58 protein-coding genes, 1 pseudogene and 1 riboswitch (1 of these 60 running past the window's edge) are annotated in these 56,564 nt (G+C 72.0%); of the genes and pseudogenes, 44 read left to right on the top strand and 15 right to left on the bottom strand.

The genetic code is table 11. The features are described 5' to 3' along the window. The 7 genes from nsdA to ftsH form a co-directional block, all read left to right on the top strand. Positions 1-319 carry the end of a transcriptional repressor NsdA gene (gene nsdA, locus PV341_RS03605; RefSeq protein WP_500356674.1) on the top strand. It extends 1,196 nt beyond the left edge of the window, so 319 of the gene's 1,515 nt are visible here — the last part of the coding sequence; its start codon lies off the left edge, out of view; it ends in the stop codon at positions 317-319. Between the two features lie 393 nt (positions 320-712). Next, positions 713-2,071, top strand: coding sequence for an ammonium transporter (locus PV341_RS03600; protein WP_499514217.1), 1,359 nt, complete (start codon positions 713-715; stop codon positions 2,069-2,071). Further along, positions 2,068-2,406, top strand: a complete 339-nt coding sequence (locus tag PV341_RS03595) for a P-II family nitrogen regulator (protein WP_500325667.1) — start codon at positions 2,068-2,070, stop codon at positions 2,404-2,406. Before PV341_RS03600 ends, PV341_RS03595 begins: the two co-directional genes overlap by 4 nt. Positions 2,407-2,497: 91 nt before the next feature. Further along, positions 2,498-4,975, top strand: coding sequence for a [protein-PII] uridylyltransferase (locus tag PV341_RS03590; RefSeq protein ID WP_500325668.1), 2,478 nt, complete (start codon positions 2,498-2,500; stop codon positions 4,973-4,975). An 84-nt stretch (positions 4,976-5,059) separates the two neighbouring features. Next, positions 5,060-6,601: a signal recognition particle protein gene (gene ffh, locus PV341_RS03585; protein ID WP_500325670.1), complete on the top strand. Its 1,542-nt coding sequence runs from the start codon at positions 5,060-5,062 to the stop codon at positions 6,599-6,601. A 74-nt stretch (positions 6,602-6,675) separates the two neighbouring features. After that, on the top strand, positions 6,676-7,191 hold the full coding sequence (locus PV341_RS03580) for a GNAT family N-acetyltransferase (RefSeq protein WP_500325671.1): 516 nt from the start codon (positions 6,676-6,678) through the stop codon (positions 7,189-7,191). Between the two features lie 36 nt (positions 7,192-7,227). Further along, positions 7,228-9,162: an ATP-dependent metallopeptidase FtsH/Yme1/Tma family protein gene (gene ftsH, locus PV341_RS03575; protein ID WP_499514221.1), complete on the top strand. Its 1,935-nt coding sequence runs from the start codon at positions 7,228-7,230 to the stop codon at positions 9,160-9,162. 31 nt (positions 9,163-9,193) lie between these two features. Here the strand turns inward: ftsH and PV341_RS03570 are convergent, their stop codons facing one another. Next, positions 9,194-9,943, bottom strand: a complete 750-nt coding sequence (locus PV341_RS03570) for a class I SAM-dependent methyltransferase (protein WP_500356672.1) — start codon at positions 9,941-9,943, stop codon at positions 9,194-9,196. Between the two features lie 297 nt (positions 9,944-10,240). Here PV341_RS03570 and proS point away from each other — a divergent pair, with 297 nt between their 5' ends. The 18 genes from proS (at position 10,241) to PV341_RS03480 (ending at position 24,472) form a co-directional block, all read left to right on the top strand. Further along, on the top strand, positions 10,241-11,653 hold the full coding sequence (proS, locus tag PV341_RS03565) for a proline--tRNA ligase (RefSeq protein ID WP_500325676.1): 1,413 nt from the start codon (positions 10,241-10,243) through the stop codon (positions 11,651-11,653). Positions 11,654-11,843: 190 nt separating this feature from the next. After that, a complete protein-coding gene (locus PV341_RS03560) occupies positions 11,844-12,434 on the top strand; it encodes a hypothetical protein (protein WP_499514224.1) in 591 nt (196 codons plus the stop codon). 225 nt (positions 12,435-12,659) lie between these two features. Further along, entirely contained in the window at positions 12,660-13,091 is a 432-nt protein-coding gene (gene rpsP, locus PV341_RS03555) for a 30S ribosomal protein S16 (RefSeq protein WP_499514225.1), read from the top strand. 2 nt (positions 13,092-13,093) lie between these two features. After that, on the top strand, positions 13,094-13,333 hold the full coding sequence (locus tag PV341_RS03550) for an RNA-binding protein (protein ID WP_450395265.1): 240 nt from the start codon (positions 13,094-13,096) through the stop codon (positions 13,331-13,333). 91 nt (positions 13,334-13,424) lie between these two features. After that, a complete protein-coding gene (rimM, locus tag PV341_RS03545; RefSeq protein ID WP_500325681.1) occupies positions 13,425-13,949 on the top strand; it encodes a ribosome maturation factor RimM in 525 nt (174 codons plus the stop codon). A gap of 4 nt (positions 13,950-13,953) precedes the next feature. Beyond that, the gene (gene trmD, locus PV341_RS03540; RefSeq protein WP_500325682.1) at positions 13,954-14,763 is read left to right on the top strand and encodes a tRNA (guanosine(37)-N1)-methyltransferase TrmD; all 810 of its coding nucleotides are present in this window, start codon (positions 13,954-13,956) and stop codon (positions 14,761-14,763) included. Between the two features lie 133 nt (positions 14,764-14,896). Then, entirely contained in the window at positions 14,897-15,247 is a 351-nt protein-coding gene (gene rplS, locus PV341_RS03535; RefSeq protein ID WP_105869103.1) for a 50S ribosomal protein L19, read from the top strand. A gap of 41 nt (positions 15,248-15,288) precedes the next feature. Then, positions 15,289-15,927, top strand: a complete 639-nt coding sequence (gene lepB / locus PV341_RS03530) for a signal peptidase I (RefSeq protein WP_500356671.1) — start codon at positions 15,289-15,291, stop codon at positions 15,925-15,927. Further along, positions 15,920-17,044 carry a signal peptidase I gene (lepB, locus tag PV341_RS03525; protein ID WP_500356669.1) on the top strand — a complete coding sequence of 375 codons (1,125 nt, stop codon included), beginning with the start codon at positions 15,920-15,922 and terminating at the stop codon, positions 17,042-17,044. The genes lepB (PV341_RS03530) and lepB (PV341_RS03525) overlap by 8 nt, the downstream gene beginning before the upstream one ends. A 61-nt stretch (positions 17,045-17,105) precedes the next feature. Further along, entirely contained in the window at positions 17,106-17,858 is a 753-nt protein-coding gene (gene lepB / locus PV341_RS03520; RefSeq protein WP_500325863.1) for a signal peptidase I, read from the top strand. Between the two features lie 43 nt (positions 17,859-17,901). Beyond that, a complete protein-coding gene (gene lepB / locus PV341_RS03515) occupies positions 17,902-18,666 on the top strand; it encodes a signal peptidase I (RefSeq protein WP_500325688.1) in 765 nt (254 codons plus the stop codon). Between the two features lie 2 nt (positions 18,667-18,668). Continuing rightward, the gene (locus PV341_RS03510; RefSeq protein ID WP_500325690.1) at positions 18,669-19,148 is read left to right on the top strand and encodes an NUDIX hydrolase; all 480 of its coding nucleotides are present in this window, start codon (positions 18,669-18,671) and stop codon (positions 19,146-19,148) included. A 39-nt stretch (positions 19,149-19,187) separates the two neighbouring features. Then, the gene (locus PV341_RS03505; protein WP_018562949.1) at positions 19,188-19,514 is read left to right on the top strand and encodes a DUF2469 domain-containing protein; all 327 of its coding nucleotides are present in this window, start codon (positions 19,188-19,190) and stop codon (positions 19,512-19,514) included. Positions 19,515-19,606: 92 nt separating this feature from the next. Further along, on the top strand, positions 19,607-19,978 hold the full coding sequence (locus PV341_RS03500; RefSeq protein ID WP_499514232.1) for a YraN family protein: 372 nt from the start codon (positions 19,607-19,609) through the stop codon (positions 19,976-19,978). Next, positions 19,978-21,588 carry a YifB family Mg chelatase-like AAA ATPase gene (locus PV341_RS03495; RefSeq protein WP_500356667.1) on the top strand — a complete coding sequence of 537 codons (1,611 nt, stop codon included), beginning with the start codon at positions 19,978-19,980 and terminating at the stop codon, positions 21,586-21,588. Before PV341_RS03500 ends, PV341_RS03495 begins: the two co-directional genes overlap by 1 nt. Then, entirely contained in the window at positions 21,585-22,832 is a 1,248-nt protein-coding gene (dprA, locus tag PV341_RS03490) for a DNA-processing protein DprA (protein ID WP_500356665.1), read from the top strand. Before PV341_RS03495 ends, dprA begins: the two co-directional genes overlap by 4 nt. A 165-nt stretch (positions 22,833-22,997) precedes the next feature. Next, on the top strand, positions 22,998-23,834 hold the full coding sequence (gene whiG / locus PV341_RS03485) for an RNA polymerase sigma factor WhiG (RefSeq protein WP_500325696.1): 837 nt from the start codon (positions 22,998-23,000) through the stop codon (positions 23,832-23,834). A gap of 80 nt (positions 23,835-23,914) precedes the next feature. Then, positions 23,915-24,472 carry a TetR/AcrR family transcriptional regulator gene (locus PV341_RS03480; protein WP_500325864.1) on the top strand — a complete coding sequence of 186 codons (558 nt, stop codon included), beginning with the start codon at positions 23,915-23,917 and terminating at the stop codon, positions 24,470-24,472. Here the strand turns inward: PV341_RS03480 and PV341_RS03475 are convergent. Then, positions 24,441-25,088, bottom strand: coding sequence for a murein hydrolase activator EnvC family protein (locus tag PV341_RS03475; RefSeq protein WP_500356663.1), 648 nt, complete (start codon positions 25,086-25,088; stop codon positions 24,441-24,443). The genes PV341_RS03480 and PV341_RS03475 overlap by 32 nt on opposite strands. Before the next feature lie 285 nt (positions 25,089-25,373). On the opposite strand from PV341_RS03475, the gene rpsB reads away from it, so the two are divergent. The 5 genes from rpsB to PV341_RS03450 all read left to right on the top strand — a co-directional run bounded on the left by rpsB (position 25,374) and on the right by PV341_RS03450 (position 29,980). Then, positions 25,374-26,291: a 30S ribosomal protein S2 gene (rpsB, locus tag PV341_RS03470; protein WP_500325700.1), complete on the top strand. Its 918-nt coding sequence runs from the start codon at positions 25,374-25,376 to the stop codon at positions 26,289-26,291. Positions 26,292-26,406: 115 nt separating this feature from the next. After that, the gene (tsf, locus tag PV341_RS03465) at positions 26,407-27,243 is read left to right on the top strand and encodes a translation elongation factor Ts (protein WP_500325702.1); all 837 of its coding nucleotides are present in this window, start codon (positions 26,407-26,409) and stop codon (positions 27,241-27,243) included. Positions 27,244-27,403: 160 nt separating this feature from the next. Next, a complete protein-coding gene (gene pyrH / locus PV341_RS03460) occupies positions 27,404-28,168 on the top strand; it encodes a UMP kinase (protein ID WP_499514239.1) in 765 nt (254 codons plus the stop codon). Positions 28,169-28,302: 134 nt separating this feature from the next. Further along, positions 28,303-28,860, top strand: coding sequence for a ribosome recycling factor (gene frr, locus PV341_RS03455; protein WP_319140848.1), 558 nt, complete (start codon positions 28,303-28,305; stop codon positions 28,858-28,860). 118 nt (positions 28,861-28,978) lie between these two features. Continuing rightward, positions 28,979-29,980, top strand: a complete 1,002-nt coding sequence (locus PV341_RS03450) for a phosphatidate cytidylyltransferase (RefSeq protein ID WP_500325704.1) — start codon at positions 28,979-28,981, stop codon at positions 29,978-29,980. A gap of 25 nt (positions 29,981-30,005) precedes the next feature. Here PV341_RS03450 and PV341_RS03445 read toward each other — a convergent pair whose 3' ends face one another. Beyond that, complete coding sequence (locus PV341_RS03445; protein WP_500325706.1) at positions 30,006-30,845, bottom strand: sulfurtransferase; 840 nt, start codon at positions 30,843-30,845, stop codon at positions 30,006-30,008. A gap of 178 nt (positions 30,846-31,023) precedes the next feature. On the opposite strand from PV341_RS03445, the gene PV341_RS03440 reads away from it, so the two are divergent. Both PV341_RS03440 and PV341_RS03435 read left to right on the top strand, forming a co-directional pair. Further along, the gene (locus PV341_RS03440) at positions 31,024-31,389 is read left to right on the top strand and encodes a DUF6233 domain-containing protein (protein ID WP_500325708.1); all 366 of its coding nucleotides are present in this window, start codon (positions 31,024-31,026) and stop codon (positions 31,387-31,389) included. Between the two features lie 277 nt (positions 31,390-31,666). After that, positions 31,667-32,284 carry a DUF4253 domain-containing protein gene (locus tag PV341_RS03435; RefSeq protein ID WP_500356661.1) on the top strand — a complete coding sequence of 206 codons (618 nt, stop codon included), beginning with the start codon at positions 31,667-31,669 and terminating at the stop codon, positions 32,282-32,284. A gap of 78 nt (positions 32,285-32,362) precedes the next feature. Here the strand turns inward: PV341_RS03435 and PV341_RS03430 are convergent, their stop codons facing one another. Together PV341_RS03430 and PV341_RS03425 are read right to left on the bottom strand one after the other, a co-directional pair. After that, positions 32,363-33,760 (bottom strand): vanadium-dependent haloperoxidase, encoded by a 1,398-nt coding sequence (locus PV341_RS03430; RefSeq protein ID WP_500356660.1) that lies wholly within the window; start codon positions 33,758-33,760, stop codon positions 32,363-32,365. A gap of 252 nt (positions 33,761-34,012) precedes the next feature. Next, on the bottom strand, positions 34,013-34,810 hold the full coding sequence (locus PV341_RS03425; protein ID WP_500356658.1) for a hypothetical protein: 798 nt from the start codon (positions 34,808-34,810) through the stop codon (positions 34,013-34,015). A 341-nt stretch (positions 34,811-35,151) separates the two neighbouring features. Here PV341_RS03425 and PV341_RS03420 point away from each other — a divergent pair, with 341 nt between their 5' ends. Further along, complete coding sequence (locus PV341_RS03420; protein ID WP_500325716.1) at positions 35,152-36,618, top strand: APC family permease; 1,467 nt, start codon at positions 35,152-35,154, stop codon at positions 36,616-36,618. 55 nt (positions 36,619-36,673) lie between these two features. Here PV341_RS03420 and PV341_RS03415 read toward each other — a convergent pair whose 3' ends face one another. Next, complete coding sequence (locus PV341_RS03415; RefSeq protein WP_500356656.1) at positions 36,674-37,396, bottom strand: SMI1/KNR4 family protein; 723 nt, start codon at positions 37,394-37,396, stop codon at positions 36,674-36,676. A gap of 425 nt (positions 37,397-37,821) precedes the next feature. After that, the gene (locus tag PV341_RS03410; RefSeq protein WP_500356655.1) at positions 37,822-38,319 is read right to left on the bottom strand and encodes a hypothetical protein; all 498 of its coding nucleotides are present in this window, start codon (positions 38,317-38,319) and stop codon (positions 37,822-37,824) included. A gap of 262 nt (positions 38,320-38,581) precedes the next feature. Here PV341_RS03410 and PV341_RS03405 point away from each other — a divergent pair, with 262 nt between their 5' ends. After that, positions 38,582-38,911: a CPCC family cysteine-rich protein gene (locus PV341_RS03405; RefSeq protein ID WP_500325866.1), complete on the top strand. Its 330-nt coding sequence runs from the start codon at positions 38,582-38,584 to the stop codon at positions 38,909-38,911. On the opposite strand, the gene PV341_RS03400 is transcribed toward PV341_RS03405, so the two are convergent. After that, entirely contained in the window at positions 38,883-39,026 is a 144-nt protein-coding gene (locus PV341_RS03400; protein WP_500325721.1) for a DUF5131 family protein, read from the bottom strand. The genes PV341_RS03405 and PV341_RS03400 overlap by 29 nt on opposite strands. A gap of 335 nt (positions 39,027-39,361) precedes the next feature. On the opposite strand from PV341_RS03400, the gene PV341_RS03395 reads away from it, so the two are divergent. The 5 genes from PV341_RS03395 (at position 39,362) to PV341_RS03375 (ending at position 45,769) form a co-directional block, all read left to right on the top strand. Then, positions 39,362-40,348: a hypothetical protein gene (locus PV341_RS03395; protein ID WP_500356654.1), complete on the top strand. Its 987-nt coding sequence runs from the start codon at positions 39,362-39,364 to the stop codon at positions 40,346-40,348. Positions 40,349-40,700: 352 nt separating this feature from the next. Further along, entirely contained in the window at positions 40,701-41,807 is a 1,107-nt protein-coding gene (gene rlmN / locus PV341_RS03390) for a dual-specificity RNA methyltransferase RlmN (RefSeq protein WP_500356652.1), read from the top strand. Positions 41,808-41,874: 67 nt separating this feature from the next. Then, positions 41,875-41,979: riboswitch (TPP riboswitch) on the top strand. Continuing rightward, positions 41,971-43,062 (top strand): thiamine ABC transporter substrate-binding protein, encoded by a 1,092-nt coding sequence (locus PV341_RS03385; protein WP_500356650.1) that lies wholly within the window; start codon positions 41,971-41,973, stop codon positions 43,060-43,062. Its footprint overlaps the riboswitch before it by 9 nt. Before the next feature lie 68 nt (positions 43,063-43,130). Further along, positions 43,131-44,744 (top strand): ABC transporter permease, encoded by a 1,614-nt coding sequence (locus PV341_RS03380; protein ID WP_500356677.1) that lies wholly within the window; start codon positions 43,131-43,133, stop codon positions 44,742-44,744. Next, on the top strand, positions 44,744-45,769 hold the full coding sequence (locus tag PV341_RS03375; protein ID WP_500325728.1) for an ABC transporter ATP-binding protein: 1,026 nt from the start codon (positions 44,744-44,746) through the stop codon (positions 45,767-45,769). Before PV341_RS03380 ends, PV341_RS03375 begins: the two co-directional genes overlap by 1 nt. A 224-nt stretch (positions 45,770-45,993) precedes the next feature. Here PV341_RS03375 and PV341_RS03370 read toward each other — a convergent pair whose 3' ends face one another. The 3 genes and pseudogenes from PV341_RS03370 to PV341_RS03360 all read right to left on the bottom strand — a co-directional run. Then, positions 45,994-47,124, bottom strand: a complete 1,131-nt coding sequence (locus PV341_RS03370; RefSeq protein ID WP_500325729.1) for an LOG family protein — start codon at positions 47,122-47,124, stop codon at positions 45,994-45,996. Positions 47,125-47,170: 46 nt separating this feature from the next. After that, entirely contained in the window at positions 47,171-48,325 is a 1,155-nt protein-coding gene (locus PV341_RS03365; RefSeq protein WP_500356647.1) for a hypothetical protein, read from the bottom strand. After that, a pseudogene (locus PV341_RS03360) lies at positions 48,307-48,951 on the bottom strand (ABC transporter ATP-binding protein); the annotation flags it as partial. The gene PV341_RS03365 and the pseudogene PV341_RS03360, both read right to left, overlap by 19 nt. A gap of 335 nt (positions 48,952-49,286) precedes the next feature. Between PV341_RS03360 and PV341_RS03355 the strand changes: the two are divergent. Both PV341_RS03355 and PV341_RS03350 read left to right on the top strand, forming a co-directional pair. After that, positions 49,287-49,550, top strand: coding sequence for a hypothetical protein (locus PV341_RS03355; RefSeq protein WP_500356645.1), 264 nt, complete (start codon positions 49,287-49,289; stop codon positions 49,548-49,550). Continuing rightward, positions 49,544-49,735, top strand: a complete 192-nt coding sequence (locus PV341_RS03350) for a hypothetical protein (RefSeq protein WP_500325736.1) — start codon at positions 49,544-49,546, stop codon at positions 49,733-49,735. The genes PV341_RS03355 and PV341_RS03350 overlap by 7 nt, the downstream gene beginning before the upstream one ends. Before the next feature lie 84 nt (positions 49,736-49,819). Here PV341_RS03350 and PV341_RS03345 read toward each other — a convergent pair whose 3' ends face one another. Together PV341_RS03345 and PV341_RS03340 are read right to left on the bottom strand one after the other, a co-directional pair. Beyond that, entirely contained in the window at positions 49,820-51,181 is a 1,362-nt protein-coding gene (locus PV341_RS03345) for an aspartate aminotransferase family protein (protein ID WP_500325737.1), read from the bottom strand. A 2-nt stretch (positions 51,182-51,183) separates the two neighbouring features. Next, positions 51,184-51,627, bottom strand: coding sequence for an Lrp/AsnC family transcriptional regulator (locus tag PV341_RS03340; protein WP_500325738.1), 444 nt, complete (start codon positions 51,625-51,627; stop codon positions 51,184-51,186). Between the two features lie 224 nt (positions 51,628-51,851). Between PV341_RS03340 and PV341_RS03335 the strand changes: the two genes are divergently transcribed. Further along, entirely contained in the window at positions 51,852-53,288 is a 1,437-nt protein-coding gene (locus tag PV341_RS03335) for a gamma-aminobutyraldehyde dehydrogenase (RefSeq protein ID WP_499514281.1), read from the top strand. Between the two features lie 81 nt (positions 53,289-53,369). Further along, positions 53,370-53,870 carry a hypothetical protein gene (locus PV341_RS03330; protein WP_500356643.1) on the top strand — a complete coding sequence of 167 codons (501 nt, stop codon included), beginning with the start codon at positions 53,370-53,372 and terminating at the stop codon, positions 53,868-53,870. A gap of 64 nt (positions 53,871-53,934) precedes the next feature. On the opposite strand, the gene PV341_RS03325 is transcribed toward PV341_RS03330, so the two are convergent. Then, positions 53,935-54,597, bottom strand: a complete 663-nt coding sequence (locus tag PV341_RS03325) for a glycerophosphodiester phosphodiesterase (protein ID WP_500356642.1) — start codon at positions 54,595-54,597, stop codon at positions 53,935-53,937. Further along, positions 54,585-55,619 (bottom strand): adenosine deaminase, encoded by a 1,035-nt coding sequence (locus PV341_RS03320; RefSeq protein ID WP_500356640.1) that lies wholly within the window; start codon positions 55,617-55,619, stop codon positions 54,585-54,587. Before PV341_RS03320 ends, PV341_RS03325 begins: the two co-directional genes overlap by 13 nt. Before the next feature lie 114 nt (positions 55,620-55,733). On the opposite strand from PV341_RS03320, the gene PV341_RS03315 reads away from it, so the two are divergent. Then, entirely contained in the window at positions 55,734-56,528 is a 795-nt protein-coding gene (locus tag PV341_RS03315; protein ID WP_500356638.1) for a hypothetical protein, read from the top strand. Positions 56,529-56,564: the final 36 nt, after the last annotated feature.

The following is a 56,564-nucleotide window of genomic DNA, read 5'->3' as shown; positions in this document are numbered from 1 at the left end:
CACGTACGCCTCGCTGGCCCACCCGGTGATGCAGCGGGCCGTCGAGCTCTTCTCCCAGGACACCGTCCACCAGCGCGCCTACGCCCTCAACCTGATCGGCATGGCCACCGTGCACCTGCTCCAGCGGAGCCCGGAGGAGGCCGCCGGCCTCACCGTCCAGGCCATCGACGTCGCCAAGCACGTGCGCTCCGAGCGGGTGAACACCCGCATCCGCAAGACCGCCGACACCGCGCTGCGTGACTACGGCAGGATCGCCGAGGTCGCCCAGCTCAGCGAGCGCCTGGCGTCCGACCTCCCCGAGGTCGCCGGGACCGCCTGACCCGGCGGTCCACCCCGAACCCCGGCCGCGGCCGGCCATCCCGACAGCCCGACTCGGCTCCCCCATGCCAGGTCAACCGGGTGGCCCGCCGCGGCCGGTCCTCGTCCACCGACCCGTCCGTTCGACGGCGTGGCGAGGTTTGTACACCCCGGCCCGCGCGGCACGTATACAGCTCGTCGGCCCGCCCGAGGGGTCACGGAGTCGTGACGGCGTCGTCATGGCGGCGCCCGCTGGGGTGGCGGTTCATCCCGACGTAACACGGACGACTTCTTCGTCACGGTTCCGAAACACCCGATGGCGTCGACGGAAACCCGGCTGGGACAACCTCATGGCGAAAACCGGCCCATCGAGCCCGCTTCCCGCACGGGCCGTTCGGATGACGAGGAGACGCCGATGGCAGCAGGCTTCTTGACGCTTGCCGCAGATACGCCCACGCTCGACAGCGGTAGCACGGCGTTCATGCTGCTGAGCGCAGCGCTGGTGCTCGTGATGACCCCCGGTCTCGCCTTCTTCTACGGCGGCATGGTGCGGGTCAAGAGCGTGCTGAACATGCTGATGATGAGCTTCATCGCCATCGGCATCGTCACCGTGCTGTGGACGCTCTACGGGTTCACCGTCGCATTCGACTCCGGTAACGCCTTCTTCGGCGGCTTCGACTGGGCCGGCATGCGCAACATCGGGATCTCCCAGCTGTGGGACGGCTACACCATCCCGGTCTACGTCTTCGCCGTCTTCCAGCTGATGTTCGCGATCATCACGCCCGCCCTGATCAGCGGCGCCCTGGCGGACCGGGTGAAGTTCACCGCCTGGTCGCTCTTCGTGGCCCTGTGGGCGACGGTCGTGTACTTCCCGGTCGCCCACATGGTCTGGGCGTCGGACGGCTTCCTCTTCACCCGCGGCGTGATCGACTTCGCCGGCGGTACGGCGGTGCACATCAACGCCGGTGCCGCGGCGCTCGGCGTGATCCTCGTCATCCGCAAGCGCGTGGGCTTCAAGAAGGACCCGTTCCGCCCGCACAACCTGCCGCTGGTCATGCTCGGCGCCGGCCTGCTGTGGTTCGGCTGGTTCGGGTTCAACGCCGGCTCCTGGCTCGCCTCCGACGGCGTCGCGGCCGTGGCCTTCACCAACACCCAGGTCGCCACCGCCTCCGCGATGCTCGGCTGGCTCGCCTACGAGAAGATCAAGCACGGCTCCTTCACCACGCTGGGCGCCGCCTCCGGCGCGGTCGCCGGACTGGTCGCCATCACCCCGGCCTGCGGCTCGGTCAGCCCGCTCGGCGCGATCGCGGTCGGAGTCATCGCCGGTGTGGCCTGCGCCGCCGCGGTCGGCCTGAAGTACAAGTTCGGCTACGACGACTCCCTCGACGTGGTCGGCGTCCACATGGTCGGCGGCATCGTCGGCTCCCTGCTCATCGGCTTCTTCGCCACCGGCGGGGTCGGCCAGACCGCCAAGGGCGTCTTCTACGGCGGCGGCTTCGACCAGCTGTGGAAGCAGTTCCTGGGCGTCGGCGTGGTCCTGTTCTACTCGCTCATCGCCTCGGCGATCCTTGCCAAGCTCATCGACCTGGTGATCGGATTCACCGTCAGCGAGGACACCGAGGTTGCGGGCATCGACCAGGCCGAGCACGCGGAGACCGGCTACGACTTCGCGGGCGTGGCCGGCGCGGTCCGCTCCGCCCTCTCCTCCCTGGACAGCAGCAGTGGCAGCGGCACCCAGGTGACCGACGCCCCGTCGAAGAAGGTGGACGCGTGAAGCTCATCACCGCGGTCGTGAAGCCGCACCGGCTGGACGAGATCAAGGAGGCGCTGCAGGCCTTCGGCGTCCAGGGCCTGACGGTCACCGAGGCCAGTGGCTACGGCCGCCAGCGGGGCCACACCGAGGTCTACCGTGGTGCCGAGTACACCGTGGACCTGGTGCCCAAGATCCGCATCGAGGTGCTCGTCGAGGACGGCGACGCCGACCAGCTGATCGAGGTCATCGTCAAGGCCGCCCGTACCGGCAAGATCGGTGACGGCAAGGTCTGGAGCATCCCGGTCGAGACCGCCGTACGGGTCCGGACCGGGGAGCGCGGCCCGGACGCGCTCTGAGGACGCGGGGGCGCGGCCGGGACTCCGGCCGCGCCCTTTCGCACCACCGAACCCGAGCAGTTCCACCGCACGGCCTGCGACTGGAGACAGTGTGACGGAGAACGTCGACGCGAAAGCCCACGACGGACACGCCCCTGCAGGCTATGCGGCGGCCCGGCTGGCCCTCCTGAACGGCGAGGGCCCGTCCGGGCCGCCGCGGCGCAAGGCGCTCGCCTCCCTGACCGACGCCTGGCTCGCCGACCTCGCCCGCGGCGCGGCCGACCGTACCGGGGCGCGGGGCTGGTCGCTGGTCGCCGTCGGCGGCTACGGCAGGGGGGAGCTCTCCCCGCGCAGCGACCTCGACCTGCTGCTGCTCCACGACGGCTCCGCAGGGCCCGCGGACGTCGCCGGCCTCGCCGACGGGATCTGGTACCCGGTCTGGGACCTGGGCGTCGCCCTCGACCACTCCGTCCGCACCCCCGCCGAGGCCCGCAAGACCGCCGCCGAGGACCTCAAGGTCCAGCTCGGCCTCCTCGACGCCCGCCACATCGCGGGCGACGCCGCCCTCACGGCCTCCCTGCGCACCGCGGTCCTCGCCGACTGGCGCAACCAGGCGCCCAAGCGGCTCCCCGCGCTCCACGAGCTGTGCCTGGAGCGCGCCGAACGCCACGGGGAGCTCTCGTACCTGCTGGAGCCCGACCTCAAGGAGGCCCGCGGTGGGCTGCGCGACGCCACAGCCCTGCGCGCCGTCGCCGCCTCCTGGCTCGCCGACGCCCCCCGCGAGGGCCTGGAGGACGCCCGGACCCGGCTGCTCGACGCCCGGGACGCCCTCCACCTGGTGACCGGCCGCGCCACCGACCGGCTGGCCCTGCAGGAGCAGGACCAGGTGGCCGGCGCACTCGGCCTGCTCGACGCCGATGCACTGCTGCGCCAGGTGTACGAGGCCGCCCGGACCGTCGGCTACGCCTTCGACGTCACCTGGCGCGAGGTCGGCCGGGTCCTGCGCTCCCGCCAGATGCGGCCCCGCCGCCGCGGGCTGCTCGGGCGCTCCCGCCCGGAGCAGAGCACGAACGCGCCCGAGCGCACCCCGCTGGCCGACGGCGTCGTGGAGCACGAGGGCGAGGCCGTCCTCGCGCTCACGGCCAGGCCCGAGCGCGACCCGGTGCTGCCGCTGCGCGCCGCCGCGGCCGCCGCCGAGCACGGTGTACCGCTGTCGCTGCACGCGGTCCGCCGGCTGAGCGTGGCCCAGGCCACCCGGCCGCTGCCGGTGCCGTGGCCCGCCGAGGCCCGCGAACAGCTCGTGACGCTGCTCGGCGCGGGGGAGTCCACCGTCCAGGTGTGGGAGGCACTGGAGGCCGCGGGCATGATCACGCGGCTGCTCCCCGACTGGGAACGGGTCCGCTGCCGCCCGCAGCGCAACGCCGTGCACATCTGGACCGTCGACCGGCACCTCATCGAGTGCGCGGTGCGCGCCTCGCGCCTGACCCGCCGGGTGGGCCGCCCCGACCTGCTGCTCATCGCCGCCCTGCTGCACGACATCGGCAAGGGCTGGCCCGGCGACCACTCCGAGGCCGGCGAGGTCATCGCCCGGGACGTCGCGGCCCGCTTCGGCTTCGGCCGCGCCGACGTGGAGACGCTGGCCCTGCTGGTCCGCCACCACCTGCTGCTGATCGAGACCGCGACCCGGCGCGACCTGGACGACCCCGCCACCGTGCAGAGCGTCGCCGAGGCCGTCCGCGACTCCGAGACGCTGGAGCTGCTCCACGCGCTGACCGAGGCGGACGCCCTCGCCACCGGTCCGGCCGCCTGGAGCGCATGGCGGTCCTCACTCGTCGGCGACCTGGTCAAGCGGGTCGCCGCCGTGCTGGTGAGCGGGGCGGTGCCCGCACCCGCCGACCCCGAGCCCACCGCGGAGGAGGAGCGTCTGGCGGTCGAGGCGGCGCGCACCGGGGGCCCGGTCATCGCGCTGCACGCCCATGCCGAGCCCGACCCCGACGGGGTCCCGCGGACCGCGGACGGCGAACCCGAGCCCGTCGGCGTGGAGCTGCTGCTCGCCGTCCCCGACCGGCCCGGGCTGCTGGCGGCGGCGGCGGGCGTGCTCGCCCTGCACCGGCTCACCGTCCGGGCCGCCGACCTGCGCGCGGTCGACCCCATCCACCAGGGCCCGGTGACCCTCCTGCGCTGGCGGGTGGCCGCCGAGTACGGCTCGCTGCCCGAGGCGGCACGGCTGCGCAACGACTTCGCCCGGGCCTTCGCGGGCTCCCTCGACATCGAGGCACGGCTGGCGGAGCGGGAGTCGGCGTACCCCCGCCGTCGCGGGGTCACGCCCCCTCCGCCCCGCGTCACCGTCGCCCCCGGCAGCTCCAGCGCCGCGACCGTCATCGAGGTCCGCGCCCACGACGCCCCGGGGCTGCTGCACCGCATCGGCCGGGCCCTGGAGTCCACCGGCGTGAACGTCAGGTCCGCCCGGATCAGTACGCTCGGCGCCAACGCGGTCGACGCGTTCTACGTCACGGACACCGGGGGCGATCCGCTTCCCGACGTACGGGCGGCCGAGGTCGCCGACGAGGTGGAGCGGGCCCTGCGCTGACGCGGTGGAGACCATTCGCGGCCCGGGCGGATACCCTTGAGGACGACCTATCACCCGCCCCCGACCTGAGGATCCGCGACCGACGTGTTCGACACCCTTTCCGACCGCCTCGCAGCGACGTTCAAGAACCTCCGGGGCAAGGGCCGCCTTTCCGAGGCGGACATCGACGCCACCGCGCGCGAGATCCGCATCGCGCTGCTGGAGGCGGACGTCGCGCTGCCGGTGGTGCGCGCCTTCATCAAGCAGGTCAAGGAGCGGGCGACCGGGGCCGAGGTCTCCCAGGCGCTGAACCCCGCCCAGCAGGTCATCAAGATCGTCAACGACGAGCTCGTCGGCATCCTCGGCGGTGAGACCCGCCGGCTGCGGTTCGCCAAGCAGCCGCCGACCGTGATCATGCTCGCCGGTCTGCAGGGTGCGGGCAAGACGACGCTGGCCGGCAAGCTCGGCCGCTGGCTGCAGGGCCAGGGCCACGCCCCGCTGCTGGTCGCCGCGGACCTCCAGCGTCCCAACGCCGTCAACCAGCTCCAGGTCGTCGCGGAGCGGGCCGGCGTCGCGGTCTTCGCGCCGGAGCCCGGCAACGGCGTGGGCGATCCGGTCCAGGTGGCCAAGGACTCCCTCGACCACGCCCGCACCAAGCAGTACGACGTCGTCATCGTCGACACCGCCGGCCGCCTCGGCATCGACGCCGAGATGATGCAGCAGGCCGCGGACATCCGCGACGCCGTGCAGCCCGACGAGATCCTCTTCGTCGTCGACGCCATGATCGGCCAGGACGCGGTCAACACCGCCGAGGCCTTCCGCGACGGCGTCGGCTTCGACGGCGTGGTGCTCTCCAAGCTCGACGGCGACGCCCGCGGTGGTGCGGCGCTCTCCATCGCGCACGTCACCGGCCGCCAGATCATGTTCGCCTCCAACGGCGAGAAGCTGGACGACTTCGACGCCTTCCACCCCGACCGGATGGCCTCGCGCATCCTGGGCATGGGTGACGTCCTCAGCCTGATCGAGAAGGCCGAGCAGACCTTCAGCCAGGCCGAGGCCCAGAAGATGGCCGAGAAGCTGGCCAAGGGTCCCAAGGAGTTCACCCTCGACGACTTCCTCCAGCAGATGGAGCAGGTCCGCAAGATGGGCTCGATCTCCAAGCTGCTCGGCATGCTCCCGGGCATGGGCCAGATCAAGGACCAGATCAACAACCTCGACGAGCGTGACGTGGACCGCACGGCCGCGATCATCAAGTCGATGACCCCGGGTGAGCGCCAGGACCCCACGATCATCAACGGCTCCCGTCGCGCCCGCATCGCCCGCGGTTCCGGTGTGGACGTCAGCGCCGTGAAGAGCCTGGTGGAGCGGTTCTTCGAGGCCCGCAAGATGATGTCGCGGATGGCCCAGGGCGGTATCCCGGGGATGCCCGGCATGCCGGGCATGGGCGGCGGCGCACGTCAGAAGAAGCAGCAGAAGAAGGCCAAGGGCAAGCGGCAGAGCGGCAACCCGCTCAAGCGCGCCGAGCAGGAGAGGGCCGACGCCGCCCGTCGCGAGCAGCAGCAGGCCGGTGGCGCCTTCGGCCTGCCGGCCGGCCAGGAGGGCCAGAACTTCGAACTGCCCGACGAGTTCAAGAAGTTCATGGGCTGACCCAGGTCCGTGTCCGTACGGCGGCGGCGCCCCCTGCGCAGGGGACGCCGCCGCCGCGCGTGCATCATGGACCCATGCGCGTACACATCCGTCCCCCGGAGCCGGCCGACGCCCCCGCCTACCGGGAGGCGGTGCTGCGCTCCGCCGAGCACGTCGGCCGGTGGAACCCGGTCGAACCGGACGGGCTGCCCGAACTGCTGCGGCGCCAGGGGCCGGTGCTGCGGACGTTCCTGATCCTCGACGAGGAGAGCGGCGGGATCGTCGGCAAGTGCAACGTGGCCAACATCGTGATGGGGCGCTTCCGCAACGGCAGCCTGGGCTACGACAGCTACGTGCCCTTCGCCGGGACCGGGCGGATGAGCGAGGGCCTGCGGCTGGTCGTCGACCGCTGCTTCGCCCCCGAACCGCGGGGCCTGGGCCTGCACCGGCTGGAGATCAACGTGCAGCCGGAGAACGAACGGTCCGTCGCCATGGCCAGGCGCCTCGGTTTCCGCCACGAGGGCTTCACGCCCCGGATGCTCTACCTGAACGACGCCTGGCGCGACCACGAGCGCTTCGCGCTCACCGCCGAGGAGTGGCCGGGGGTCTGAGGGGCGCCGGAGCGGCACTGTCCTTATTGTCGGGATATGGGCAATCCCGTACCGCCCCGGCAGAATCCGGACGACCCATGGCGGACGGAGGGCGCGCCAGCCTCGCCGCCCACCCGGCGACGGCGCCGCATGGGCGGCTGGGGCGGCATGATCCTGACGGCGCTCGTCGTCTTCCTCATCACCGACCTGGTGCTCTCGTTCTTCACCGGGTCCCGGCCGACCACGATCTCGTACACCGAGTTCAACCGGCAGCTGGCCACGGACAACATCTCGAAGATCTACTCCAAGGGCGACTCCATCGAGGGGCAGCTCAAGAAGAAGCAGGACGTGCCGGGGGCGGACGAGGGCACGTACATGCAGTTCAAGACCCAGCGGCCGGTCTTCGCCGACGACGACCTGTGGGCGACCCTGACGAAGAACAAGGTCACCGTCACCGCCGAACCCGTGGTCCAGCAGCGCGGCCTGCTCTACAACCTGCTGCTCTCGCTCGCCCCGGTGCTGCTGCTGGTCCTGCTCTGGCTCTACGTCTCCCGTCGGATGAGCAAGCTCGCGGGCGGGCTCGGCGGCCTGGGCGGCCTCGGCCGCAGGGCCCCACCTACGCCGGTCGTCCCGGAGGCGGGCCGCCGCACCACCTTCGCCGACGTGGCGGGCATCGACGAGGTGGAGGCCGAGCTCAACGAGGTCGTCGACTTCCTCAAGCGCCCGCAGGCCTACCGGGCGCTCGGGGCGCGGATGCCGCGCGGCGTGCTGCTCGCCGGGCCGCCCGGCACCGGCAAGACCCTGCTCGCCCGGGCCGTGGCCGGCGAGGCCGACGTGCCGTTCTTCTCCGCCTCCGCCTCCGAGTTCATCGAGATGATCGTCGGCGTCGGCGCCGGCCGGGTGCGCGAGCTGTTCGCCGAGGCCCGCAAGGTCGCCCCGGCGATCATCTTCATCGACGAGATCGACACCATCGGCCGTGCCCGCGGCGCCGCGGGCGGCATCGGCGGCCACGACGAGCGGGAGCAGACCCTCAACCAGATCCTCACCGAGATGGACGGCTTCTCCGGCTCCGAGGGCGTCGTCGTCACAGCCGCCACCAACCGGCCCGACGTCCTCGACCCCGCCCTGACCCGGCCGGGCCGCTTCGACCGCGTCGTCCACGTCAGCCCGCCCGACCGTACGGGCCGCGAGGCGATCCTCCGCATCCACCTGCGCCAGGTACCCCTGGAGGGCGGCATCGACCTGACCGCCGTGGCCCGTGCGACGCCGGGGATGACGGGCGCCGAACTGGCCAACCTCGCCAACGAGGCCGCGCTGCTCGCCGTCAAGCGCGGCAAGGGCGCCGTCGGGCAGGGCGAGCTCTCCGACGCCCTGGAGAAGGTGCAGCTGGGCGCGGCCCGCCCGCTCGTGATCCCCATCGAGGAGCGCCGCCGTACCGCCTACCACGAGTCCGGGCACGCCCTGCTCGGCATGCTGCACCCGGGCGCCGACCCCGTACGCAAGATCACCATCGTCCCGCGCGGCCGCGCCCTCGGCGTCACCCTCTCCACCCCCGACTCCGACCGCTACGCGTACACCGAGGAGTACCTGCGCGGCCGGATCATCGGCGCGCTCGGCGGCATGGCCGCCGAGCACGTCGTCTTCGGGGTGATCACCACCGGTGCCGAGAACGACCTGGAGCAGGTCACCAACGTCGTCCGGGGCATGGTCGGCCGCTGGGGCATGAGCGAGAAGGTCGGCCCGCTCTCGGCGATCCCGGCCGACTCCCAGCAGCCCTACGGACTGTCCGCCGCCCCCGCCACCCTCGACGTGATCGACGCCGAGATGCGCAGGATCGTGGACGAGTGCTACGGGACGGCCTGCCGGCTGCTGGGCCGGCACCGCGAGCAACTGGACGCCCTCGCGGAGCGGCTGCTGGAGGCCGAGACGCTGGAGGAGGACGAGGCCTACGAGGCGGCGGGCATCCCACGGCTCGCGAAGGCCGTGGAGTAGCCGCCCTGCGGTCGCGCGGGAACGTTGCCGGTTACACCCGGGCCACCAGGTAACGGAACACGTTCTCCATCCGGACCGTGCCGTCGCCGCGCCGGTACGCGTGCAGCGCCTCGCGCAGCTCCTTGCGCACCTGGTCCTCGTCGGTGGCCGCCACGGCGGCGTCGAAGAGCCCGGTCGACACCAGGCCGCGCACCGCGCTGTCCATGTCGGGGTAGCCGAACGGGCAGGACACCCGCCCCGAGCCGTCCGGACGCAGCCCCGCCTCCCGCGCCAGCTCCTCCAGGTCGTCACGGCCGCTGAGCCGGACCGCGGGGGTGGTGCCGCGCGGCTCGGCCAGCCGGGCCGCGACCCGCAGCACCCGCCCGGTGGCGCAGCGCTCGGGCGGCCCCCAGCCGGCCAGCACGACCGGGGCGCCCCGCTCGGCCAGGCCCGCCGCGGCGCCGAGCGCCGGGACCAGCGCCGCCGGCGCCGTCCCCGGGTCGAGGGCGGTGATCATCGTGAACGGTGCCCCCTCCGGTACGGGGACCTCCTCCGGCCCGCCCGCCACGAGCCGGGTGCGCCCGCCGCGCGACCGTGCCGGTGCGCCCCACTGCTGCTCGGGCAGCAGCCGCTGCCGGGCCAGTTCGAGGCGCCGTTCGTCCGGATCGCACCCCGTGACCGCCGCGCCCCGGGCCGAGGCCATGAGCAGCGCGAGTCCCGATCCGCACCCGATGCCGAGCAGCCGGGTGCGGGGGCCGACCTCCAACCGCTCGTGCACCGCCTCGTAGAGCGGTACGAGCATCCGCTCCTGGATCTCCGCCCAGTCACGCGCCCTGCCGTCGGTCCGGTGTGTTCGTGGGTGCCGTGCGAGCGTAGGTGTCATCGAGCGCCCCAATCAGCCGCGTCGCCGTCTCGCCGAAAGCCTTCCTCGTACGCCCCCCGGTTACGCCGCGCACCGTCATCGTCACGCCGCGCATGCCCCCGGAGCCAGCCAACTCCCCTTCCGGGCCGTAGTCCAGAGGTTTGAAGGTGAGGATTGGGCCGATTCCCGACCCCGCCGATTCACGTCCGGTGCCGCTGTCCCCGTACCATCTGCGGCATGGCAAAGGCTCCCGTACTCACACCTCAGGCGGACGACTTCCCGCGCTGGTACCAGGACCTGATCAACAAGGCCGAGCTGGCCGACAACGGCCCGGTGCGCGGCACCATGGTCATCCGGCCGTACGGGTACTCGCTGTGGGAGCGGATGCAGCAGGAGATGGACGCGCGGATCAAGGAGGCGGGCGCCCAGAACGCGTACTTCCCGCTCTTCATCCCGCAGTCCTACCTGACCCGGGAGGCCGAGCACGTCGAGGGCTTCGCGCCGGAGCTGGCCGTGGTCACCCACGGCGGCGGCAAGGAGCTGGAGGAGCCGGTCGTCGTCCGGCCCACCTCCGAGACGATCATCAACGAGTACTTCTCCAAGTGGGTGCAGAGCTACCGCGACCTGCCCCTGCTCATCAACCAGTGGGCCAACGTGGTCCGTTGGGAGATGCGCTCGCGGCTCTTCCTCCGTACGAGTGAGTTCCTGTGGCAGGAGGGCCACACCGCGCACGCCACCTACGAGGACGCCCGCGACTACGCCGCGATGATCCACCGCGACGTGTACGGGGACTTCATGACCGACGTCCTCGGCATCGACGTGGTCCTCGGCCGCAAGACCGCCCGCGAGCGCTTCGCCGGCGCCATCAACACCCTCACCCTCGAGGGCATGATGGGCGACGGCAAGGCGCTGCAGCTGGGCACCAGCCACGAGCTGGGCACCAACTTCGCCAAGGCCTTCAACACCTCCTACCTGTCGAAGGAGGGGCAGCAGGAGCTGGTCTGGCAGACCTCCTGGGGCGTGTCGACCCGCATGGTCGGCGGCCTGATCATGTCCCACGGCGACGACAACGGACTGCGCGTGCCGCCGCGGCTGGCGCCGGTGCAGGCCGTCATCCTGGCGATCAAGGGCGACGACGCGGTCGTCGCCAAGGTCCGCGAGATCGGCGACCGGCTCAAGGCCGCCGGCGTGCGCGTCCAGGTCGACGTGCGCACCGACACCCCGTTCGGCCGACGCGCCGTGGACTGGGAGCTCAAGGGCGTCCCCGTCCGCGTGGAGGTCGGCCCGCGCGACCTGGAGAACGGCACCGCGATGCTCGCCCGCCGCATCCCCGGGGGCAAGGAGCCGGTGGCGATCGACGAGCTGACCGCGCTGGTGCCCAAGGTGCTGGAGGAGGACCAGGCCACGCTGCTGCGCCAGTCCCGCGAGCGCCGCGAGTCCCGCACCGTGGACGTCAAGACGATCGCCGAGGCCGCCGAGGCCGCGGCCACCGGCTGGGCCCGCATCCCCTGGGCCGACCTCGGCCCGGAGGGCGAGGCCAGGCTGGCCGAGCAGGGCGTGTCCGTGCGCTGCCTGCTGACCGAGGACGGGCAGGTTCCGGAAACGGACGACGCGCCGGGTACCGCGGCGATCGTCGCGCGGGCATACTGACCGTCAACTGACTGAAAAGCGACGTACGTAATCGGCAGTACGTCCACGCTTGAGGCGGGTGCGTGACTTCTCCACTGTCCTCCGCACCCGCCCTCAGCCGTACGCATCATCCGGAACTGACTAGTACGTGCAAAATATTTGGGATGGCCCGGTATCGGAACACAGGGCGCCCCCGGCTCGTTGTCACGACGTGAGCACGACACCACCAGTCCTCGCCGCCGAGCTGGCAGTCGCATGGGCCGACATTCAACGGCACCATCCCGAACTGCCCGACCTGGCCGCCCCCGAGTCCCTGATCGGAGAGTCCTCGTCCGCGTGCGGCACGGAGCTCTCCTTCGAGCGCCTGCTGCACGAGGCCGTCCACGGAGTCGCCGCCGCGCGCGGCGTCCGGGACACCTCGCGGGCAGGTCGCTACCACAACCGTCGATTCCTGGCCATCGCCGACGAGCTCGGCCTGGACCACTCCGAGGAGCCGCACCCCAGCAGCGGCTTCTCCCTGGTCCAGCTGCGCCCGGACACCAAGAAGCGCTACCGGGCGACGATCGACCGCCTGCAGCGCGCGCTCAGAGCGCACACCGTGGCGACCGCCGCCGACACCGCCCGCAGTTTCCGCGGGCCCGCCGCCCGGCACGGGTCCTCGGGCGGAGGCGTACGGGTGAAGGCGGTCTGCGACTGCGGGCGCAACGTCCGGGTCGTGCCGTCCGTCCTCGCGCAGGCGCCGATCGTCTGCGGGGCGTGCGGTACGCCGTTCCGGATTCCGGAGGCCGCGGCGGTCGCGTGAGCGCCCGCCGCGCATGGGGGCGGCACCGTACGGGGGACGGCGCCGGTGGGGTCACCGGCGTGCGGCGGCATGCCCGCCGTATGGCAGAATGGTCAGCTGAGCACTCGGCAGCCGTGCAGGACCCCTCTCTCCTTCGGCTGACGCGTCCGTCGGGCAACCGGCTCCACAACCCCACGTGGTGGTCCGGCCTGCCCAACCACGTCAACTCCAGGAGAACCCACTCCCGTGGCAGTCAAGATCAAGCTGAAGCGTCTGGGCAAGATCCGTTCGCCTCACTACCGCATCGTCGTCGCCGACTCCCGTACCCGCCGTGACGGCCGGGCCATCGAGGAGATCGGTCTGTACCACCCCGTGCAGAACCCGTCGCGCATCGAGGTCAACGCCGAGCGCGTCGCGTACTGGCTGGGTGTCGGCGCGCAGCCGACCGAGCCCGTGCTCGCCATCCTGAAGAAGACCGGCGACTGGCAGAAGTACAAGGGCGAGCCGGCCCCGGCCCCGCTCCTGGTCGCCGAGCCCAAGGCCGACAAGCGCGCCCTCTTCGAGGCCGCCGCCAAGGACGCCGGTGACGGGTCCAAGGGCGAGGCCATCACCCAGAAGGCGAAGAAGTCCGACAAGAAGGACGAGGCCGCCGAGGCGGCCGAGTCGACCGAGGCCTGATCGTGCTCGAGGAGGCCCTCGAACACCTGGTCAAGGGGATCGTCGACAACCCCGACGACGTGCAGGTCGCCGAGCGCACCCTGCGTCGGGGGAAGGTCCTGGAGGTCCGGGTGCACCCCGACGACCTCGGCAAGGTGATCGGCCGCAACGGCCGCACCGCCCGCGCCCTGCGCACGGTCGTGGGCGCGATCGGCGGACGCGGTGTCCGCGTCGACCTCGTCGACGTGGACCACGTCCGCTGAGGTACGCAGCACCGGCACGGGCCGGGGGTGGCACTTGGGCCGCCCCCGGCCCGTGGCCGTATCCGACACGTGAGCACAGGAGCGCGATCAAGTGCAGCTGGTAGTGGGACGCATCGGTCGCGCCCATGGCATCAAGGGCGAGGTCTCGGTGGAGGTGCGCACCGACGAGCCGGAACTGCGGCTCGCCCCGGGCGCCGTGCTCGTCACGGACCCGGCGTCGGCCGGCCCGCTCACCGTCGAGACGGGCCGGGTGCACAGCGGCCGGCTGATGCTGCGCTTCGCCGGCGTGAAGGACCGCACCGGTGCCGAGGCGCTGCGCAACGTCCTGCTGATCGCCGACGTCGACCCGGACGAGACGCCGGAGGACCCCGAGGAGTTCTACGACCACCAGCTGGTCGACCTCGACGTGGTCACCGCCGACGGGACCGAGGTCGGCCGGATCAAGGAGATCTCCCACCTGCCGTACCACGACCTGCTGGTCGTCGAACGGCCGGACGGCAGCGAGGTCATGGTGCCCTTCGTCGCCGAGATCGTCCCCGAGATCGACCTGGAGCAGCAGCGCGCGGTCATCACGCCCCCGCCCGGCCTGCTGGACGAGGCCGAGGCGGAGCAGTAGGCCCATGCGCATCGACGTCGTCACGATCTTCCCCGAGTACCTGGAGCCGCTGAACGTCTCCCTGGTCGGCAAGGCCCGGGCGCGCGGTCAGCTGGACGTGCGCGTCCACGACCTGCGCCGGTGGACCCACGACCGGCACAACACGGTCGACGACACCCCGTACGGCGGTGGCCCGGGCATGGTCATGAAGCCCGAGCCGTGGGGCGAGGCCCTGGACACGGTCCTGGAGTCGGGGGAGGGCGATCCCGTGCTGGTGGTCCCCACCCCGAGCGGCCGCCCCTTCACCCAGGAGCTCGCGGTCGAGCTGTCCGCGAAGCCCTGGCTGGTCTTCACCCCGGCCCGGTACGAGGGCATCGACCGGCGGGTCATCGAGGAGTACGGCGAGCGGCTGGACGTCCGCGAGGTCTCCATCGGCGACTACGTCCTGGCCGGCGGCGAGGCCCCGGTGCTGGTGATGGTGGAGGCCGTGGCCCGGCTCCTGCCGGGCGTGCTGGGCAACGCCGAGTCGCACCGCGACGACTCCTTCGCCCCCGGTGCCATGGCCGACCTGCTGGAGGGCCCGGTCTTCACCAAGCCCCCGGTCTGGCGCGACCGCGGAGTGCCGGAGGTGCTGCTCAGCGGCCACCACGGCAAGGTCGCCCGCTGGCGCCGCGACGAGGCCTTCCGCCGTACGACGCAGAACCGCCCCGACCTGATCGAGCGTTGCGACCCGGCGGCCCTGGACAAGAAGGACCGCGCGATGCTCGCGGCCCTCGGCTGGGTGCAGGGCGAGGACGGCCGATTTGGGCGACTCCCGGAGTCCGTGGAAGAATAGGCGGCTGCTGCCTTGCGTCCGGCGTGCGCCCCTGCCACAGGGGGACATGACGCCCGTCCGACGCGGAGGCGGTCGGATCACCACCACTACTCCCGCCGATGACCTGTGGCATGGGCGAAGAAAGCAGACGAACATGTCCCACCTGCTCGACTCCGTCGACGCCGCGTCGCTGCGCAGCGACGTCCCGGCCTTCCGCCCCGGTGACACCGTCAACGTCCACGTCCGCGTGATCGAGGGCAACCGCTCCCGTATCCAGCAGTTCAAGGGCGTTGTCATCCGTCGCCAGGGCGCCGGCGTCCGTGAGACCTTCACGGTCCGCAAGGTCTCCTTCAGCGTCGGCGTCGAGCGTACCTTCCCGGTGCACAGCCCGATCTTCGAGAAGATCGAGCTCGTGACCCGCGGTGACGTGCGTCGCGCCAAGCTGTACTACCTCCGTGAGCTGCGCGGCAAGGCCGCGAAGATCAAGGAGAAGCGCGACAACTGAGTCCGCCCGGCACATGCGGGGCCCTATAGGCTCTGCGCCTGATGGACACAGGGGTACACCTCCCGGAGCGCGACCGCGCCGATCCCGCCGAACAGCGGGATGAGCGGTCGCGCTTCGGCGTACGTACACAGCGGTATGCGCTGCTCGCCGTGGCGGCCGCCGCCGTGGTCGCGCTGGTCAACGTCTTCGTGGCCCAGCCCTTCGAGATCCCCAGCGGGTCGATGGAGAACACCCTGCGGGCAGGGGACCGCGTGCTGGTCAACAAACTGGCGTACCGTTTCGGCGAGGCGCCCGCCAGAGGCGATGTCGTGGTGTTCGACGGCGAGGGATCGTTCGTCCAGGACTCCGGCGGGAGCGACTACGTCAAGCGGGTCATCGGTGTCGGTGGGGACCGGGTGACCTGCTGCGACGAGCGGGGCAGGATCACCGTCAACGGGCGCCCGCTGGACGAGACCTATCTTTACCCCGGGGACACGCCGTCCCGGGTAGCGTTCGACATCGAGGTTCCGAAGGGGAGGCTGTGGGTGATGGGTGACCACCGTGCCGACAGCCGCGATTCCCGTGACCATCTGGGCGACCCCGGAGGGGGCACCGTTCCGGTGGACAAGGTGATCGGCCGGGCCGAGGCGACCTTCTGGCCGCTGGGCCGCCGCCGCTCCCTGGACGGCGCCCATGGGTAGCCGCGGGCGGGCGAACGCCGGCCAGCCGAGCCGTGCCGAGTACCTGGGAGAGGAGCCGGCGGGCCCGCGCAGGGGCGGCGGCCGGGCCGAGCGGCGCAAGCTGGCGCGGAAGGTCAAGCGCAGGCGGCGTCGTTCCGCGGCCAGGGAGATACCCCTGCTCATCGGGGTCGCGCTGCTGATCGCGCTGGTGCTCAAGACCTTCCTGCTGCAGGCCTTCGTCATCCCGTCGGGCTCGATGGAGCAGACGATCAGGATCGGGGACCGCGTCGTCGTCGACAAGCTCACGCCGTGGTTCGGCTCCCGGCCGCAGCGCGGCGACGTGGTGGTGTTCAAGGACCCCGGCAACTGGCTGGAGGGCGAGCAGGCCCAGTCCGGCGAGGACCCGGTGGTCGTGAAGCAGGTCAAGGAGTTCTTCACCTTCATCGGGCTGCTGCCGTCCGCGGACGAGCAGGACCTGATCAAGCGGGTGGTCGCGGTCGGCGGCGACACGGTGAAGTGCTGCGACGCCCAGGGGAAGATCACCGTCAACGGGACCCCGCTGGACGAGCCCTACATCCATCCGGGCAATCCGCCGTCGGAGATCAAGTTCACGGTCAAGGTCCCGCCGAACCGGCTCTTCGTGATGGGTGACCACCGGTCCAACTCCGCGGACTCCCGCTTCCACCTCAAGGACGCCGGCGACGGCACCGTGCCGGAGAACCTGGTGGTGGGCAGGGCCTTCGCCGTGGCCTGGCCGATGGGGCACTGGGCGGGGCTGCAGGAACCGGCGACGTACTCCGGCGTCGCCGCGCCGGGGGGTTCGGGCGCGTCTGCCGCGAGGGCGGGCCCGGGAGTGGCAACATCCAACAATCGGCAAGGAATGACCCCGCTCCCGACTCCTGCGGAACTCCCGCTCGTTATGGGGGTGGTGGGCTTGCGCCGCATATGGCGCGGGCGGCAGCGCGCAGCAAGCGGAGTAAGGAGTGGATGTGGGGGACCTGGTGGTCGGCGCAAGGTCCGGACGCGGAGAGCCGGAGGATCGGGACCCCACGTCGGGCGGCTCGGCGGGCGACGGCGAGGCGCCGCTCGGAAAGAAAGGCCCGGACGCGGGCGCGGAAACCTCCGAAGAGGCGAGTGACACGAAGGGCCGTGACGGCGACGCGGGCAAGAAGCAGCAGCAACGTTCGTTCTGGAAGGAACTGCCGCTGCTGATCGTCATCGCGCTCGCGCTGGCCTGGCTGATCAAGACCTTCCTGCTGCAGGCGTTCTCCATCCCCTCGGCGTCGATGGAGAACACCCTGAGGATCGGCGACCGGGTCCTGGTCGACAAGCTCACGCCCTGGTTCGGCTCCGAGCCCGAGCGCGGCGAGGTCGTCGTCTTCCACGACCCGGGCGGCTGGCTCGGCGAGACCGTCCCGGTGGACACCAACCCGGTGACGAACGCGATCCAGAAGGGTCTGAGCTTCGTCGGCCTCATGCCGTCCGCGGAGGAGAAGGACCTGATCAAGCGAGTCATCGCGGTCGGCGGGGACACGGTGGAGTGCAAGGGCACCGGCCCGGTCAAGGTGAACGGCAAGGCGCTGGACGAGCCGTACATCTACCCGGGGAACACCCCCTGCGGTGACCGTCCCTTCGGCCCGATCAAGGTCCCGGACGGCCGCATCTGGGTGATGGGCGACCACCGGCAGGACTCCCTGGACTCCCGTTACCACCAGAACCTGCCGGGCAACGGCACGGTCTCCGTGGACGAGGTCGTCGGCCGCGCGGTCGTCGTGGCCTGGCCGATCAGCAACTGGTCCACCCTCCCCGTGCCCAGCACCTTCGACCAGCCCGGCATCAACGCGGCGGCCGCGGGTCTGCCGGCCGCGGGTCTGCCGGCCGCGGGCGGACTGGCCGGTGCGGTCCCGCTGGTGCTGTGGCGGCGGCGCCGTCTGATCAACCGGGCCGGGTGAGAGGGCTGCCCTCGGTCCGTACCGCCGGGTAGGGTGCGGACGCATGAGCACGAGCACACGCACGGGCACGCGGACGGCGACGGGGCGAGCAGGCGAACAGGGCGGCGGGCGGACCGGACGGATAGTCTCCGGTCTGGCCGTCGCCCTCGGCTGCGTGCTGTTCCTCGGCGGTTTCGTCTGGGGTGCGCTGGTCTACCAGCCGTACACCGTCCCCACCGGATCCATGACCCCGACCGTCGACGCGGGCGACAAGATCCTCGCCCAGCGGATCGACGGCTCCGATGTGCGGCGCGGGGACATCGTGGTCTTCACCGACCCGCTGTGGGGCGACGTCCCCATGGTGAAGCGGGTCGTGGCGGTCGGCGGTGACAAGGTGGCCTGCTGCGACAAGCAGGGACGGCTCACGGTCGACGGCAAGCCGGTCGACGAGCCGTTCCGGCTCGACCCCGAGGGCCCGGCGTCGCCGACCTCCTTCTCGGCCACCGTTCCCCGAGACAACCTGTTCATGATGGGCGACAACCGGGCGACGTCCGAGGACTCCCGCTTCCGCCTCGGCGACGCCGACAACGGCTCCGTGCCGCGCAGCACGGTGTCCGCGCGGGTCGACGGTGTGGCCTGGCCGCTCGGCCGCGCGGGCGTGGTCGCCAGGACCGGCGCGTTCGCCGCACTGCCGGGCGACGGGCCCTCCGGCCCCGGGCCGCTGCGCACGGTGGGCGTGGCGCTCGCGGCCGGCGTGGTCCTGATCTTCGCTGGTGCGGCCTACGGCCCGGTTGCGGACCGGGCCCGGCGGCGGAGGGCGGCGCGATAACGATGCGACGGCGCGCGGCCCGGGTCGTCCTCCTGGACCCCTCCGACCGGATCCTGCTGCTCCACGGGTACGAGCCGGACGACCCGTCCGTCACCTGGTGGTTCACCCCGGGCGGCGGTGTCGAGGAGGGCGAGAGCCTGGACGTCGCGGCGCGCCGCGAGCTCGCGGAGGAGACCGGGATCACCACGGCCCTGCTCGGGCCGGTGCTGTGGGAGCGCTCGTGCGCCTTCGACTTCGACGGCCGGCGCTGGGAGCAGGACGAGTGGTACTACCTGGCCCGCACCGACGACGTCCGGGTGCACACGGCCGGTCTCACCGAGCTGGAGCAGCGCAGCGTCGACGGCCTGCGATGGTGGACCTGTGAGGAACTGCTCGCCTCGCATGAGACGGTGTACCCGACCAGGCTCGCCGAGCTGCTGCGCGCATTGCTCGACGAAGGTCCCCCATTGTCCCCGATTCACCTGGGGACGGAGCGTGACTGACGCACAATGGGGGGACGTACGGCTGAAGGGGAACATGCCATGAGCGCCGAGGACCTCGAGAAGTACGAGACCGAGATGGAGCTGAAGCTCTACAGGGAGTACCGGGATGTCGTCGGCCTGTTCAAGTACGTGATCGAGACGGAGCGTCGTTTCTACCTCACCAACGACTACGAGATGCAGGTGCACTCGGTCCAGGGCGAGGTGTTCTTCGAGGTCTCCATGGCCGACGCGTGGGTGTGGGACATGTACCGGCCGGCGCGCTTCGTGAAGCAGGTGCGCGTGCTGACGTTCAAGGACGTGAACATCGAGGAGCTGAACAAGGCGGACCTCGACCTGCCCTCGGACGACTCCGGCTTCAACGGCTGAGCCGGCCGGGGCCGGCGGGTTGTCCACAGGCCCCGATCAAGATCATCTCTCGGGCACCACCTCCCTCACAGTGAGTGACGGAGGTGGTACCGATGAACGCCCGAGGAGCTTTCGGACGCTACGGCGAGGAACTGGCGGCACGGTCTCTGACCGAGGCCGGGATGACCGTGCTGGAGCGGAACTGGCGGTGCAGGCACCGCGAACGGCACGGCGAGATCGACATCGTGGCGGCGGACGGCGACGCGCTCGTGGTGTGCGAGGTGAAGTCGCGCGCGGAGTCCTGCGGTGAGCACCCGATGGCCGCCGTCACCCCGCGCAAGGCGGAGCGGCTGCGGCTGCTCGCCGAATGCTGGCTCGCCGACCACGGCGGACCGCCGCCGGGCGGGGTGCGGATCGACGTGGTCGGTGTGGTGCTGCCGCCCCGGGGCGCCGCCCGCGTCGAGCACGTGCGGGGGGTGGAGTGATGGGCTTCGCCCGGACGTGTTCGGTGGCGCTGCTGGGTGTGGAGGGCGTCGTCGTCGAGGTCCAGGCGGACCTGGAGGCGGGGGTGGCGGCGTTCACGCTGGTGGGGCTGCCGGACAAGAGCCTGAGCGAGAGCCGCGACCGGGTCCGCGCCGCCATCGTGAACAGTGGCGAGACCTGGCCGCAGAAGAAGCTCACCGTCGGCCTCAGCCCGGCCTCCGTCCCCAAGGGTGGCAGCGGCTTCGACCTGGCGGTCGCGTGCGCCGTCCTCGCCGCGAACGACCGCGTCGCCCCGCGCGACATCGCCGACCTGATGATGATCGGCGAGCTCGGCCTCGACGGCCGGGTCCGCCCGGTCCGCGGGGTGCTGCCCGCGGTCCTCGCCGCCGCCGACGCCGGGTACCGCCACGTCGTGGTCCCCGAGCGCACGGTCGCCGAGGCCTCGCTCGTACCGGGGGTCTCCGTGCTCGGGGTCCGCAGCCTGCGGCAGCTGATCGCACTGCTCAACGACGAGCTCGCCCCGGAGGAGGACGAGGAGCCCGCCGACGGGAGGCCGGACCCGATGCTGGCCGGCCTGACCCTGCCGGGCGCCGGCCACGGCACGGGGCTCGCCGACACCGGCACCCCGGATCTGGCCGAGGTCGCAGGGCAGGGCACCGCCAGGACCGCCCTGGAGGTCGCCGCCGCCGGCGGTCACCACATCTATCTGAAGGGGCCGCCGGGCGCTGGCAAGACGATGCTGGCCGAGCGGCTGCCCGGGCTGCTGCCGCCGCTCACCCGGCAGGAGGCGGTGGAGGTCACCGCCGTCCACTCGGTCGCCGGGATGCTGCCGCCGGGCCGGCACATGGTGGACCAGCCGCCGTACTGCGCGCCGCACCACTCGGCGACCATGCAGTCCCTGGTCGGCGGCGGAAACGGGCTGCCGCGGCCGGGTGCCGTCTCGCTCTCCCACAAAGGTGTGCTTTTTCTGGACGAAGCACCCGAATTCAATGGCCAGGCCCTCGACGCGCTGCGTCAGCCCCTGGAGTCCGGCCACGTGGTGATCGCCAGGGCGGCCGGAGTCGTCCGCCTTCCCGCGCGGTTCCTGCTCGTCCTCGCCGCCAACCCCTGTCCCTGCGGGCGGTACGGCTCACCCGGCGGGACGTGCGACTGCACGCCGAGCATGATCCGCCGCTACCAGGGGCGGCTCTCGGGGCCCCTCCTGGACAGGGTTGATGTGCGGGTCGAGGTGGAGGCCGTCAGCCGCTCCGAACTGATCGGGGGCGTCGGCTCCGCGGAGGCCACCGCGGTGGTCGCCACGCGGGTGCGGGAGGCCCGCGAGCGCGCCGCCGCCCGGTACGCGGACACCCCGTGGCGGCTCAACAGCGAGGTCCCCGGACATGAGTTGCGCACCCGCTGGGCCATGGCGCCCGGAGCCCTGCGTTCCGCGGAGCGGGACATGGAGCGCGGGCTCCTCACCGCGCGGGGACTCGACCGGGTCCTGCGGGTGGCCTGGACGGTCGCCGACCTCGCGGGCCGTGACCGGCCCGACGGCGTCGACATGGAGCGCGCCCTGGAGCTGCGCACCGGTGTGCGCCGCGGTATGGCGGCGGCGACGGGGGCCGCGCGATGACGCAGATGCCGCCCGGCACGGACACGGACACGGACGGGGACGCCGGGCCGGGCTTGGAGGAGGAGCCGCCACCGACGCCCGAGGAGCGTCTGGCCCGCGCCGCCGTGACGCGGATCGCCGATCCCGGCGACGGACTCGTCGACGCCTGGCTGCGGGAGCTCGGCCCCGTCGAGACCGTACGGGCCCTCACCGCCGGTGAAGAGCTGCCCGGTGCGGGCGAGCAGCGGGCGGCCGGATACGCCCTGCGGGCCCGCCGGACCCGGCCGGAGCGGGATCTGACGGCGGCCCGGGCCATGGGGGCCCGTTTCGTGTGCCCCGGTGACCCGGACTGGCCGCGGCAGCTCGACGACCTGGGCGGCGAGCGCCCGTACGGACTGTGGGTGCGCGGCGGCGCCTCGCTGCGGATGTGGGCGCTGCGGTCGGTCGCCGTCGTGGGCGCCCGCGCCTGCACCGACTACGGCTCCCACATGGCGGCGTCCCTCGGCGCCGACCTGGCGGAGGCCGGCTGGGTCACCGTCTCCGGGGCCGCCTACGGCGTCGACGGCGCCGCGCACCGGGGAGCGCTGTCCGTGACGGGGGCGACCGTGGGGGTCGTCGCCTCCGGAGTGGACGTGCCGTATCCGCCGGGTCATGCCGAGTTGATCGGACGCATCGCCGAACAGGGGCTGCTCATCGGTGAATTGCCACCCGGATCGCATCCCACCCGCAGCCGCTTCGTGCTCCGCAACCGCGTGATCGCCGCCCTCACCCGGGGCACCGTCGTCATCGAGGCCCAGTACCGCAGCGGCTCCCTGATCACCGCCCGCCGGGCCCGCAAGCTGGGCCGTTTCGTCATGGGCGTGCCGGGACCCTGCACCTCGGCGCTGTCCCAAGGGGTCCACGAGCTGCTGCGCGCCGAGGGGGTCCTGGTCACCGGCGCCGCCGACGTCATCGAACTCGTCGGCCGCATCGGCGGGGACCTCGCGCCCGAGCGCCGCGGGCCGGTCCTGCCGCGGGATCTGCTCCCGTCCGCGGCCGCCCGGGTCCTGGAGGCCCTGCCCGCCCGGGGCGGGGCCGGCGTAGCGGAGCTCGCGGTCGCCGCCGCGAGCACCCCCGACGACACCCTGACCAGGCTCCATGAGCTGCACGCCCTCGGTTTCGTCGAACGGGACGGCCCGCGCTGGAAGTTGTCGCAAGGCCGTGAGGCGGCTCCCACGGCTCCCACGGCAGAGGGAGGTGGCCAAGCCGACACGCTCTCCCGGTGAACACACCATCAGGTGACAGGACGGTTCTTGACCTGGGACCCCCTGGATGGCGAGGTTATGGGGACGCCCGAACGTCGCCCTGAGCGACGGTATGGTCACGCTACGCTCAAGGAGGTTCGAGTCCCGCCCGTCCCTCAGGTCACGCAGAACGGCTCAGATCGACGCATGCACCGGCACACTCCCGGGCACGAAGGCAGCACGGCGGCGACCGCCGTCACCGGAAACCCCCGGCCGCCCGCCCCCACCTCGCTCGACGCGCTGTGGCGGACCTACAAGTCCACGGGGGACGCACGCCTGCGCGAGCAGCTGATCCTGCACTACTCACCCCTGGTGAAGTACGTCGCGGGACGCGTGAGCGTCGGCCTGCCGGCCAACGTGGAACAGGCGGACTTCGTCTCCTCCGGGGTCTTCGGGCTCATCGACGCCATCGAGAAGTTCGACCCAGAGCGCGCGATCAAGTTCGAGACCTACGCGATCACCAGGATCCGCGGGGCCATGATCGACGAGCTGCGCGCCCTGGACTGGATCCCGCGCTCGGTGCGCCAGAAGGCCCGCGCGGTGGAGCGCGCCTACGCCACCCTCGAGGCCTCCCTGCGGCGCACCCCGACCGAGTCCGAGGTCGCCGCCGAGATGGGCATCGCCCTGGAGGAGCTGCACGGCGTCTTCAGCCAGCTCTCCCTGGCCAACGTCGTCGCCCTGGAGGAACTGCTCCACGCGGGCACCGACGGCGGCGACCGGCTCACCCTGGTCGACACCCTGGAGGACACCGGCGCCGACAACCCCGTCGAGGTCGCCGAGGACCGCGAGCTGCGCCGCCTGCTGGCCCGCGCCGTCAACACGCTGCCCGAGCGCGAGAAGACCGTGGTCACCCTCTACTACTACGAGGGGCTCACCCTCGCGGAGATCGGCCAGGTGCTCGGGGTCACCGAGAGCAGGGTCAGCCAGATCCACACCAAATCCGTTCTGCAATTGCGCGCGAAACTGGCCGACGTCGGCCGTTGACGCCGCTTTGCCCACGGGTGCGCCCGATGACAGCGCCGCTTCCGTACAGTGGTGAGGTGCCCAAGATTCGAGCGGCCTCGGTGGCCGAGCACCGGTCGATGCAGCGTGACGCCCTGCTGGACGCCGCGCGCAGTCTGCTCTCCGAAGGCGGGACGGAGGCCCTGACCTTCCCCGCCCTCGCGGAGCGCACCGGGCTCGCCCGGTCCTCCGTCTACGAGTACTTCCGCTCCCGGGCCGCAGTCGTCGAGGAGCTGTGCGCCGTCGACTTCCCCGTCTGGGCGGCCGAGGTCGAGGCGGCCATGGAGGCCGCCCCCACCGCCGAAGCCAAGATCGAGGCGTACGTCCGCAGCCAGCTCACGCTCGTCGGTGACCGCCGGCACCGGGCCGTGGTCGCGATCTCCGCGGGCGAACTCGACTCGGGCGCCCGTGAGAAGATCCGCGCCGCCCACGGTGGTCTGGTCGCCATGGTCGTCGAGGCGCTCGCCGGGCTCGGCCACCATGAGCCGAGGCTCACCGCGATGCTGCTCCAGGGCATCGTCGACTCCGCGGTCCGCCGGATCGAACTCGGCGCCGCCGAGGAGCCGGACGCCATCGCCGACGCGGCCGTCACCATGGCCCTGCGCGGCGTCCTGGGCTGACCGGCGGGACCTTCCCGAGCGCCTCGATCGCACCGGCCACCGTTCCGGCCACCCCTTCCGGCAAGGGCACCCCGAAGACCGGCAGGAGTCGCGACGGCCCGCCGCGCAGCATCCCGTCCGGCAGCAGCGACAGCGGGTCGAGGTAGACCTCCCCGCGCAGCAGCCCCCAGTGCAGGCAGCCACCGGGGCAGTGCCACGGGCCTTCCGAGAGCACCCCCACCTCCTGCCCCGCTCCGACCTCGTCGCCCACCGCGACCGAGGCCCGCACCGGCTGGTACGTGATGCGCAGCCCGCCGGCGAGCTCGATCGCCACGACCCCGCGCCCCGCCACCTGACCGGCGTACGACACCCTGCCGGGCGCCGCCGCGCGCACCGGTGCGCCGGGCCCCGCGCGCAGGTCCACCCCGCGGTGCCCCGCCGCCCACGGCACCGCGGGCGGATCGAACCCCCGCTCCACGACCGGTCGCCGGCCCCCGCCGGACGGATCCACCGGCCAGGCCCGGTCCGTGCCCCCGCCGGCCGGGACGACCGGCGTCCGGGCACCGGCCCCCACCGGGTGCACGAGCCCCCCGAGCCACGTCAGTACCGCCAACACCACCACCGCGTATGTCCTCATGGTCCAACGGTGACGTGTTCCGTCGTCGCCGGATGATCATGGAAGCGGCCTGTGGACAACCTCGTACGGCCCCCGCCCCCAGGCACGCTGTCGCCCGCCGCTCCGGCGGTCCCGTACACTTTCCATGGCGATCCGGGTCACCGGGTCGACTTCGCACGCCCCGCCACCGCCCTACAGCGAGCGGTGGACGCGCTCCTCGGTCCCTCGTGGCACGGCGCGTTCGGGGCGTCAGGCGCGGCCGCCGTCCGGCGACCGCGAAAACCGAGTACCCCTAGGAGTACGGCCATGGCCGTCGTCACGATGCGGGAGCTGCTGGAGAGCGGCGTCCACTTCGGGCACCAGACCCGCCGCTGGAACCCGAAGATGAAGCGCTTCATCTTCACCGAGCGCAACGGCATCTACATCATCGACCTGCTCCAGTCGCTGTCGTACATCGACCGCGCCTACGAGTTCGTCAAGGAGACCGTCGCACACGGCGGCACCATCCTCTTCGTCGGTACGAAGAAGCAGGCCCAGGAGGCCATCGCCGAGCAGGCGACCCGCGTCGGCATGCCCTACGTGAACCAGCGCTGGCTGGGCGGCATGCTCACCAACTTCTCGACCGTCTACAAGCGCCTGCAGCGCCTGAAGGAGCTCGAGGAGATCGACTTCGAGGACGTGGCCGCCTCCGGCCTCACCAAGAAGGAGCTCCTGGTCCTCTCCCGTGAGAAGGAGAAGCTGGAGAAGACCCTGGGCGGCATCCGCGAGATGCAGAAGGTGCCGAGCGCCGTCTGGATCGTGGACACCAAGAAGGAGCACATCGCCGTCGGTGAGGCGCGCAAGCTCCGCATCCCGGTCGTCGCGATCCTCGACACCAACTGCGACCCCGACGAGGTCGACTACAAGATCCCGGGCAACGACGACGCGATCCGCTCCGTCACCCTGCTGACCCGTGTGATCGCCGACGCCGTCGCCGAGGGCCTCATCGCCCGCTCCGGTGCCGCCACCGCCGGTGACAAGGCCGAGGGCGAGCCGCTGGCCGCCTGGGAGCGCGAGCTGCTCGAGGGCGACAAGGCGAAGGCCGAGGAGACCGCCGCCGAGGCTGCTCCGGCTGCCGAGGCCGCTGAGGCGCCTGCCGCCGAGGCCGCTGAGGCGCCCGCCGCCGAGGCCGCGCCGGCTGCCGAGACCGCCGAGGCGCCCGCCGCCGACGCCGAGCAGGCCTGAGCCTCAGCCCGCCTTCCGATGCGTGTGAGGACGGCGGGGGCTCCGGCCCCCGCCGTTCGTCCGTAGAACCACCGCTCACCGGATCCACCGACTTCCGAGAAGAGACTGACAGACCATGGCGAACTTCACCGCCGCCGACGTCAAGAAGCTCCGCGAGCTGACCGCCGCGGGCATGATGGACTGCAAGAAGGCGCTCGAGGAGGCCGAGGGCGACCTGGACAAGGCCGTCGAGATCCTCCGCGTCAAGGGCCAGAAGGGCGTCACCAAGCGCGAGGGCCGCTCCGCCTCCAACGGCGCCGTCGTGTCCCTGATCGCCGGTGACAACAGCGAGGGTGTCCTCGTCGAGCTCAAGTGCGAGACCGACTTCGTCGCCAAGGGCGACAAGTTCATCGCCGCCGCCGACGCCCTCGCCGCCCACGTCGCCGCCAGCAAGCCGGCCGACCTGGAGGCGCTGCTCGCCTCCGAGATCAAGGACGGCCAGACCGTCCAGGCCTTCGTCGACGAGGCCAACGCCACCCTCGGCGAGAAGATCGTCCTGGACCGCTTCGCCCAGTTCACCGACGGCTACGTCGCCTCCTACCTGCACCGCACCAGCCCGGACCTGCCCCCGCAGGTCGGTGTCCTGGTCGAGCTGGACAAGGCCGACGCCCAGGTCGCCAAGGACGTCGCGCAGCACATCGCCGCCTTCGCCCCCACCTTCCTGTCCCGCGAGGAGGTGCCCGCCGAGACCGTCGAGAACGAGCGTCGCGTCGCCGAGGCCACCGCCCGCGAGGAGGGCAAGCCCGAGGCCGCCCTGACGAAGATCGTCGAGGGTCGCGTCAACGGCTTCTTCAAGGAGAACGTCGTTCTCGAGCAGGCCTTCGCCAAGGACAACAAGAAGACCGTCCAGAAGGTCCTGGACGAGGCCGGCGTCTCGCTCAAGCGCTTCGCCCGCTTCCGCGTCGGCGTCTGAGCGACCACCGCGCAAGCGATTGACCGACGGCCCCGCTAGGGTCGTACGCAGCCGGCCGCTCACCGGCAGGCCGCAGTTGTGACGAGGAGGCCATTGCCCACAGGGAACCATCACGGACCCTCGGCAATGGCCTTCTTCGTACGTGCACGAGGAGATCTCCATGGAACAGGACGCCGACAAGGCACCCACCGCCACCGGCAGCACCCACAAGGGCCGGTACCTGCTCAAGCTCTCCGGCGAGGCCTTCGCCGGCGGAGGGGGACTCGGAGTCGACCCCGACGTCGTGCACACGATGGCCCGCGAGATCGCCGCCGTCGTCCGCGATGGCTACGAGATCGCCGTCGTCATCGGCGGAGGCAACTTCTTCCGCGGTGCCGAACTCCAGCAGCGCGGCATGGACCGGGCCCGCTCCGACTACATGGGCATGCTCGGCACGGTCATGAACTGCCTCGCCCTCCAGGACTTCCTGGAGAAGGAGGGCATCCAGTCGCGGGTGCAGACGGCGATCACCATGGGCCAGGTCGCCGAGCCCTACATCCCGCTGCGCGCCGTGCGCCACCTGGAGAAGGGCCGCGTGGTGATCTTCGGCGCCGGTATGGGCATGCCGTACTTCTCCACCGACACCACCGCCGCGCAGCGCGCCCTGGAGATCCACGCCGAGGCGCTGCTGATGGGCAAGAACGGGGTCGACGGGGTCTACGACGCCGACCCCCGCTCGAACCCCGACGCGGTGATGTTCGACGCCCTGGAGTACGCCGACGTCATCGCCCGCGACCTGCGCGTCGCGGACCTGACGGCGATCACGCTGTGCCAGGACAACAAGCTCCCGATCCTCGTCTTCGAGCTGCTCGCGGAGGGCAACATCGCGCGGGCCGTGAAGGGTGAGAAGATCGGCACGCTCGTCAACGACACGGGCGCCCGCTGACGGACGGCGCCGGCCGCAATCCGGCCTGCGATCCGCCCGGAACGGGGATGGACAAGACGCTGCCGGTCGGACACCGTGCAGGAAAGACGCGCGCAAGGGCCGAGGCTCTGCCTTCTGAATACCAGGAGCACATGGTGATTGAAGAGACCCTCCTCGAAGCCGAGGAGAAGATGGAGAAGGCCGTCGTCGTCGCCAAGGAGGACTTCGCCGCGATCCGCACCGGCCGCGCCCACCCGGCGATGTTCAACAAGATCGTGGCGGACTACTACGGTGCCCCGACCCCGATCAACCAGCTCGCCTCCTTCGCGGTGCCCGAGGCGCGGATGGCCGTGATCACCCCGTTCGACAACTCGGCGCTGCGCAACATCGAGCAGGCGATCCGGGATTCGGACCTGGGCGTCAACCCGACCAACGACGGCCGTATCATCCGGGTGGTCTTCCCGCAGCTCACCGAGGAGCGGCGCAAGGAGTACATCAAGGTCGCCCGCGGCAAGGCGGAGGACGCGCGGATCTCGATCCGCAGCGTGCGCCGCAAGGCCAAGGAGACCCTCGACAAGCTCGTCAAGGACGGCGAGACGGGCGAGGACGAGGTGCGCCGCGCGGAGAAGGAGCTCGACGACACGACCCACAAGTACGTGGCGCAGGTCGACGAGCTGCTCAAGCACAAGGAAGCCGAGCTGCTGGAGGTCTGATCCGGCACACCGCCGGACCGGACCCTCGGCGCCGCAGGCCCGCGGCTGAGCGACTCATCCACCCACCCACCCACCATCCGACCGACCCGGACCGGACGAAAACGCGAGGCGAAACTCCGTGAACGACTCTTCTTGGGGGCCCTCGCCACATGCCGGTTCCTGGGGAGGCGAGGATGAAGGGGCCACCCGGATGGGCGGCCCCTTGTTCCGCGACGACGCCCCCGAACCGGAGCGGCACTCCGCCCGGCCCGACCGTTCCGTGCCGCAGCCCTCGGCAGCGGGTGGGAACGGCGGCCGGGCGAAGAAGAGCGCGGGGCGCAACCTGCGCGCCGCGATAGGCGTGGGTGTCGGCCTTGGGGTCGTCATCATCGCCTCGCTCTTCATCGTCAAGGCTGTCTTCGTGGGCGTCGTCGCCGCAGCGGTCGTGGTGGGCCTGTGGGAGCTCACCTCGCGCCTGGCCGAGCGCAAGGAGATCCGGGCTCCCCTGGTGCCGCTCGCCGTCGGCGGCGCCGCCATGGTCGTCGCGGGCTACGTGCGCGGTGCCGAGGGCGCGTGGGTGGCGATGGCGCTCACCGCGCTCGCCGTACTGGTGTGGCGCATGACGGAGCCTCCGGAGAACTACCTCCGCGACGTCACGGCGGGCGTGTTCGCCGCCTTCTACGTGCCGTTCCTTGCCACGTTCGTGGTGATGATGCTCGCGGCGGGCGACGGCCCGTGGCGGGTCTTCGTCTTCCTGCTGCTCACGGTGATCAGCGACACCGGTGCCTACGCCGTCGGTTGGCGCTTCGGCACGCACAAGCTCGCTCCCCGCATCAGCCCCGGCAAGACCCGTGAGGGCCTGGTCGGCGCGATCGCCTTCGCGATGGCGGCGGGGGCCCTGTCCATGCAGTTCCTGATCGACGACGGCCGGTGGTGGCAGGGTCTGCTGCTGGGCCTCGCGGTGGCCGCCAGCGCGACCCTCGGCGACCTCGGCGAGTCCATGATCAAGCGGGACCTCGGCATCAAGGACATGGGCAAGCTGCTGCCCGGCCACGGCGGCATCATGGACCGCCTCGACTCGCTGCTGCCGACCGCCCCCGTGGTGTGGCTGCTGCTGGTCGTCTTCGTCGGCTCGGGCTGACCCCCCCAAGCCGGCCGTCAGCAGCTCAGCCCGGCTGCGACCCCGTCGCCACGGGCCGGGCGGGGTCCGCGCTCCACTCGCTCCACGAGCCGACGTACAGCGCGGCGTCGATCCCTGCGACGGCCAGGGCCAGCACCTGCTGCGCGGCCGAGACCCCCGAACCGCAGTACACGCCGACCCTGCCGCCGTCCGCCGTGACCCCCAGGGCGGCGAAACGGCCGGCCAGTTCGCGGGCGGGACGGAAGGTGCCGTCGGCGGTGACGTTCCCGGACGTCGGAGCCGACACGGCCCCCGGGATGTGACCGCCCACCGGATCCAGCGGCTCGACCTCGCCCCGGTAGCGCTCGGCCGCCCGCGCGTCCAGCAGCACCCCCGTACGGGCCAGCGCCGCAGCGTCGTCGGCGCTCAGCACCGGCAGCGCGCCCGGTACGGCCTCGAAGTCGCCGGGGTCCGGTGCGGTGGCCTGTGTGGTCAGTCCGCCGCCGCCGGCCGTCCAGGCGGGCAGTCCGCCGTCCAGCACGCGTACGTCGTCGTGGCCCGCCCATCGCAGCGTCCACCAGGCCCGTGCCGCGGCCCAGCCCTGGCCGCCGTCGTGGACGACGACCCGGCTGCCCCTGCGCACCCCGGCCCGCCGCATCGCCGCCGCGAACACCCCGGCGTCCGGCAGTGGATGCCGGCCGGCCGGGCCCGCCGGCCCGACGAGTTCCGCCTCCAGGTCGACGTACACCGCGCCCGCGATGTGACCTGCCTCGTACGCCGCGTGCCCGGACGGGCCCCCGCGCTCGTAGCGGACGTCCAGGAGCACGGGGGCGGTACCGTCGCGCAGGGCGGTGGCGAGCTCCGCGGCGCTGATGATCGTGTTCACCGGCCCATCCTGGCGCAGCCCGGCCGGGCCGGGAAGCCGGCCCTGCGTGCGGCGGTCTGCCGCTGCGCCCGACACCCCTCCCTGACCTGCGCTGTCGCCGCTCGTCGTGACGTCGGTCGCACGGTGCGGTGGCCCGTGACGCTGGTCGGCGGTCGGTCCGCCGCTTACACTCGAACGCGTGTACGAGCTTCCTCCGGATCCGCAGCGCCTGCGGGTGATACGCCTCTATCTGCAGATGCAGATCGCCGCAGTCGACGCCAAGATCCAGGAGGCGGAATCCGGTTCCCTGGTGGCGGCCGGGGCGGAGGCCGGAGATGACGCCGTTCCGCGGACTCGGGGCGGGAAGCGCGGTCGCACCTCCGCCTGGCGGCTGCAGAGCGTGCCCGATCCGCGCGGCGGTGCGGGGCGGGGCGTCCTTCATCGCGACGACTGCCGCGTGCCCGGGGGTGGGCGGCTGAACCGCCAGGAGTTCGAGGTCGCCCTCGGCATGCCGGACGTCGCGCCGTGCGAGATCTGCCACCCGGAATCGGAGCGCACCCCGTGAGATCCAGGACCGCGTCCGCGTCCCGAGTGGCCCGACGTGACGGTCAGTCAAGTCGCTGCGCGGCACCCGCCCGAGCCGGTCCGGCGCCCCGAACCGCTCGGAGCAGGACGGCCATCCGCCGGGTCCACCCACGCAAGATCACCCGGGCTGTGGCGGAATCCACGGTTCCGGCAACGGCATTGTCACACCCTGCGCGCCCACTGTGTACGTGCCGTCGCTCCGGAAGGGAGGCCGTCGGCGCGTGCGCGTGTCCAGGGCGGGGAGAGCGGGGGAAGTGATGAGCGGTCACCGGACGGTGGAACAGATCCTCGGTGAGCGGTGGGAGGAGTACGCCGAGGAGGCACTCGCCGAGGCAGGGCAGGATCATCCGGGCCGGGCGATGGTCGTCGAGGCCTTCGGCGAACCCGAGCCGTTCGAGGAACTGATCGCGCCCTTCGGGCCCCGGTGGCCGGGGTCGGCGGCGCCCCCGGCCGGCCCTCGGACCGATCCCGACGAACTCGCCGCCAAGGTCCTCGCCGAGCTGGCGGACGACGAGGAGGTAAGCGAGGGCGACGCGTGGGGCGTCGTGCAGCGGGCCCGCAGCGCGGACGTACCCTCCCTCGCCGACGAGCGCGGGCTGCCGGACCTGTGGTCGTCCGACGTCGAGGAGCTGTGCACGGTGCTGCGGTCGTGGGAGGACCGCTTCGGCATACGCCTGCTGGCGCTCGACCGTGAACGCCTGGTCGTCTCGGTGGCCGCACCGCCGACCACCATGGCCGAGGCGCTCGCCGTGGCGGCGGAGCACTTCGCCTTCTCGCCGGACACCATCACCCAGGCGGGTGATCACGACACCCTGCGTACCTTCGCGGCCCACGAGCTCCTGGGCAAGCAGATGTGGGGCTTCTGGTGGGACTGACCGGGCCGGCCCGGCGCGCTCGCGACCGCGTGCCCTCCCCGGGTGCCGGGCGGGAGGGCACGCGACGGTGGGAGCGGGTCAGCTCGTCTCGGTCTCCGGGCATGTGCGCGGGATCGGCCGGGAGGCGTCGGGGTGCGCCGGGCGGAGGGGCTGGAAGTAGTGCGTGAGGGCCCAGAGGCCGACGCGGGCTCCCGCGAGGCAGCCTGCGGTGTCTGCCGTCCGGGTGTGGATGCCGGCCCACACACGGGCGTCGATCATGTCCTGGTTGAGCTGCACGGCGTCGTCGTAGTGCCGTGTGGTGCCCGTGGCGTCGGACGTGAAGGTGAGGTCGATGCGAGTCGTGCCGAGGAGCCCCGTCAGGGTCTGGGCCACGGCGCCGGCGACCGCGGCGTGCCCGCTGATGTGGTCGGGGTGAGGTGGCGTGACGAGCAGCGGCTGCCACAGCGGATCCGGCTCGGTCGCCGGGTTGCCGTCGGTTCCGGCCAGTTGGACGGCCGTGATCGGCCGCCAGGATCCGTAGTGGAGCTTGGCGTCCCACGCGGTGATGACGGCGTCGGTCGCGGCGGAGTTCGCCGCGGCGAACAGCCGGGCCGTGTCGGCGATGTCCAGGCCGTGGCGGGCGCTGTGGTCGCGGAACGCGGCCTGGAGCTGCAGGGCCAGGTTGCCCCCGAAGAACAGGGCGGTCTCGGTCTGCGGCGCGGTGCGGGGCGAGCCCGTCCGTGCGCCCATGGTCCTCACCTCGTTCACGTCCCGGGCGTAGCGGGCCGAGGTCAGGGCGGGCGGCGGCCCGGGCCGGAACTGGGACGGTGAGGCGAGCAGCAGCGGCCGCAGCCGGGCGAGCCAGGTGTCGATGAACGGGAGGTTCCCGGGCAGCGTGGGCCGCCAGACGCCCGGAGTCGGCGGGGTGGTGAAGTCCACCGCCAGGAACCGGCCGTCGCCTTGCCGTAGTTGGATGACGCGGTCGGCGGCGCGCGCCCCGAAGGCCACACCCTGCCGCTTGGCGTTGCCGTCGGGGATCCGGGCGAGCGAATCGGCGTACGCGGTGTCGAGCAATGTGCGGGACGCGGGGAAGTCGGAGAGCAGGACGTGGTGTGCGGCGGTCACTGCCGCCGCCTCCGGCGACGCGCCGGCGGGCCCGCGGGCGTGCCACTTGTAGGGTGCGTAGCGGCCCTCGATGCCGACCACGGCGTTGTAGACGGCGACCGAGACGAACCCGTGCCAGACGACGGCCTGCCCCGAGGGCCGGGTCGGGCCCAGGCTGGTGCCGATGACGTCCGTGGCGATGGCGTTCCACTCACGTATCGCGGCCGGATCGGCCGCGGGCTCCCGGCCCTTGCCCGCGGCCTGGGCCGGGGCGAGGGCGCCGGCCGACACCGCGGTGGCGGCGAGGGCCGCGGACACGACCATGCCGGTGAGCCGTCCGTACCACCGCGAGAGCCGCCCGGAGGGCGGCGCGGTCCTGTCTGCAGCACTCATGGGGAGACTCCTCGTCGACATCGGGCCCGAGCCGGGCCGGAGGGAATTCCGTTCCGGTTCGGGCCACATCGACGTGGTTCCTACCCATGGCCGGGCGTGACGGCCGCCTGGCCCGTCAGGTGCGCGGCCGGTTCCCGTCCGCCGCCTCACAGGCGGGACCCACCCTGGGCTGACGGCCTCTCGTACGACCGGCCACACCGGTGCCCGTCGTTCGGCGGGCGCACACTGCGACGGGCCGTCGACCCGGGCCGGTCAGGGGATGGCGACCGGGGGCGGCTGGAAGGTGCCCGGCAGCGGGCTCCAGGCACTGCAGACCGGCAGGGCACCGGTGATGGTGCAGCGGCTCTCCGCCACGTCCCCGCGGAAGGTGATGACCTTGACCGACAGTTCCGATACCGAGGAGGTGCTCACGCTCGCGCCGCACACCCCGGTGCCGGGGTACCCGGGGAGCGCACTGAGGTCCTGCCAGGTGTAGGTGCCGCCCACCGGGACGGTGTCGCGCTGACCGATGAACGTCCGGCCGCGGATCACGGCGACGGAGAAGTCGCGGTTGGTCGTGTTGGCCACGCCGGTGGAGTCGATGTCACACCCCGAGAGCCTGCCGGGGCCGGGGTAGGGGGCCAGGAAGGGCCCGCGCCCGGGGCCGAGGAGGGGACCGGCCGGGTCGAGGACCGGGCCGTTGCCGGTGGTGTCGAGGAGGGGCCCGCGACCGGGGCCGAGGAGGGGGTCGGTGTCGAGGAGAGAACCGGAGCCGAGCAGAGGGCTGAGGCCGAGTCCGGGACCGATGCCGAGTCCGGGACCGGGACCGGGACCGGGGTCGAGATCTCCGTCGGGGTACGGGTAGTCGTCATATGGATCGGGCCACGGGAAGCTCGACGCCGGCGACCCGGGCGAGGCCGCGTCGTTCGTGTCGGCGGCCTGAGCCGTCGTCAGGGAGGCCGCGGATATCGCGGTGGCGATCAGGGCCGCCGGCACCACCGTGCCGACGAGCCGTCCGAACCGTCGAAGGGACCGCCTGGAGGGCGGAGGGGTCCTGTCTGCAGGACGCATGGAGACACTCCTCGTCGATCTCTGGCCGGCACCGAACCGGAGGGCCTTCCGGCACGGCTCGGGCCCCTGTCGACGGGATCCGTACCCGCGCCCACCGGCGTCCGGCGCCAAGGTCATCCCAGTGGCGCAGCCCGTTCTCGGCCGCCGGGCCGCGCTCACCCGATCGACGCCCCGCGCCTGGACAGACCCTGACCGTGCGTGAGCCGTACAGCACTGGCCAACGTTCGCGGGGTGCGGGCGGCCCCGGGAGCCTCAAGGTGCAGGCCAGGAAGCATTCATGACATATATATGGAAAACGGGTGTGGCCCGGAAGGATCCCGAGCGAGGACGAGGTGGCTGAGGTGGCGGAAGCCCCGACGGACGAGTCGGCCGGCGAGAGGTCGGTCGAGGAGGGGGGATACCGGCAGGAACTGAAACGTACCCTCGGCTCCTTCCAGGTCTTCGCGATCTCGTTCGCGTTCATCTCCGTGGCCGTCGGCATCTTCTCCACCTACGACGACGTGCTGCAGAACGCGGGCCCCGTCGGCATCTGGCTGTGGATCCTCGTCGCGGTCGGGCAGTCCCTGGTGGCCCTGGTGGTGGCTCAGCTCGCGGGACGCATCGCCCTCAGCGGCTCCTCGTACCAGTGGGCCTCACGGCTGGCGAACCCGAAGGTAGGGTGGGGATTCGGCTGGCTGACGTTCTGCTACCTGTCGATCGCCGTGGTCGCCATCGACAACGCCCTCGCGAGCCAGGCGTTCATGCCGCTCGCCGGCATGAGGCCGGACGAGGACACGGCCCGCGTCATCACGCTCGTGGTGCTGCTCGTCCAGGCCGTGCTCGCGGTGGCGTCCACCCGCCTCGTCAGCCTGGTCAACAGCGCGGCGGTCGGGCTGGAGCTGGCGCTCGTCGTGGTGATGGCGGTCGCGCTCGTCGTCGCCGCGGCGGTCACGGGGAACGGCGCGGTCGGCAACCTCACGTCGCGCGGCATCACCGAGGGCGCCCCGCACTACTTCACCGTCGGCGGCGGGCTCATGATCGCGATGATCATGGGCCTGGCCACGCTCGTCGGCTTCGACTCCGCGGCGAACCTCGCCGAGGAGGCCAAGGACCCCTACCGCAGCGTCCCCCGAGCGATCGTCGGTTCGGTCGTGGCGGCGGGGCTGCTGGGCATGCTCTTCCTGATCACGCTCACCGTGGCCATCGAGGACATTCCGCGGATCAGCCGCGACGGCTCCCCGGTCGCCACGATCATGCGGGACCAGCTCGGCCCGGTGACGGAACGGACGCTGCTGGTCGCGATCACCTTCGCCTTCTTCGGGGCGGGGATGGTGGTGATGGTGGCGTGCTCGCGGATCATCTTCGCGATGTCGCGCGACGGGCGCTTCCCCGCGCACCGGATCATGCGACGGGTCAACCCGCTTACGCACACCCCGATCCCGGCCACCGTGCTCATCCTCGCCATGGGGGTCGTCCTGATGGTGGCGCTGCCGGGCGCCGCACTGCTGGAGCTCATCACGGCGTCGACGATCCTCCCGGCGCTCATCTACGGCTCGACGATCGTCCTCTACCTGGCGGTACGCCGGCGCCTGGGCCGCCGCAAGGGCGCCTTCGACCTGGGACGCCTCGAGCTGCCTGTCGCCCTCGCCGCCCTGGCTTGGACGGTCGTCGCGCTCATCGCCCTGGTGACACCGCGCGAGGCGCTGGTGCCCCTGGTGATCGTGGTGGGCCTGCTCGTCCTCGGCGGGCTGTTCTTCCTCGGCATGCTGGTCTTCGACCGCCGGTCACTGGAGGCCGAGCCCGGCGGGGTCGACGTCTTCAAGCACTGAGCTGCCGCGAACGCGGCGGCCGGGGCCGCTGACGGCACGATCACGGAACCAGCGGTCAGGCTTCCCATCGGGCCGGCAGGTCGTCGCGGATCCGCTTGAGATCCCCGGTCGTGCGTCCGTGCGCGTGGAGCCAGCACCGGTCGAGCACCCCGTCGCGGCGCAGCAGGCGGCCCGGGGCCGCGTACCAGCGCAGGGGTGAGTCCTCCGTGGCGGCCCACATCGGGTGGTCGGGCAGGTCGACCCGCGTGTAGCGCGCCGCGAGGTTCGGCAGGAGAGCGTCCGGCAACTCGCAGGCGCCGTAAAGGCTTCCTGCCCCGAGCAGCGACTCGCTCAGCACCAGCTCCACCCAGGCCACGGACATGCGGTCGAGGAACGGGACCCACCCCTCGTGCGACTCCACCACCACGGGCGGATCGTCCCGCTCGACCCGGTCCAGTGGGATGCCCCATGACGCGCAGTCCTGGTTCTCTGCGCGGAAGACGAGGACGCCGCCGAAGCCGTCGTCCACATGCAGACCCATCGGCGGGACCAGTGGATCCTGCTGCCTGGTCAGGTCGTCGCGGCGGCCGAGCAGCGCGTAGCCCTCCCGCAGGGCGGCGGGAAGCTCGAAGCCCAATTCGGCCTCGGCGGCATCCAGTTCGGCGGCGGTGCAGCCGTCCTCGGGACGCAAGGGGCGTCCCGTCCACTCGTCGGCGAACCGGCGCACGAAGTCCCAGGCCTGGGAGCGGCTGGTCACCCCGCCTCGCAGCGCCACCGCCACGTCGAGAGCACCGGACATGACGCATACGCTACCGTCCGGGTTCCCACCTGGGCCTGAATGTCGGAGCCGGGTGCTGGCTTCCGCGGTCCAAGGGAAACGGGAAGGGGCTGGCCGACGAGCTGGTCCAGGAGGCCGGCACGCACTCGATCCTGGACATCTTCCGGGTCATAGGGCCTGACGAGACCCCGGAGTACAGCACCGTGGAACCTGTGACGGCCGTGCACACGTCAAGGATTTCGACGTCTTCCCCCGGTCGCGGTGGGTCGGACGGTGCGCAGTGCTGCACGACGACGAGGGCGTCCCTCAGGAGATCTACCTCTGGGGCCACTCAGGCGACTGAACGGCACGCCTGGCCGCGTTCCTCGGTCGCCGACCAGAGATGGGACGAGTCGATCAAGGAGAGGTGAAACTGCTCTGGCTCCCGGCATGGACGACCCGGTCCGCTACTGGTTCTGTTTGCTTCGCTCCGCCGCCTGGGCGGGGGTGTCGTAGTAGCCGGGTTTCGCCAAGAGCACGGAGCTGAAGTAGTAACCCTGCTCCTCTTCTGGCTCATCGTCGGCAGCGAATGGGCGCCAGAAGCCCAGGAGCAGGTCAGGAGCAAGGAAGGTCGCCGGATCGTCCGGATCCGGGTCAACGGTGGCGTACTCGCGCATGTGCTCGATTACTTCGCGTGCAGGGAGCGCGAAGACGTCCAGGTCTCGGAACGTCACTCGGTCGGTCTGCGCCAGGGGTCTCCCCAACTCGATGGCCTGCAGGGTGCCCTGCATGCACTCCATGCTGATCATGAGGCCGCTGGGGCGAAAGATGTGTTGCCCTGGGCGGTCGGACTCGGAGAGTGCAGAGTGATCGCGGAGCGAGTCCAGCGCCGCATTCGCTGCTTCCCGGGGCATGCCGATCTGGAGCGGACCGACGCCGAGCGGCGGGAGGAGATCAAAGTGCATACGGGCATGATGCCAAGCGGTCTTGTCCAAGCCCCGCCGGCCGCCATGGAACCGCTTCCGCCGGTCGTGGCCGAGGCCTGACGGCGAGGCGTCGGAATCGTGTAGGGCCGAACTGGCGAGAGGGCCCGGCTGACGGAGGTCTAGGGATCGGCCGTCCGAGGTCGCACAAAGACGACCAACACCTCCGGATCGCTTTGCTCTTCGGGGCCTGAGACTGCGATCCCTTCTCCAAGCTCCCGATCCATGCCACGCTCGCGACGTGATGACACCACAAGAACTGCTGGAGGCATGTCCGCCCGGTGAGGGGCCATATGCCTGCCCTTGCTGTCACCTGCTGACCCTGGAGTCGCGGTGCCGCTGGGAGATCTGCGAGGAGTGCGGATGGGAGGACGACGGCCAGGACGACCTCAACGCGGACGAGGTGTGGGGCGGACCGAACGGCTCGTTGAGCCTGACCGACGCCCGCCAGGAGTACGCAGACCACATCGCAAACCTCGGGACGGAGAAACCCGCGTCAGTCACGGTCGGCGGTGAAGGGCTGTGGTGGACTGCCGCCCAGCAGCTCATGCGCGACCAGGGGTACACCCCCTAGCGGACTTGGCCAGGGTGAGAGCATAGTCCTGATCACAGCCAGTTGACACCCGGTCGCATTCCGTCGTCGGGTTCCAGGTCGCCTCAGTCCACTGGATAACACTGCGGTCGCTCACCGCTCCCCTCCCTCGTGCCTACGAAGCCATTGCAGTGGCCAACCCGTACGTACGCCGCCATATTCGAACGCGCGAACGACGGTATTTGGTCGAGCCGGTTGCCACCAAACCGAGCAGGACGCCGACAAGCCGGAGCCTGCGGCCTGTCCGCCACTCAAGCCGAACAGCCGCAGACAGGGGTGTCACTGTGGCCTTTAGGCTCCCATTCATGATCGGCGGGGCGTGCCCCGCAGTGGTGAAAGGGGGCTGGGGTGGGCTGGTGGAATGGGACGCCGGAGCGTCGGGAGCGGTGGGTGCTTGATCCACTGGTCGGGGTGGGGCCACTGCGGTTTGGGATGGATTCCGGCGAGGTGAAGGCCGCCCTGGGCGGGCCGCGCGACGGCGCCACCTGGGTCGCGGCCGATGGCACGTTGCGGGTTGAGTACCCGGGGATGGGCCTGAACTGCATGTACGCGCGAGGGACGAGCCTGGTCGCCGTGGCCGTCAACGCTTTCCAAGGTCCCCTGGTCCGGGTCGGTGAGGTGGAACTGATCGGTCGAGTTCCGTCCGAGGTGCGTGCTGAGATCCACGACCTTGCCCGCCGGGAAGAGGCCGCGGTGCGGGTGAACTGGAGTGGGGACCCGGAGATCGCGGCCTGGGGGGTGTCCATGGGCACCGAACCCGATGGCGAGCTGTCCGCCGAGGGCTATCCGGTGCAGAAGGACAGGGTGATCACCTCAGTGCTGCTCGTCGGGCCCGAGCTCGCGCACGACCCCTACGCGACAACGCCGGTGATGCACTGGCGCGACGTCACCGGCCGGGGACGAAACCCCGGGGCCTGGCCGGTGACCCCCGGACGTGACCGTCCGCATTGGGACTGGGTGCCGCTGGAGCGGGTGGGCCCGCTCCGCTTCGGGATGAGCCCGCCCCAGGTGGCGGACGCCCTGGGCGGCGAGGTCCCGGCGGGTCGGATCGGCCACTTCCCCTTCTGGCTCTACGCCACGGACGGGCTGTGGAATCTGCACGAGGACCGCTTCGAGAATGCCGGTGTGAGCGCGCACTACTGGACGAACCCGGACGGCGTTCCGCGGCTGGGCGCCGTGACCGCGTACGGGCGCACCGGGCCGCAGGTCCTGTACGCCGACATCCCCCTGGTCGGTGCGGCGCCCTCCTCTCTCGGAGCGGCCATCCTCCGGCATGTCGAGGACCACGACCTGGGCCTGTGCTTCAGCCCCAGCGGTGCGATGACCCCGTCCGGGGTCAACCTGGCCCTGGACACGGTGAGGGCCGGAGACGCCGCCGTCAGCGAGCCCACGTTCTACGCCGAGCACTGGGAGGGGTAGGGAGCGCGGACTGACCTTGTCTCCCCGGACAGCCCAAACACGCCAGAGGGGAGCCGGTCCAACGTCGGACCGCCGTGGTGGGCAAGTGTCATCAACGATGCGGATTTGGTGCCAACTGGGGGGCGAAGAGACGCCCGTTGCACCTGCTAGGGGGAGGTGTGGATGTCAGGTAGCTCGAAAAGGCTCACTCGCGCCTCCCGATGCAGGTGCTCCCCGGCGATGGGCGCGCAAGGCTGGGCCGTCTCCGGGCCGTGCAAGGTCGGCCGGCGACAACAGAGGGCGCTGGAGGGTGACGGGGGCCTCACCCATCCGACCTGGGGGCGCCGGATCGATCTGCGACACTGGATGAACCATGCCTGCACCCGGAGAACTCACATTCGTCGCGCCGCGCGGAGTCAAGAAGCCGCCGCGGCACCTTGCCGATCTTTCGCCCGAGGAGCGCCGGGAGGCGGTCGCGGAGCTGGGGGAGAAGCCGTTCCGCGCCAAGCAGCTGTCGCAGCACTACTTCGCGCGCTACGCCGATGACCCCGCCGCGTGGACGGACATCCCGGCGGCGTCGCGGGGGAAGCTGGCGGAGGGGCTGCTGCCGGACCTGATGTCGGTGGTGCGGCACAGCAGCACGGACAACGACACCACGCGCAAGACGCTGTGGCGGCTGTTCGACGGCACCCTGGTCGAGTCGGTGCTGATGCGCTACCCGGACCGGGTGACGATGTGCATCAGCTCCCAGGCGGGCTGCGGCATGAACTGCCCGTTCTGCGCCACCGGCCAGGCCGGGCTGGACCGGAACCTGTCGACCGGGGAGATCGTGCACCAGATCGTGGCGGGCATGCGCTCGCTGCGGGACGGGGAGATCCCGGGCGGCCCGGCGCGGCTGTCGAACATCGTGTTCATGGGCATGGGCGAGCCGCTCGCGAACTACAAGCGTGTCGTCGGCGCCATCCGCCGGCTGACCGATCCGGAGCCGGACGGGCTGGGGCTGTCCCAGCGGGGCATCACCGTGTCGACGGTGGGCCTGGTCCCGGCGATGCTGCGCTTTGCCGACGAGGGCTTCAAGTGCCGTCTCGCGGTGTCGCTGCACGCGCCCGACGACGAGCTGCGCGACACCCTGGTGCCGGTGAACACCCGCTGGAAGGTGCGCGAGGTGCTGGACGCCGCGTGGCACTACGCAGACGTGTCAGGGCGCCGGATCTCGATCGAGTACGCGCTGATCCGGGACATCAACGACCAGGCGTGGCGGGCGGACCTGCTGGGCCGGCTGCTCAAGCGTCGCCGCGTGCACGTCAACCTGATCCCGCTCAACCCGACCCCCGGCTCGAAGTGGACGGCCTCGCGGCCCGAGGACGAGCGGGCGTTCGTCGCGGCGCTTGAGGCGCACGGCGTGCCGGTGACCGTCCGGGACACCCGGGGGCAGGAGATCGACGGCGCCTGCGGGCAGCTGGCGGCTTCCGAGCGCTGATCTGCGCTTGCTAGGGTGACGGTCGTTTGCGGCCGTGCGCCGCGACGCCACGCACAGCACACAAAAGAACATCCGACAGGGGAGCGCGGAAAGCGCTGAGAGTGCGGCACGGCCGCAGACCCTCGGACCTGATCCGGGTCATACCGGCGTAGGGAGTCACCACATGAGCACCATCCGTCGGCGTGCGGCCGGCACCGTCCTCGTCGTCGCGCTCGGCGCGACCGCGCTCGCCGCCTGCGGCAGCGACGGCGGGGACACCGCCAAGGGCAAGGGCGGCACCGCCTCCAAGACCGTCACCCTCGTCAGCCACGACTCCTTCGCCGCGTCGAAGGGCGTGCTGAAGGAGTTCACGAAGCAGACCGGCTACACCGTCAAGGTGCTGCGCGGCGGCGACGCCGGCGCCGCGGTCAACCAGGCCGTGCTGTCCAAGGGCAACCCGCAGGGCGACGTCTTCTTCGGCGTCGACAACACGCTGCTGTCCCGGGCCCTCGACAACGACCTGTTCGAGCCGTACCAGGCCAAGGACCTCGACAAGGTGCCCGCCGCACTGCAGCTGGACGCCGCGGAGCACCGCGTCACCCCGATCGACTTTGGCGACGTCTGCGTCAACTACGACCGGAAGTACTTCACCGAGCACGAGCTCCCCGTGCCGGAGAGCTTCGACGACCTCGTCAAGCCCGAGTACAAGGACCTGCTGGTCACCGAGAACGCCGCCACCTCCTCCCCGGGTCTGGCCTTCCTCCTCGCCACCACCGCGAAGTACGGCGACGGGGGCTGGGAGGACTACTGGAAGAAGCTCAAGGCCAACGGCGTCCAGGTCGTCGACGGCTGGGAGCAGGCGTACTACGACACCTTCTCCGGCGCCGGCGGCGGCAAGGGCGACAAGCCGCTGGTCGTCTCGTACGCCTCCAGTCCGCCCGCCGAGGTGCTCGGTCTGAAGACGCAGCCCGAGCAGGGGCCGACCGGTGTCGCGAGCGGCACCTGCTTCCGGCAGGTGGAGTTCGCCGGCCTGCTGAAGGGCGCCAAGAACACCGAGGGCGGCAAGGCGCTCGTCGACTTCCTGCTGAGCCGCGCCTTCCAGGAGGACATGCCGCTCAACATGTTCGTCAATCCCGTCCGCGACGACGCGAAGCTGCCCGAGGTCTTCACCAAGTACGCGCCGGTCATCAGCGAACCGGCCACCGTCGCCCCGGAGAAGATCGCCGGGAACCGGGAGCAGTGGGTCAAGTCGTGGTCCTCGCTCGTGCTGAAGTAACGAAGACCGCCGAGGGGACGCGCGCCGGGGCGGCGGGCGTCCGGCCGCTCGCCGTACGGCTGGGCCTGATCGCCGTGCCGGTCGCGTTCTTCGGGCTGTTCTTCGGCTACCCGGTCGCCGCCATCGTCGCCCGCGGGCTCCGCGAGGGCGGGCGGTGGCGGTTCGGCCGGTTCGCGCAGGTGCTGGGCGAGCCCGACATCCTGCACGTGCTGTGGTTCACCTGCTGGCAGGCGGCCGCCTCCACCGCGCTCACCCTGGCGATCGCGCTGCCCGGCGCGTACGTCTTCGCCCGCTTCGACTTCCCCGGCAAGCAGGTGCTGCGCGCGGTGGTGACCGTGCCGTTCGTGCTGCCGACGGTGGTCGTCGGCTCGGCCTTCCTCGCGCTGCTGGGGCGCGGCGGGCTGCTCGACGAACTGTGGGGCGTGCGCCTGGACACCACGGTCTGGGCGATCCTCCTCGCGCACGTCTTCTTCAACTACGCCGTGGTCGTACGGACCGTGGGCGGGCTGTGGGCCCAGCTGGACCCCCGGCAGGAGGAGGCCGCGCGGGTCCTCGGCGCGGGACGCCTCGCGGCCTGGCGCAGGGTGACGCTGCCCGCCCTGGCCCCCGCGGTCGCCGCGGCCGCGCTGATGGTCTTCCTCTTCACCTTCACCTCCTTCGGCGTGATCCAGATCCTCGGCGGGCCCACCTTCTCCACCCTGGAGGTGGAGATCTACCGCGAGACCGCGCAGTTGCTGGACCTGCCGACGGCGGCCGTGCTGACGATCGTCCAGTTCGCCGCCGTCGCGGTGATCCTCGCCGTGCACGCCGGGACGGTACGGCGCAGGGAGAGCGCGCTGCGGCTGGTGGATCCGGCCCGCACCGCGCGCCGGCCGCGGGGCGCCGGCGAGTGGGGGCTGCTCGCGGGCGCGCTCGGTGTGGCCGCGCTGCTGATCCTGCTGCCGCTGGGTGTGCTGGCCGAGCGCTCGCTGCACGGACCGGACGGCTACGGCCTCGGCTACTACCGGGCGCTGGGCTCGGTGGCCGGCAGCGGCGGGACCTTCCTGGTGGCGCCCGTCGCCGCGGTCTGGAACTCGCTGCAGTACGCGGCCGCCGCCACCGCGATCGCCCTGGTCGTCGGCGGGCTGGCCGCGGCCGCCCTCACCCGGCGGGCCGGGCGCCTCGTGCGGGGCTTCGACGCCCTGCTCATGCTGCCGCTCGGCACCTCGGCGGTGACCATCGGCTTCGGCTTCCTCATCACCCTCGACGAGCCGCCGCTGGACCTGCGCTCCTCGTGGATCCTCGTGCCGCTCGCGCAGGCACTGGTCGGCGTGCCCTTCGTGGTGCGCACCATGCTGCCGGTGCTGCGTGCCGTGGACGACCGGCTGCGCGAGGCGGCGGCGGTGCTCGGCGCCTCCCCGCTGCGGGTGTGGCGCGAGGTCGACCTCCCGCTGGTGCGGCGGGCGCTGCTGGTGGCCGCGGGCTTCGCCTTCGCCGTGTCCCTGGGCGAGTTCGGCGCCACCGTCTTCATCGCCCGCCCCGACAACCCCACCCTCCCGGTCGCGGTCGCCCGCTTCCTCGGGCGGGCCGGGGAGCTCAACTACGGCCAGGCGATGGCGCTCAGCACCGTGCTGATGCTGGTGTGCGCGGGGGCGCTGCTGGCGCTGGAACGTATCCGCATCGACAGGTCCGGGGAGTTCTGATGACCCTGCTGCGACTGGACGGCGCCACCGTGCGCTTCGGCGGCCACACCGCCCTGGACGCCGTCGGCCTGGAGGTCGCCGAGCACGAGACGGTCTGCGTGCTCGGGCCCAGCGGCAGCGGGAAGTCGACGCTGCTGCGGGTCGTCGCCGGGCTGCAGCCGCTGGACGCCGGGCGCGTCCTGCTGGCCGGCCGCGACCAGCAGGGGGTTCCCGTGCACCGGCGTGGCGTGGGCCTGATGTTCCAGGACCACCAGCTCTTCCCGCAGCGTGACGTCGCCGGGAACGTTGACTTCGGTCTGCGCATGCGCGGCGCGGGGCGCACCGAACGGGAGCGCACGGTCGAGGAGTTGCTGGAGCTCGTGGGCCTGCCCGGCGCGCAGCGGCGCGCCGTCGCGTCCCTGTCCGGCGGCGAGCAGCAGCGCGTCGCCCTGGCCAGGGCCCTGGCACCCGGGCCGCGGCTGCTCATGCTCGACGAGCCGCTCGGCCAGCTCGACCGGAGCCTGCGCGAGCGCCTGGTCGTCGAGTTGCGCGGGCTCTTCCGGCGGCTGGGCACCACGGTGCTGGCCGTCACGCACGACCAGAGCGAGGCCTTCGCGCTGGCCGACCGCGTCGTCGTCATGCGCGACGGCCGGGTCGAGCAGGCCGGCACCCCGCTGGAGGTGTGGCAGCGGCCCGCCTCCGAGTTCGTCGCCCGCTTCCTCGGCTTCGACAACGTGGTGGCCGCCACCGTCACCGGCGACGCCGCCGACACCGCCTGGGGCAAGGTCCCCGTCCCCCCGGGCTCCCCGCAGGGCGCCGGGCGGCTGCTCGTCCGGCCCGCCGGGGTACGGCTCGTCCCGGCCGCCGACGGGCTGCGCTGCGACGTGCTCGCGCGTACCTTCCGCGGCGACCAGGTCACCCTCCTCCTGCGCCCCGAGGAGGGCCCCTCGCTGGAGGCCGGCTGCGCCCTGCGGGACGCCCCCGCCGAGGGCGACACGGTCGGCGTCTCCTTCACGGCGGACGAGGTCGTGGTCCTGGGCGGGTAGGGGCTGCGGCAGCCTTCCGCCGCCGAGCGACCTTCCGCGGCCCGGGTGGGTCGCCCCGCCCTGGGGGGCAACTCATGGAGCGCGCACGACGTGACATCTCGGCGGCGACGACGGTGGCTTCGGCGCTGCTGCTCCTGGCCGGCGGGGTGTTCGTACCGGCCGTCCCGCACCGGCACGGCCTGGAGAGCGTGGGCGCCTACGAGACGGCTCCGGGCCCGCGGGTGCTACCGGCTCTGACTTCGCGTCAGGCGTGCCAGGGCCTCCGGGGCGTCCTCGACGGAGTCGACGAGCACGATGCGCTGCTCCATGGAGCGGCCTTCCGCCAGAGCCTGGAGAAGGGGCCACGCCGGCAGGCGCCGGGTCCAGTGGTCCCGGTCGACCAGCACCATGGGGCGGGGGGCGCCGTTGGACTCGTAGTAGTTCGGCGTGGTGTTGTCGAAGATCTCCTGGACGGTGCCCGCGGCGCCCGGCAGGAAGACGACCCCGGCGGTGCAGCGGGCCAGCAGGCCGTCCTCGCGGGTGGCGTTGGCGAAGTACTTGGCGATGTGCGCGGCGAAGGCGTTCGGCGGCTCGTGGCCGTAGAACCACGTCGGCACGCCGATGGAGGCGCCGCCGCCGGGCCAGCGGTCGCGCACGTCGAAAGCGGTGCGCGCCCAGTCCGTGACGGACGGGCGGAAGGAGGGGACCTTGGCCACCGTCTCCAGGGCCTCGACGAGCATCGCGTCGGCGAAGGGCGCGGCGTAGGCGCCGAGGTTGGCCGCCTCCATGGCGCCGGGCCCGCCGCCCGTGGCCACGCTCAGGCCCTCGCGGGCCAGTGCACGGCCGAGGCGGGCGGCGCCCGCGTACGCCTCGGTGCCGCGCTCCATGGCATGACCGCCCATGACGCCCACGACGCGGGCGTCCGAGACGAGTTCGTCGAAGGCGTCGGAGACGGCGTCGTCGTGGATGCTGCGGAGCATCGACGCGTAGATGTCGCCGCTGCCCCGGGTGCGCAGGAACCACTGGTAGCCGCGGGCGTCCGGCGTCGCCTCGTAGCCGCCGTCGTCAAGGCCCTCGTACAGTGCGTCGGGGCCGTAGAGGGAGCCCCGGTACGGGTCGAAGGGCAGGTCCGGGACCGGCGGGAAGACCATGGCGCCGCCGGCGCGGACGTGGGCGGCCGCCTCCGGCTCCATCGGGCAACCCAGGAACACGGCCTCGGTCGTGTCGGCGGACATCAGGGCGGGCGTACGGGTCGTCAGGTCGAGCGACTGGACGCGGTGTCCGCGCAGCGAGCCCGACGCGGCGACGCGGTCGAACTCCTCGAGGGTCTCTATCTCGTGATCGTTCGGATCGTTCGGCGTCAGCACGCCCGCCACCCTAGCGCCCGCGGCGGGGGCCGCCGCCGCGGGGCTCCGGGCGGCGCTACGGCAGCGGCAGTGTGCCCAGGTGGGCGATGAGCAGGGTCAGCGGGAGCACGACGCCGAGGACCGCGAGGGCGCGCACGGCGGCTGCGTTGCGCAGCAGCGCGGCGGGCGTGCCGAGCCGGCTGAGGGCGGCGGTGGCCGGACGGCGGGCGCGCTTGGCGTCCACGGTCGCGGTGAGGGCGGTCGCGACCGCCGACAGGACGACGAGGACGGTGCCCAGCACGGTGAGCGGTCCGACGGGGTGCGCCACGGCGCCGAACCGGTCGCTGCCGGCGAGGGCGGTGGCGGCCACCGCGCACAGCGCGCCCAGCGGACGGCCCACCAGCGTCGCCTCCTCCTGGAGGGCGCGGCCCGCGAGGAGCCGCAGGGCACCCGGCCGGTACGCCGCCAGCAGCCGTCCGCACAGGTGGACGAGGCCCGGCATGGCCAGCACCATGCCCGTGGCCGTCAGCAGCCAGCCGCCGACGACGGCCGGGGCGGCATGGCCGAGACCGCCGGGCAGCGGGAGCGCGCCGTCGGGCCCCGGGGCGCCGGCGCCCCCAGCCGAGGAGATCTGCACGGCGAGGCCGATCGCCACGAGCGCGGCCCCCCACGGCAGGCCGGACGGCACCCCGCCGTCGCGGACGGCGGCCTCGTCCCCACGGGAGCGCCGTGGCCGCAGCACGACCGCGGCCGAGACGGCGGCGGCCAGCGGCAGTGAGGCCAGCAGGGTCAACGCGCCCGCGAACGGGAGTTCACGGTCCGCGCCCAGCGCCTCGGCGGCACCACCGAGGTGCGGGCCGGGCAGCTCACCACGGAGGAAGAGGAAGCCCAGGAGTGCGATCAGGACGCCCAGGCCGCAGTTCAGGGCGGAGCTCGCCGCGGCCAGCAGGGGCAGCCCGTGCCGCCCGAGCCCGGCCGAGGCCAGGCCCGCGTGCAGCCGTCCGCTCGGCTCCGTACGGGCCACGAGAACCGACAGGTGGACGGTGGCGGCGAACGGCACGGCGCACCAGAGCAGCCGGACCAGGCCGTCCGGGGCGTCCTCGGGGTGCGCGAGGGCGTGCCCGAGGACGGCGAGCAGCAGGAACCCCGTGCCGGCGGCCGCGGCGACGACCAGCAGCCGGCGCAGCAGCACCTCCGGACGGGAGCCGAGGGCTACACGGAGGCTGAGCACGAGTCGGCGTCCTCCCGATCCTGGTGCGGCATGCCGGCCACGAAGCGCCCGTCGACGAGGGTGACCACCCGGTCGGCGAGGGAGACGACCTCGGGTTCGTTGGAGGCGAGCACCACGGTGATGCCGTGCGAGCGGGCGGCGCTGGTCAGCATGCGCAGCACCTGGGCGCGGTCCGCGCGGTGCAGCGGCGCGGTCGGTTCGTCGGCGAAGACCACGGAGGGCCGGTTGACCAGGGCGCGGGCGATCGCCACCCGCTGCCGCTCGGCCTGCAGCAGCCGGCCGGGACGCTTGCGGGCGGCCCCGCCGATGTCCAGCCGGTCCAGCCACTCCTGCGCGGCGGCGCGCGCCGTGCGGTACGGGACGCCGCACAGCAGCAGCGGCAGCGCGGCGTTCTCCCGGACGGTCAGTTCGGGGAGCAGTTGCGGGCTGCTGTCGATCCAGCCGAAGCGCTCACGGCGCAGCCGCTCGCGGGCGGTCATGCCCAGGGTGTGCACGGGGGAACTGTTGAACCACACCTCGCCCTGCTCGGGGAGCAGTTCGCCGGACAGGCAGCGCAGCAGGGTGGTCTTCCCGGCGCCGTGCGGGCCGAGGACGCCGAGGATCTCGCCCTCCCGTACGCCGAGTGACACGCCGAGAAGAGCGGGTGAGCGGTCGTGCGCGTGGCGCAGGCCGCGGGCCCACAGCACGTCGTTGTCGGGTGGGTTCACGTTGGCCTCTAACGAACGCGGGGAGTCCGGGTCACTGCGGCACCGTACGCGCCCCACGGCCCGGGACCACGGTTACGGGGGCGCGTTTCCGGCGCGCGCCCACCCGTGCGGCGTAGCGGGAGCGAGGTTCGTCTGGAAGACCATCCGTTCACTTGCGCGACGTGTGGCTGTGGCAGGATGCGGCCGCCGTGCCTCCGGCACGGTGTGAGATCCGTGGGGGTTCATCGACATCCATACGCAATGCCGCCCTGCTCGTGGCAGGAGCGGTCGCAGGTGGTCTGCTGCTCGCACCACCGGCCCACGCGGCCGGGATCGCGATCGTCGGCACGACCATCAACAACGGCAAGCCCATCGTCATGGGGGCCGGCGGCTCCACGACCGTCACCGTGCCGGTCGTCACCGAGATCGCGGGCGTCTCCGGAGCCCCGGCCACCGTCGACGCCGAACTCACGGGGCTGGGAAGCGGCTTCTCCGTCTTCCTCGAGGGCACTTCGGGCGCCAACATGACCAGTTGGTGAGGCTGCAGTTCCGCAGGTCCGGAAGCGCCACCTATACGACGGTCACGTACGCCCGCACGGATGCCAAGGGCAACGTGAAGACCAGCACGACCGCCAAGGCGGTCGGCTTCTGGCGGTGGGCCTTCGGCGGCACCACGACCGTCGCGCCCGTCGCGGGGGGCGGGGACCGGGTCGCCCTGAAGTGAGCGGGGCCTGACGGGCCGCCGGGGCCGCCCTCCGTCGACGGAGGGCGGCCCCGGCCGCTGGATCCCGTGGTCCGGCGGGGACCGTCAGAGCTTGGTCCAGGCCTCCGTGAGGACGGTGCGCAGGACGCCCTCGATCTCGTCGAAGGTCGACTGGTCGGCGATCAGCGGCGGCGCGAGCTGCACGACCGGGTCCCCGCGGTCGTCGGCGCGGCAGTAGAGGCCGTTCTCGAAGAGCGCCTTGCTGAGGAAGCCGTACAGGACGCGCTCGGTCTCCTCGTCGGTGAAGGTCTCCTTGGTGGCCTTGTCCTTCACCAGTTCGATGCCGTAGAAGTAGCCGTTCCCGCGGACGTCGCCGACGATCGGCAGGTCGTGGAGCTTCTCCAGGGTGGCGCGGAAGGCGCCCTCGTTGTCGAGCACGTGCTGGTTGAGCTGCTCGCGCTCGAAGATGTCGAAGTTGGCCAGGGCGACCGCCGACGAGACCGGGTGGCCGCCGAAGGTGTAGCCGTGGAGGAAGGTGTTGTCGCCCTTGTAGAAGGGCTCGGCGATGCGGTCGGAGATGATGCACGCGCCGATGGGGGAGTAGCCGGAGGTCATGCCCTTGGCGCAGGTGATCATGTCCGGGACGTAGCCGAACTTGTCGCAGCCGAACATGGTGCCCAGGCGGCCGAAGGCGCAGATGACCTCGTCGGAGACGAGCAGCACGTCGTACTGGTCGCAGATCTCGCGGACCCGCTGGAAGTACCCGGGCGGGGGCGGGAAGCAGCCGCCGGCGTTCTGCACCGGCTCGAGGAAGACGGCCGCGACGGTGTCGGGGCCCTCGAAGAGGATCTCCTGCTCGATCTGGTCGGCGGCCCAGCGGCCGAAGGCCTCGGGGTCGTCGCCGAAGAGCGGGGTGCGGTAGATGTTGGTGTTGGGCACCTTGTGCGCGCCGGGGACCAGCGGCTCGAAGGGGGCCTTCAGGCCCGGCAGGCCGGTGATGGACAGGGCTCCCTGCGGGGTGCCGTGGTAGGCGACGGCGCGTGAGATGACCTTGTACTTGGTCGGCTTGCCCTTGAGCTTGAAGTACTGCTTGGCGAGCTTCCAGGCGGTCTCGACCGCCTCGCCGCCGCCGGTGGTGAAGAAGACCTTGTTGAGGTCGCCGGGGGCGTAGTCGGCCAGGCGCTCGGCGAGCTCGACGGCCTTGGGGTGGGCGTAGCTCCACACCGGGAAGAAGGCGAGCTCCTGGGCCTGCTTGTAGGCGGTCTCGGCGAGCTCCACGCGGCCGTGGCCGGCGTTGACCACGAACAGCCCCGCGAGGCCGTCGATGTACCGCTTGCCCTTGTCGTCGTAGATGTACGTGCCCTCGCCGCGCACAATGGTCGGCACAGGGGCGTTCTCGTACGACGACATGCGGGTGAAGTGCATCCACAGGTGGTCGTACGCGGTCTTGGAAAGGTCCGCGCTCATGGCTATCTGGTTCCCCAGGTGTAGGTCTGCTTCCGGAGCTTGAGGTAGACGAAGCTCTCGGTGGACCGCACGCCGGGCAGCGTGCGGATCCGCTTGTTGATCGTCTCCAGGAGATGCTCGTCGTCCTCGCAGACGATCTCGATCAGCAGGTCGAAGGAGCCCGCGGTCACGACGACGTACTCGACCTCCGTCATCTCCGCGAGGGCGTCGGCGACGGGTTCGATGTCGCCCTCGACGTTGATGCCGACCATCGCCTGCCGCCGGAACCCCACGGTGAGCGGGTCGGTGACGGCGACGATCTGCATGACGCCCTGGTCGAGCAGCTTCTGGACGCGCTGCCGTACGGCCGCCTCCGACAGGCCCACGGCCTTGCCGATGGCGGCGTACGGACGCCTGCCGTCCTCCTGGAGCTGTTCGATGATCGCCTTGGAGACGGAATCGATCACGAAGGCACCGTTGGCGCCCCTGTGATCCGGAGTACGAGTGGCCACGCACCCCACTCTGCACGAGAGGTCAGCCGTCACGCAAGCCCCGATCAATGAAATCCGTGGTTTCGGGGCTCGAAACTCACGGAATCCATTGTTTCGGAGTTTCGGCTATGTCGAATACGGCAGTGCTGCAGGTAGGCTGGGTCCGTCTCACACATCGGACAGCAACAGGGAGAGGTGCAGTGAGCGAGCTCCGTACCTTGCGCAACCACATCAACGGAGAATTCCGCGACGCCGCCGACGGGCGCACCACCGACGTGGTGAACCCCGCCACCGGCGAGGTCTACGCGACCGCCCCGCTCTCCGCCGCCGCCGATGTCGACGCGGCCATGGCCGCCGCGGCGGCCGCCTTCCCCGCCTGGCGCGACACGACGCCCTCCGAGCGCCAGAAGGCGCTGCTGAAGATCGCCGACGCCTTCGAGGCGCGGGCGGACGAGCTCGTGGCCGTCGAGAGCGAGAACACCGGCAAGCCGATCGGGCTGACGGCCAGCGAGGAGATCCCTCCGATGGTCGACCAGATCCGCTTCTTCGCGGGTGCCGCCCGCATGCTCGAGGGCCGCTCGGCCGGCGAGTACATGGAGGGCATGACCTCGATCATCCGCCGGGAGCCGGTCGGCGTCTGCGCCCAGGTCGCCCCGTGGAACTACCCGATGATGATGGCCGTGTGGAAGTTCGCCCCGGCGATCGCCGCGGGGAACACGGTCGTGCTGAAGCCCTCGGACACCACCCCGGCCTCCACCGTGCTGATCGCCGAGATCATCGGCGGGATCCTGCCCAAGGGCGTCTTCAACGTCGTCTGCGGCGACCGCGAGACGGGCCGCCTGATGGTCGAGCACGAGACCCCCGCGATGGCCTCCATCACCGGTTCGGTCCGGGCCGGCATGCAGGTGGCGGCCAGCGCCGCCAAGGACGTCAAGCGGGTCCACCTGGAGCTCGGCGGCAAGGCGCCGGTGGTGGTGTTCCAGGACACCGACATCGCCAAGGCGGTCGAGGACATCGCCGTCGCCGGCTACTTCAACGCCGGCCAGGACTGCACCGCCGCGACCCGCGTCCTGGTCCACGAGTCGATCCACGACGAGTTCGTGGCCCAGCTCGCCAAGACCGCCGCCGACACCAAGACCGGCGCCCCGGACGACGAGGACGTGCTGTACGGCCCGCTGAACAACGCCAACCAGCTCGCCCAGGTCACCGGCTTCATCGAGCGCCTCCCGGCGCACGCCAAGGTCGAGGCCGGCGGCCACCGGGTCGGCGAGCAGGGCTTCTTCTACGCCCCGACCGTCGTCTCCGGCCTCAAGCAGGACGACGAGATCATCCAGAACGAGGTCTTCGGCCCGGTCATCACCGTCCAGTCCTTCTCCGACGAGGACCAGGCCGTGGAGTGGGCGAACGGCGTCGAGTACGCCCTCGCCTCCTCGGTGTGGACCAAGGACCACGCCCGTGCGATGCGCATGTCCAAGCGCCTCGACTTCGGCTGCGTGTGGATCAACACCCACATCCCGCTGGTCGCCGAGATGCCGCACGGCGGGTTCAAGAAGTCCGGTTACGGCAAGGACCTGTCCGCCTACGGCTTCGAGGACTACACCCGCATCAAGCACGTCATGACGTCCCTGGACGGCTGACGCCGCAGGGCGAGATCCCTCCACGGCCCCGGACCGGCCCCCGTGTCCGGGGCCGTGGCATGCGCGCGTACGCTCCGCTCCATGGAGTATCGAAGAGCCTTTGAACAGCGCATACGCGCATGGCTGGTTGTCTTCGTCGGGTGCCTGGTGCTGAGCGGCGCCACCGCGTTCCCGCTCGTGCACGAGGTGCGGTGGGTGGACGGCTGGGGCCTGCCGGGAGCCGTCGGTGACTGGATCTCCCACGTGCGGGAGGGGCTGGACGCCACCGACGCGAAGTACCCGTTCATGATGTACGGGACGGACTGGCTCGCCTTCGCGCACCTGGTGATCGCGGTGGCCTTCTACGGCGTCTGGCGCGATCCGGTGCGCAACATCTGGATCGTGGAGTGGGCCATGATCGCCTGCGTCGGGATCATCCCGCTCGCCGCGATCTGCGTCCCGCTGCGCGGCCTGCCGCTGTGGTGGATGCCCGTGGACATGGCCTTCGGCGTCCTCGGCATCGTGCCGCTGCTGGTCCTGCGGCGGATGATCAAGCGGCTGGAGCGCTCCGGCATGGTGTCGGCCGAGCCGGCCGTCGCCTGACGGACCGGCGGTCGCCCGGGTCCGGGACCGTACGGCGAGGAGACCGCGGCCGGGCGGGAGAAGCTCACCGGCCGCCGAACTCCGCGCGCAGCACGTCGATGCGGTTGCTCGTGACGGCGTCCACGCCGAGCCGCTCCAGCCGTCGCATCGTCCGGCGCAGGTCCACCGTCCACGCGCCGACCAGCAGGCCTTCGCCGCGCGCCCACTCCACCAGGGGCGCGCGCACCAGCCCGAAGCGCAGGTTGATCCAGCGCGGGCGCAACTCCGACAGCAGCAGCGGCGGCACCGGCGCCGAGGTCTTCCAGGTCAGCGCGATCTCGGCGGCCGGGTCGTGGTCCCGCACCGCCAGCACGGCGGCCGCCTCCCCGCAGTAGTACGTACGGTCCCCGGCGCCCGCGTCCCGGACCGCGGACAGCACCGGGCCCGCGGACTCCGGCAGGGTGAGGTCGACCAGGGCCCGGCAGCCGTCCACGGCGGCCAGCGCCTCGTGGAGGGTCGGCACGCCCGGCGGCAGCCGGTCCGCCGCAAGGCCGGCGAGGGCGGAGTCCACGCCCCACAGTCGCTTCAGCGTGGGCTCGTGGAGCAGCACCGGCACGCCGTCGCGGCTCAGCCGTACGTCCATCTCCACCGCGTCCGCCCCCGCGCGCAGCGCGCTGCGCAGCGAGGGCAGGGTGTTCTCGCGGTGACGGTACGGGTCGCCGCGGTGGGCGACCGCTAGCGCTGCCATCCCGCCAGGTAGGAGTCGATCTCGGCGGTGAGCTTCGCCTTGCCGGGGGTGTCGAGGAACGAGGCCTCGACGGCGTTCCTGGCGAGCTGGGCCAGCCCGCCCTCGTCGAGCTGCAACAGCCGCGCGGCCACCGCGTACTCGGTGTTGAGGTCGGTGCCGAACATCGGCGGGTCGTCGCTGTTGATGGTGACGAGCAGGCCCGCGGCCACCATCTCCTTGACGGGGTGCTCGTCGAGCGTGGCGACGGCGCGGGTGGCGATGTTGGAGGTCGGGCAGACCTCCAGCGGGATGCGGTGCTCGGCCAGGTGGTCCAGCAGGCGCGGGTCCTGGGTGGCGCTGGCGCCGTGGCCGATGCGCTCGGCGCCCAGGTCGCCCAGGGCGTCCCAGATCGTCTGCGGGCCGGTGGTCTCGCCCGCGTGCGGCACGCTGTGCAGGCCGACGGCGCGGGCGCGGTCGAAGTACGGCTTGAACTGCGGGCGCGGCACACCGATCTCGGGTCCGCCCAGGCCGAAGCTGACCAGCCCGTCCGGCTGCAGTTCGGTGGCGATGCGCGCGGTCTCCTCGGCGGAGGCCAGCCCGGCCTCGCCGGGGATGTCGAAGCACCAGCGCAGCACGATGCCGAGCTCCGCCTCGGCCGCCTTGCGCGCGTCCTCGATGGCCTCCACGAACGCCTTGTCCGGGATGCCGCGGCGGACCGAGCTGTACGGGGTGACGGTCAGCTCGGCGTAGCGGATGTTCTGGCGCACCATGTCGCGGGCGACCTCGTACGTCAGCAGACGCACGTCCTCCGCGTCGCGGATCAGGTCGACCACGGACAGGTAGACCTCGATGAAGTGGGCGAAGTCCCGGAAGCTGAAGTACTCGGCAAGGGCGGCGGGGTCGGTGGGCACCTTGGAATCCGGGTGCCGCGCGGCCAGCTCCGCCACGATGCGGGGTGAGGCCGAGCCGACGTGGTGCACGTGGAGCTCGGCCTTCGGGAGTCCCGCGATGAAGGCGTCGAGGGCTGACGCGGTGTCGGACATGGGGCGATCCTCCTGCGGGGTCGGCGGCAACCGCCATCGTAAACGCGAAATTGCCTCCGTCCGGCGTCTTCGCAGGCCATAGCATTGCCCGACGTAGTCAGCAGGAAGGCAGCGATGTCCCACGAGCCCGAGCACCCGACGCCGCGCGACGCCGCGGGCGACACCCCCGGAGCGGCGGCCCCGTCGTCCTCGGCGGCCCCGGCGGACGCACGGCCCGCACCCGACTTCGAGCTGCCCGCCCCGGCGCCCGCGGCGCCCACGGACGCCGCATCCGGCACCGCCCCGGGCGGGGACGCCGAGGCGGGCGACGCGGTGGCCGGCGGCGTCGAGGGCACGGAGGTGCCCGGAACCGTGACTGCTGCGGAGGACGCGACTCCCGCTGACGCGCCGGTCGCCGATGCCGAGCCCGGCGCCGCCTCGGGCGGGGATGCCGCGGCGGCTCCCGACGTCGAGAGCGCGCGGGTGCCGGGAAGCGCGACTCCTGCGGAGGCCGTGACGCCTGCCGATGCTCCGGTCGCCGACGCCGAGCCCGGTGACGGCTCGCATGCCGTAGTAGGCGCGGCCGATGCTCCGGTCGCCCCGGACGAGCCTGCCGGCGCGCCGCCCGCGGAGGTGCCCGGGCCGCGGGATCCGTGGGCGCCGCCGGTGCCGGTCGCCCCCGGTTACGGGCAGCCGGGTGGGCCGGCCGGGCACAACCCCTGGGTGCCGCCGGTACCGCAGGCGCCGCAGGAGCACGTGACGCTGACCAAGCGCCCGGTACCCGTGGACGCACCCGCGCCCGGGCCGGAGCAGCAGCCGCGCGATCCCTGGGCCCCGCCGGCCCCGGACGCTGCGGCGGCCGTGCCGCCGCAACCGCCCCACGCCACGTACCCTGGCTACCACCCCGGCTACCCCGGCTGCCCCTTATAACCACCTACCCCTCCCCAAAAAAAACCTTTTTAAACC

The organism is Streptomyces sp. PA03-1a (assembly GCF_033792805.1).
Taxonomy (GTDB): domain Bacteria; phylum Actinomycetota; class Actinomycetes; order Streptomycetales; family Streptomycetaceae; genus Actinacidiphila.
The sequence above is the reverse complement of the archived record's forward strand: the minus strand, read 5'-3'. Positions and strand labels throughout refer to the sequence as shown.

Coding starts and splice junctions, on each gene's coding strand:
- PV341_RS03320 (WP_500356640.1), bottom strand. CDS start 55,619: ATGTCCGACACCGCGTCAGCCCTCGACGCCTTCATCGCGGGACTCCCG.
- rpsB (WP_500325700.1), top strand. CDS start 25,374: ATGGCCGTCGTCACGATGCGGGAGCTGCTGGAGAGCGGCGTCCACTTC.
- whiG (WP_500325696.1), top strand. CDS start 22,998: ATGCACCGGCACACTCCCGGGCACGAAGGCAGCACGGCGGCGACCGCC.
- lepB (WP_500325688.1), top strand. CDS start 17,902: ATGAGCACGAGCACACGCACGGGCACGCGGACGGCGACGGGGCGAGCA.
- lepB (WP_500356669.1), top strand. CDS start 15,920: ATGGGTAGCCGCGGGCGGGCGAACGCCGGCCAGCCGAGCCGTGCCGAG.
- PV341_RS03580 (WP_500325671.1), top strand. CDS start 6,676: ATGCGCGTACACATCCGTCCCCCGGAGCCGGCCGACGCCCCCGCCTAC.
- PV341_RS03345 (WP_500325737.1), bottom strand. CDS start 51,181: ATGAGCGCGGACCTTTCCAAGACCGCGTACGACCACCTGTGGATGCAC.
- PV341_RS03425 (WP_500356658.1), bottom strand. CDS start 34,810: ATGCGTCCTGCAGACAGGACCCCTCCGCCCTCCAGGCGGTCCCTTCGA.
- PV341_RS03475 (WP_500356663.1), bottom strand. CDS start 25,088: ATGAGGACATACGCGGTGGTGGTGTTGGCGGTACTGACGTGGCTCGGG.
- PV341_RS03385 (WP_500356650.1), top strand. CDS start 41,971: ATGAGCACCATCCGTCGGCGTGCGGCCGGCACCGTCCTCGTCGTCGCG.
- rlmN (WP_500356652.1), top strand. CDS start 40,701: ATGCCTGCACCCGGAGAACTCACATTCGTCGCGCCGCGCGGAGTCAAG.
- PV341_RS03600 (WP_499514217.1), top strand. CDS start 713: ATGGCAGCAGGCTTCTTGACGCTTGCCGCAGATACGCCCACGCTCGAC.
- PV341_RS03415 (WP_500356656.1), bottom strand. CDS start 37,396: ATGTCCGGTGCTCTCGACGTGGCGGTGGCGCTGCGAGGCGGGGTGACC.
- PV341_RS03395 (WP_500356654.1), top strand. CDS start 39,362: ATGGATTCCGGCGAGGTGAAGGCCGCCCTGGGCGGGCCGCGCGACGGC.
- lepB (WP_500356671.1), top strand. CDS start 15,289: ATGGACACAGGGGTACACCTCCCGGAGCGCGACCGCGCCGATCCCGCC.
- PV341_RS03325 (WP_500356642.1), bottom strand. CDS start 54,597: ATGGCAGCGCTAGCGGTCGCCCACCGCGGCGACCCGTACCGTCACCGC.
- PV341_RS03570 (WP_500356672.1), bottom strand. CDS start 9,943: ATGCTCGTACCGCTCTACGAGGCGGTGCACGAGCGGTTGGAGGTCGGC.
- PV341_RS03375 (WP_500325728.1), top strand. CDS start 44,744: ATGACCCTGCTGCGACTGGACGGCGCCACCGTGCGCTTCGGCGGCCAC.
- PV341_RS03410 (WP_500356655.1), bottom strand. CDS start 38,319: ATGCACTTTGATCTCCTCCCGCCGCTCGGCGTCGGTCCGCTCCAGATC.
- PV341_RS03430 (WP_500356660.1), bottom strand. CDS start 33,760: ATGAGTGCTGCAGACAGGACCGCGCCGCCCTCCGGGCGGCTCTCGCGG.
- PV341_RS03330 (WP_500356643.1), top strand. CDS start 53,370: ATGGAGTATCGAAGAGCCTTTGAACAGCGCATACGCGCATGGCTGGTT.
- PV341_RS03405 (WP_500325866.1), top strand. CDS start 38,582: ATGACACCACAAGAACTGCTGGAGGCATGTCCGCCCGGTGAGGGGCCA.
- ftsH (WP_499514221.1), top strand. CDS start 7,228: ATGGGCAATCCCGTACCGCCCCGGCAGAATCCGGACGACCCATGGCGG.
- pyrH (WP_499514239.1), top strand. CDS start 27,404: ATGGAACAGGACGCCGACAAGGCACCCACCGCCACCGGCAGCACCCAC.
- PV341_RS03510 (WP_500325690.1), top strand. CDS start 18,669: ATGCGACGGCGCGCGGCCCGGGTCGTCCTCCTGGACCCCTCCGACCGG.
- PV341_RS03435 (WP_500356661.1), top strand. CDS start 31,667: ATGAGCGGTCACCGGACGGTGGAACAGATCCTCGGTGAGCGGTGGGAG.
- tsf (WP_500325702.1), top strand. CDS start 26,407: ATGGCGAACTTCACCGCCGCCGACGTCAAGAAGCTCCGCGAGCTGACC.
- rplS (WP_105869103.1), top strand. CDS start 14,897: ATGTCCCACCTGCTCGACTCCGTCGACGCCGCGTCGCTGCGCAGCGAC.
- PV341_RS03500 (WP_499514232.1), top strand. CDS start 19,607: ATGAACGCCCGAGGAGCTTTCGGACGCTACGGCGAGGAACTGGCGGCA.
- proS (WP_500325676.1), top strand. CDS start 10,241: ATGGCAAAGGCTCCCGTACTCACACCTCAGGCGGACGACTTCCCGCGC.
- PV341_RS03505 (WP_018562949.1), top strand. CDS start 19,188: ATGAGCGCCGAGGACCTCGAGAAGTACGAGACCGAGATGGAGCTGAAG.
- trmD (WP_500325682.1), top strand. CDS start 13,954: ATGCGCATCGACGTCGTCACGATCTTCCCCGAGTACCTGGAGCCGCTG.
- dprA (WP_500356665.1), top strand. CDS start 21,585: ATGACGCAGATGCCGCCCGGCACGGACACGGACACGGACGGGGACGCC.
- PV341_RS03495 (WP_500356667.1), top strand. CDS start 19,978: ATGGGCTTCGCCCGGACGTGTTCGGTGGCGCTGCTGGGTGTGGAGGGC.
- PV341_RS03315 (WP_500356638.1), top strand. CDS start 55,734: ATGTCCCACGAGCCCGAGCACCCGACGCCGCGCGACGCCGCGGGCGAC.